Below are 54488 nucleotides of genomic sequence, written 5' to 3'. Positions count from 1 at the left end.
CCGGGAACCCGAATCCTGAGAGGGCGCGACGCATGTCGCCGTCAGTCTCGCGCGGCGAGTCCCGCGTAGAGCAGGGCACCCGACTGAGGATCCGTCAGCACCTGCACCTGCTCCCCCACGCGCGGGATCTCGAGCCGCGACACCAGGGCCTGGATCGCGACAGCCTGCGTCCCGACCTGCAGCGTCAGCACGATACTGGGGTTGTCGTTGATGGTCTGCCCGGTGTCCTGCATCCCGATGACGGTCGCCGGCTGCGTCGGAACCCCTGCTGCCCGCAAAGCCGCCACGTGCTCCGCCTGGTGGATCGACGACGTCGCCTGCTGCATGGCCTCGGTGAACTCGGATCCCATGAAGGCCTTCGTCATCTTTCCCATGAACCCGCGGCCGGCCGCGATGTCATCGGCCATCTGCATGGCCTCTTCCTGACGCTCCTGCGCAGACTTGCGGTTGAAAAGTCCCATGATCACTCCCTGTGGTTGACGTACCGCCACGCTAGGGAAGGCCGGCCTCTACCGATCACGGGTCTCAGGAGATGATCCGGGCGCCCGGCACCGGACCGTGCACATGCAGCGACTCCACGCCGCTCTCACGCAGCTGCGCCTGCACATGCTGAGCGCTCTCCGGGTCTGCACACAGCAGCGCCACGGTCGGACCCGATCCCGAGACGATGCCCTGCAGCGCGCCCGAGCGCACGCCGAGCTGTATCGCCTCGTCGAGATCGGGGCGCACGTCGACCGCCGCCGCCTGCAGATCGTTGAACAGCGTTCCCGCGAGCTCCTCCGCGTCTCCCGACCGCAGTGCCTGCAGCACGGGCACGGGAACGTCCAGCGACAGCGGCGGATCGTCCGCGAACGCGCCCTCCTCGGCGCGGAGCGCATCCAGGCGCTCGTAGACGACCGGGGTCGACAGGCCCTCGTCGCTGGTCACGAGAATCCAGTCGAAGCGACCTCGGGCGAGCGCCGGATTGAGCTGATCCCCTCGGCCGGTGCCCACGGCGGTGCCGCCGTGCAGCGCGAACGGCACATCGGCCCCGAGACGGGCGGCAAGCTCGTGCAGCCGCGCCTGCGAGAACCCTGTCCCCCACAGCGCATCGCACGCGACCAGCGCCGCCGCAGCATCCGCCGATCCCCCGCCCATTCCGCCCGCGACGGGGACCTGCTTGCGGATCTCCAGCGCGACTCCGCCGTCGTAGTCCGCCGCCGCCGCGAGCAGCTTCGCTGCACGCATGGCCAGGTTCCGGTCGTCCAACGGCACAGTGTCGGGGTCATCCGGACCGGACACGGAGATCGAGAAATCGGATGCCGGTCGCGCGATCACGTCTTCGTACAGCGACACGGCCTGGAAGACGGTCGCGAGCGCGTGATAGCCGTCGTCGTGACGCCCGCCGACGCCGAGATAGACGTTGATCTTCCCCGGGGCACGCACGTGCACGGATCCGATCGACGACGACACGCTCATGTTCGGCTCACAGATCCGACGACTTCGCCCACAGGTTGACGTCGATCGCGCCCGAGAGCTCGTCGATGCGCGCGAGCTCCTCTGCAGCGAAGGCCGGACCGTTCACCGCCGCGAGATTCTCATCGAGCTGCTCGGGGCGCGAAGCGCCGACCAGCGCCGAAGCCACCACGGGGTTGCGCAGGGTCCACTGCAGCGCCAGCTGGGCGAGGGACTGGCCGCGCTCGCGCGCGACCTCGTTCAGCGAGCGCAGCGCCTGCACAGCGGACTCGGGAAGCGGCTCGTCCGACAGCGAACGACGCTTCTGCGCGCGCTCCGCCGTGCCGTCGCCGAGGTACTTGTCGGTGAGCAGGCCCTGGGCGAGCGGGGTGAACGCGATCGCGCCGAGGCCCTTCTGCTCGAGGGTGTCGGTCAGTCCGTCTTCGATCCAGCGGTTGAGGATCGAGTATGCGGGCTGGTGGATCACGAGCGGGGTGCCGAGCTCTTCGGCGACCGCCACGGCCTCGGCCGTGCGCTCGGCGCTGTACGAGGAGATGCCGACGTACAGCGCTTTGCCCTGCTTCACGAGGGTGTCGAGCGCGCCTACGGTCTCGGCGATCGGCGTCACCGGGTCTACACGGTGCGAATAGAAGATGTCGACGTAGTCGAGCTGCATGCTCGTCAGCGACTGCTCGGCGCTCGCGAGGATGTACTTGCGGCTGGCGTAGTCGCCGTACGGTCCTGGCCACATGTCCCAGCCGGCCTTCGACGAGATGATCAGCTCGTCGCGGTACGGCCGGAGGTCCTCGCTGAAGATGCGCCCGAAGTTCTTCTCGGCCGAGCCGTAGGGCGGGCCGTAGTTGTTCGCGAGATCGAAATGCGTGATGCCGTGATCGAAGGCGTGCCGCAGCAGGGCGCGCTGGTTGTCAAGGGGGATGTTATCGCCGAAGTTCCACCACAGGCCGAGGGAGATCGGCGGCAGGAAGAGACCGGAGGTGCCGACCTGGCGGTAGTCGAACCGCCGGTAGCGGCTCTCATCGGCGGCGTACGGCCGATGGATCTCGGGGACGTCGGGGCTGAAGCGCGGCGAGGGTGTCACCGTGCCAGATTAGCCCCTGCGATGCGCTGGTAGTCGTCGACGGTGAGGTCTTCTCCGCGGGCGGTCGGCGCGACGCCTGCGGCCTCGAGAGCCTCGGATGCTGCGGCCGAGCTGCCGAAGATGCCCGAGAGCGCCTGGCGCAGCATCTTGCGTCGCTGGTTGAAGGCGGCATCCACGATCTGGAATGTGCGTCGGCGCTCTTCGATCGATCCGCGCTCGCCCTCAGAGCGGTCGAATCCGACCAGCAGGCTGTCGACGTTCGGGACCGGCCAGAACACCTGACGCGACACGTTTCCGGCGAGCTTCCACTCGCCGTACCACGCAGCTTTCACACTCGGCGTGCCGTAGATCTTCGAGCCGGGCTTCGCGGCGAGGCGCTCCGCGACTTCGGCCTGCACCATGACGACGCCGCGCTGCAGGTGGTCGAAGGTCTCGAGGAAGTGCAGCAGCACGGGCACGGAGACGTTGTACGGCAGGTTGGCGACCAGCACCGTCGGGTCGCCGGGAAGCTCCGTCACACGCAGCGCATCGGCATCGACGACCGTCAGCATCCCCGGCTCGACGCCGTGCTCCGCCGCCGTCTGCGGAAGCCGCGCGGCGAGGCGGTGATCGATCTCGACGGCCGTGACCGAGGCGCCCGCTTCGAGGATCGCGAGGGTCAGGGACCCGAGGCCCGGTCCGACCTCGACCACGCGCTCACCCGGCTGCACGCGTGCGGCGTGCACGATCTTGCGCACGGTGTTCGCATCGACCACGAAGTTCTGGCCCAGCTTCTTGGTGGGAGTGACGTCGAGCTCGGCGGCAAGACTGCGGATCTCGGTGGCGCCGAGCAGGGTGACGGTCATTGTTCCATTGTCCCCTACCCTCAGTAGTCTTCTGGGATGCCCTCCCTCGGTGAACTGATCGCGCCCCGGCGCATGGGCTCGGATTTCCGCTGGCTGCTGGCCTCGACGTGGACCAGCAACGTCGGTGACGGGGTCGCTCTGGCAGCGGCGCCGCTGCTGATCGCCTCCATGACCTCGTCGCCGATCCTCGTGGCCGCCGGCGCCATCCTGCAGTTTCTGCCGTGGCTGGTCTTCGGACTGCACGCCGGCGCGATCGCCGATCGCTTCGATCGCCGGCGGCTGGTGATGATGGCGAATGCAGCGCGCGCGATCGTGCTGCTGGCTCTGTGCGTGTTCCTGTTCACGGGTACGGCGAACATCTGGATCGTGCTCGCGACGGCGTTCCTCTACGGCACGGCCGAGGTGTTCGTCGACACGGCAGGCAGCACGCTGCTGCCGATGATCGTGAGGCCCGCCGATCTCGGCATCGGCAATGCGCGACTGCAGGCCGGCTATCTCGTCGCGAACCAGTTCGCCGGCCCTCCGATCGGCGCATTCCTGTTCGCCGCGGGCACCGCCTGGCCGTTCCTGCTCGAGGTCGTCTGCGTCGCCCTCGCCGTCGTGCTGATCTCGCGCATGGCGCGGACACCCGTGCCGCCCCGCCCGGAGCACGCCCCTGTGCACACGGACATCGCCGAAGGGCTGCGCTGGCTGTGGCGCAATCCACCGGTGCGGATGCTGGTGCTCATCATCCTGGTCTTCAACGTCACGTGGGCTGCGCCCTGGGGCGTGCTCGTGCTCTACGCAACGGAGCACCTGCACATGGGTGCGATCGGCTACGGCGCCCTCACCACGGCATCCGCCGCCGGAGGGCTGCTGGCCACCGCTAGCTTCGGCTGGCTCGAGCGACACGTGTCGTTCGCCACGCTCATGCGCGTCGTGCTGTCTCTCGAGGTGCTCATGCATCTCTCGTTCGCCCTCACCACGGTCGGCTGGGTGGCCCTCGTGATCATGTTCGGGTTCGGCGCGTACGCGTTCGTCTGGGGCACGATCTCGACGACCGTGCGCCAGCGGCTCGTGCCGCACGAGCTGCAGGGCCGGGTGTCGTCGGTCAACATGGTCGGCGTGTTCGGCGGCATGGTCATCGGCCAGGCGCTCGGTGGCGTGATCGCCGAGATCTGGGGGCTCACCGCGCCGTGGTGGTTCGCCTTCGTCGGCGCCGCCGTCACCCTCGTGCTCGTGTGGAAGCCGATCTCGCAGATCGTGAGCGCGAAGCCCGTCGAAGACGCGGATCAGCCGGTGAAGGAGCCGTAGACCCGCAGCGTGTTCTGCGCGAGCTGGGCACACAGTTCATCGACGTCGAGGCCCAGCTCAGCCGCCATGAAGCGCACCGTGATCGGCACGAGGTACGGCGCGTTCGGGCGGCCGCGCAGCGGCGTCGGCGTGAGGAAGGGCGCATCGGTCTCGACGAGGATGCGGTCGAGCGGCGTGACCGCGAGCGCGTCGCGCAGGTTCTGGGCGTTCTTGAACGTGACGTTGCCCGCGAACGACAGGTGATAGCCGGCATCCGCGCAGATCTTCGCCATCGCGTCATCGCCCGAGAAGCAGTGGAACACCGTCTTCTCCGGAGCGCCCACCCTGCTCAGCGTCTCGAGGACCGCATCGTGCGCGTCGCGGTCGTGGATCTGCATCGCGATGCCGTGCTTCTTCGCGAGCGCGATGTGCGCCTCGAAGGACTCGAACTGCGCCGGGCGGCCCGGCTCGTCGGTGCGGAAGAAGTCCAGTCCCGTCTCGCCGATCGCCCGCGTGCGGGGGTGGGCGGCGAGTTCGTCGATCACGGCGATCGCCTGGTCGAGCATGCCCTGCTCGGCATATGTCGGCGCGTCGTTGGGGTGGATCGCGACGGCCGCGAGCACGCGAGGGTCGGATGCCGCGGCCTCGACGGCCCAGCGCGACGACTCGATGTCGCCCGACGCCTGGATCACACCGGCGATGCCCACCGCCTCGGCGCGGTCGAGCTGCTCTGCAAGCGAGAGCGGCTCATCGCCGTCGAGGATCTCGAGGTGCGCGTGGTTGTCGTACACAGGTACGGCGAGAGGCTCGGGCGCCGGCGGATACTTCAGATCCTTCCGCCCGTCGCCCGAGCGCTCTCGCACGTACGTGTCAGCCATCGGAATCGCTCAGGACTGCTCGACCCGCGGGAACAGCGGCGCGAGGCCGTTGACGCTGATGCCGGGGCGCAGCACGCCCCAGGAGCCGGCTTCACGGAGAGGCTGGTCCTGCAGCCGCCCGATCGAATCCGCAGCTCCCAGAGCGACCCAGAGCTTCTCGGTCGACTGCGGCATGACGGGAGAGAGCAGCACGGCGAGGGCGCGCAGTCCCTCGGCGCACGTGTACAGCACGGTCCCGAGGCGCTCGCGCTGAGACTCGTCGCGGGCCAGCGCCCACGGCTCGTTCTCGGTGATGTAGCCGTTCAGCGCATCGACGATGGTCCAGATCTCCTTGATGGCCTCGTCGATGCGGAACAGCTCCATCGCCGCATCCGCGTTCTTCGCCGCATCCGCGACGATCCGCTGGATCTCGAGGTCCTTCTCGGTGTAGTCGCCCGCGGGCGGCACGATCCCCTCGAAGTACTTCTCGATCATCGCGGTGGTGCGCGAGGCGAGGTTGCCGAAGCCGTTCGCGAGCTCGGCCTGGTAGCGGGCCGACAGGTCCTCCCACGAGAACGACCCGTCCTGGCCGAAGGCGATCGCCGACAGGAAGTAGAAGCGGTACGCGTCGGAGCCGAACACGTCGGTGATCTCGGTCGGCGCGATGCCGGTGAGCTTCGACTTCGACATCTTCTCACCGCCGACGAGCAGCCAGCCGTGCGCGAACACGCCCTTGGGAACGTCGAGACCCGCAGCCATCAGCATCGCCGGCCAGATGACGGCGTGGAAGCGCAGGATGTCCTTGCCGACGACGTGATACGCGGGCCAGCGGCGTGCGAAGGTCTCCTCGTCCTCCCCGTAGCCCACGGCGGTGGCGTAGTTGAGGAGCGCGTCGACCCACACGTAGATGACGTGCGAGCTGTCCCAGGGCACCTCGATGCCCCAGTCGAACGCCGAGCGCGAGATCGACAGGTCCTTCAGACCCTGCCGCACGAACGAGACGACCTCGTTGCGCGCCGACTCGGGGCGCACGAAGTCGGGCTCGCTCTTGTACAGCTCGAGAAGGCGGTCCTGGAACTCGCTGAGCTTGAAGAAGTAGTTCTTCTCCTGCAGCAGCTCGAGCGGCTTCGAGTGGATCGCGCAGACCTTGAGTCCTTCGAAGGGTCCGGTGCCGTCGAGGATCTCCGACTCGGGCTTGAACTCCTCGCACCCGACGCAGTAGAGCGCCTCGTACTCGCCCGCGTAGATGTAGCCGCGGTCGTAGATCGCCTGCACGAACTTCTTGACGCGTTCTTCGTGCCGCTCCTGCGTGGTGCGGATGAAGTCGTCGTTCGCGACGTCGAGGGTCTTCAGAAGCGGGAACCACGCCTCGGTGACGAGCTTGTCGACCCACTCCTGCGGCGTGACGTTGTTCGCCGCCGCGGCGCGGAGCATCTTCTGGCCGTGCTCGTCGGTGCCCGTCAGCATCCAGGTGTCGTCGCCGCTCTGACGGTGCCAGCGCGCGAGCGCGTCGACCGCCACCGAGGTGTACCCGTGGCCGATGTGAGGCACATCGGAGGGGTAGTAGATGGGCGTGGTGATGTAGAACGATTCGCCTGCGGGCATGGGGACAATTCTAGGTGGGATGCCGGGGCTGGTTACGCCGCTCAGCCCACCGCCACGGTGATGCGATGCCACCCTGTGGCGCCGTCCGGAGCGGGAGGCGCCACGGCGTCCGTCTGTGTGACGCCGTCGGCGCCGATAGCCCGGCATTCGATCTCGTGCGAGCCGCTCTCGGCCTTCCACTCCAGGTGCCACTGCACCCAGGTGTCGTCCGATATCGCGGTGGCCAGGGTCGCGCGCCGCCACTCGCCGCCGTCGATGCGCACCTCGACCGCGTGGACACCCTCGTGCTGCTGCCAGGCCATGCCGGCGATCACGGTCTCGCCGGCATCGACCGAGCCGCGCGGCACGTCGATGCGCGACTGCAGCTTGATCGGTCCGCGCTCCGACCAGCCGCGCGTCGTCCAGTACGCGGTGGCCCGGTCGAACCTGGTGACCTCGAGCTCGGTGACCCATTTCGTGGCCGAGACGTAGCCGTAGAGACCGGGGACGACCAGCCGCACCGGGAAGCCGTGCTCGACGGGCAGCGGCTCGCCGTTCATGCCGATCGCGAGCAGCGAATCGCGGTCGTCGGTCAGCGCCTCCAGCGGGGTGGATGCAGTGAACCCGTCGATCGAGGTCGACAGCACCATGTCGGCATCCGCGTGGACGCCGGCCCTGGCGAGCACCTCGCGCACCGGGAGCCCCAGCCAGCGGGCGTTGCCGATCAGGTCGCCGCCGACGGTGTTCGATACGCAGGCGAGGGTCACGTCGGCCTCGTGCAGCGCCGACGCCATGAGATCGTCCCAGGTGAGCGTGATCTCCCGGTCGACCATCCCGTGCACGCGAAGGCTCCAGTCGGCGGGGTCGACCTGCGGCACGACCAGGGCGGTGTCGATGCGATAGAAGGCGGCGTCCGGTGTGACGACAGGCGCGAGGCCCGGGATGCCGAGCTCGGCGGCGGACGGCACCGGAGCCGCGGCGGTCGCCGGCTTCGGCAGCCGCAGCGCCGAGCGAATCGCCTCGACGCTCTGCGAGGCGCCGCGGGCGACGTTCGACACCGCGAGGGCGACCAGGCCGGATGCCGTCGCCACCGCCGTCCAGACCAGGAACCTCCGACGATCGGGCTCCTCCTCGCGCTCGCTCAGCGAGATCAGGCCTCGAGCCGCGAGGGCCGCTGCGCCGCCGGAGACGAGCGCAGGGATCGCCGCGAGCACGGCGTCGTCGGAGCGCACGACGGCGATCACGGCGCCGACGACGCCGAGCACGATGAAGACCACAGCGCCGAGGGGCGAGCGGCGGCCCTCCAGCATCCCGGCGCCGAACGCGACCGCGAGCAGCACGACCGCGATTCCGACCAGCAGCGCCGCCTTGTCACCGGTTCCGAACCAGGCGATCGCCGCGTCTTTCGCCCACGCGGGCGCGATGTCGATCAAGGCCCCGCCGATCGCGGCGAAGGGGCTCGCGGAAGGCAGCAGGAACGCGGCGATGAGCTCACCGAGCCCCGTGCCGAGCAGTACCGCGACGATGCCGAGGACGCCCGGCCTCGGTCCTGATCGCACCTGTCTCATGGGTCGAGAGTACGCCCGCTCGCGCTATCGAAGCCTGACCGCTGTCACCGACGCGTGCGGCCGCACGCTGGCCTCGCCCGGCTGCCGCTCGCGGCGTGAGCCGTCCGTGATCTCGAAGCCGGATTCCGTCATCAGCTCCCCGAGCGCCTCGGGGCTCCAGTAGTACGCGGGGGCCACGGCGTGCGCGAACGCCTCGCGAGGCGTTCCGTCGAAGAACCCGATCAGAAGACTGCCGCCAGGGGCGAGCACGCGCGCGAACTCGCCGAGGATGCCGGCGACGTCGGAGGGCGGCATGTGGATCAGGGAGTACCAGGCGAGGATGCCCCCGAAAGCTGCATCCTGGGCGGGAACCTCCGCGAACGTGCCGTGCCGGAATGCGACTCCGGGATGGTGCGCCCGGGCGTGCGCCACGAAGCGCTCGGACATGTCGAGTCCGAGAACCTCATGACCGCCGTCGTGCAGATGACGCGTCCACAGGCCGGGCCCACAGCCGGCATCCAGAATCCGCCCGCGCACGGTTCCGGCCCACGCCTCGATCTCTTCGCGGTCGGCGCTCGCCAGCTGCTCGACGCCTCCGGCAAGCGCGATGTACTCCGCGGCACGGCTGTCGTAGGCCGCTCCGACGGCAGCGTCCCGCGGTGGACCTGCGATCATGAGTTCCTGGCGGCCAGCGCCGCCTGATAGAGGTCTCGTGAGGACAGGCCGGTCAGACCGGCCACCTCTGCGGCCGCCTCCTTCAGGCGGATGCCGGAGGCGACGAGCGCCTGCACCTGGCTGAGCGCGTCCTCCGCCGAAGCGGCGCGTGCGGGTGCTCCTTCGACGACGACGACGATCTCCCCCTTCACGCCGTCGGCGGCCCATGCCGCGAGCTCGGCGGCATCGCCCCGGCGCACCTCTTCGTAGAACTTCGTCAGCTCGCGGCACACGGCGATCCGGCGCTCGTCGCCGAAGGCCGCGCCCATGTCGGCGAGCGAGGCGGCCAGCCGCGACGGCGACTCGAAGAAGACCATGGTGCGCGGCTCTGCGGCGAGTGCACGCAGCGTCGAGCGCCTCTCGCCCGGCTTGCGGGGCAGGAACCCCTCGAAGGTGAAGCGATCTGTGGGCAGTCCCGAGATCGCGAGCGCCATCAGCACCGCGCTCGGACCGGGGATCGCCGTGACGGTCACGCCCTGAGCGACCGCCTCTGCCACGAGCCCGTACCCGGGATCGCTGATGGCCGGCATGCCCGCATCGCTGACCACGACCACATCCGACTCCAGGGCGAGGGCGGCGAGCTCGGCCGACTTCTGCTTCTCGTTGTGGTCGTGCAGGGCGATCAGGCGCGGCCGGTTCTCGATCTTCAGCGCCTGCAGGAGCCGTCCGGTCGTGCGCGTGTCCTCCGCGACGACGACGTCGGCGTTCTCGAGCACCTCGATCAGGCGCCGGGAGGCGTCGCCGAGATTTCCGATGGGCGTGGCGGCGAGAATGATCACACGATCAGCCTAGGCGCGTTGTCTAGGCTGTAGCGGTGACCGAACCCGCCCCGCTGCTGCCGCCTCCCGACCAGCGCCTGACGCGCTACGGGCAGCTGCGCGACAGCATCCTGGGCAGCCCCGACTGGGGCCGCATGATCGGCTGGTTCGCGCCGCTCGTGATCACGCTGCTCGCCGCAGTGCTGCGGCTGGTGAACGTGGGGCACCCGCACCAGCTCGCCTTCGACGAGACCTATTACGTCAAGGACGCCTGGTCGCTGTGGACGCTCGGCTATGAGGGCACCTGGGGCGAGAACGCCAACGAGGCGTTCATCACCCTGCAGCAGCTGCCGCTCGATCCCAAGGGCGCCTTCATCGTGCATCCGCCGCTCGGCAAGTGGCTGATCGCTCTGGGCATGGCTCTCGGCGGGCCGGACAACAGCGTCGGCTGGCGGCTCGCGACTGCCCTCCTCGGCACCGGCACCGTTCTGCTCACGTATCTCATCGCCCGCAGGCTCAGCGGCTCCGTCGTCGTGGCGACGGTCGCGGCCGGGCTCCTCGCGATCGACGGCCTCAGCATCGTGCTGAGCCGCATCGCCCTGCTCGACGGCATCCTCACCTTCTTCATCATGCTCGGCGTGCTGTTCATCCTGTGCGACAGGGAGCGCACGATCCCCGTGCTCGAGCGGCCCGATCCGGACGACCCCGAGCCGATGTGGGGCCGGGTGCTCTGGCGCCGCCCGTGGCTCGTCGCGGCCGGCCTCGCGTTCGGCGCGGCGTGCGCCGTCAAGTGGTCAGGCCTGTACGTGCTCGCGGCCTTCGGACTGTACGTCGTGGTGACGGATGCTCTCGCCCGCCGCCGGGCAGGCATCGTCCTGTGGCCCACGGCAGCCGCGTTCCGCCAGGGACCGGTGTCGTTCGTGCTGCTCGTCGCCCCTGCGTTCGCGGTGTACCTCACGAGCTGGACCGGCTGGCTCGTCACCGCGGGCGGCTACAACCGCGACCTCGACCCGAATCCCTTCGTCTCGCTGTTCAGGTACCACCAGGCCATGCTGAACTTCCACGTGGGCCTCACCAGCGGGCATCCCTACGCGAGCCCGGCGTGGGAGTGGCCGTTCCTGCTGCGGCCTACCGCGGTATGGGTGGGCAGCGATCCGACGGGCTGCGGCACCGACCACTGCATCGCGGTGATCAGCAGCATCCCGAACCCGCTGATCTGGTACGCGGGCGTCGCGGCATCCGTGTACCTGCTGTACCGCCTGGTGCGCGCCTGGATCCAGAGGCGCACCATCGAGCCCGCTCTCACCCTGCCGCTCATCGGGCTCGCTGCGACCTATGTTCCCTGGCTGATGTTCCCCGAGCGCACGATCTTCCAGTTCTACACGGTGGCGATGATGCCGTTCCTCGTGCTGGGCCTCGCGATGACGCTGCGCGTGATCGCCGGCCGCCGTGACGATCCCCTGTACCGGCGCCAGGCCGGCGAGCGCACCGTCACGGTCTTCCTCGTGTTCGCCGTGCTGGTCTCGGCGTTCTTCTATCCCGTGTGGACCGGCATGAGCGTGCCCTACCAGTTCTGGCTGCTGCACAACTGGCTCCCCGGCTGGGTGTGAGCATGGGCGCGCCTGACGGATCCAGGGCGATGTGCAACGCGGGCTGAGTCAGCGCGCGGCCACCACGTCGGCGGGGTCGCTCACCGGCAACCGGCACACGAAGCCGCGGCAGTCGTAAACCCGATCCGTGGCATCGGCCCTTCCGTCGAACAGCTCGAAGCCGGCATCCGCGAACGCCGCCGCCTGCGCGGGTGTCACGATGGCGATCACGTCGGCGTCCGCCGTCCGAGCGGCCGCGGCCAGCGCACCATCGCGATCCGTGACGACCGCGACGATCTGCCGGGGCGCGTCGATGAGAGCGGCCGCGACGCGCAGCATGCTGCCGTGCGCGAAGGGCTGCTCCAACGCGCTCTTCGACAGCGACCGCACGATCTCTGCGGCCGAGTCGCGGTAGCGCTCCCCCGCGCCGAGGCGCCACGCCGACAGCGCGGCCATCGCGATGGATGAGGCGTCGCTGGGAAGGTCGCCGTCGGTCTGGTCAGGGGCCGTCGCGATCCTCTGCGCCGACAGCTGAGGATCGCGCGCGACCCCGGACAGCGACTCGTCGAGCAGCGCGCGTCCGGTCGTCGCCCACGACGCCTCGCCGCTCGCCGCGGCGAGCGCGAACAGGCCGTCGGCGAGCAGAGCGAGATCGGATGCCGTCGCCGATGCCGTCGATGCCGCTCCGCCGAGCGAGGTGCGTACGAGCCTGCCGTCCGGATCGCGATTCTGCGTGAGCACTGCTTCTGCGGCCTCTGTTGCGGCCGACACCAGAGACGAATCCCCGAGGCGCTGGCCCGCGCGGGAGAGCGCGCCGATCGCGAGTCCGTTCCACCCCGTGATGACCTTGCCGTCGACTTCGGGCGACTCGAGCGCACCCCGTGCCGTCACGGGGCGCTGGTAGTAGCCGCCCTCGTTGCGGCGGCCGTCGATCCAGGACTCCGAGTCCTGCGCCGCACCGAAGCCCCCGGCCGGGCGTCTCAGCGTCGTGAGGAGGAACTCGGCGATGCCGCGCGCGACGCCGTGGTCACCCGCGTCGAGCGCGATGTCGAGCAGCTGGGCGTTGTCGGTCAGCATCCGCTCGTAGTGCGGAACCGTCCAGTCGCGCTGCGTGGCGTATCGGAAGAAGCCGCCGTCCTCGTCGCGCAATGCGGAAGCCGCCATGGCGGCGAGCGCGCGCGCAGCCGAGGCAGACGCCTCGGCTGCCTCGCGGTGCACCAGCGGACTCAGCAGGAAGCCGAGCACCGTCGCGACCGGGAACTTCGGAGCGCCGCCGAATCCTCCGTGCACACGGTCCTCCCTCGCCGCGATGGCCTGAGCCGCTGCCGTGAGCTCGGCGGCGTCGGGGAGGTCGCCGGGCGTCGACAGAGCCGCATGCGCAAGGGCATCTGCCACGGCATCGGCCGACTCCTCCGCCTGCGCGCGCCGCAGCATCCATGCCTCCCGCACCGCCGCGAGCACGTCGCGGAACGCCGGCATCGGCGGCCGTGGCGCCGGCGGCCAGTATGTGCCCGCGTAGAAGGCGCGCCCGCGCGGGGTCGCGAAGACCGTCAGCGGCCAGCCGAGATTCTGTGTGAACGCGGAGGCCGCGGCCATGTATGCGCTGTCGACCTCCGGGTGCTCCTCCCGGTCGACCTTGACCGCGACGAAGCCCTCGTCGATCATCGCCGCGATGGCCGGATCCGAGAATGACTCCCTGGCCATGACGTGGCACCAATGGCATGTGGAGTAGCCGATCGAGATGAGCAGCGGCACGTCGCGCCGCTCGGCTTCGGCGAAGGCCTCGGCCCCCCACGGATACCAGTCGACGGGATTCTCGGCATGCGCGCGGAGGTAGGGGCTGAGCGTGCCTGCCAGTCGGTTCGTCACGTGTGCAACGCTACGCCTGTCCTCGGCTCAGCCGGCGAGAAGCTCCACGGGCCTTGCCGCGGCGTACCCCACGAGCGGCAGCGCACGCTCGGCGGCGAGCGCGATGCGGGATCGCAGCACCTCCGATTCGATCACGTACCCGTCGAAGTCCGTGTCGCTCGCGTACACGCCAAGGGGCAGGGTGAGCGCCTGGAAGAACGCGAACAGCGGGCGCAGCTGGTGCTCGATGATGAGCGCGTGTCGTTCACCGCCGCCCGTGGCCGCCAGCAGCACCGGCTTGCCGACGAGCGCGTACTGTCCGACGAAGTCGAAAAGATGCTTGAACAGGCCCGTGAAGGACGCCCGGTACACGGGACTGCCGACGATGAGCAGATCCGCCTGCTCGATCGCCACGATCTTCTCCTCCACATGGAGCGGAAGCTGATCCCGGCGCAGCGCTCCAGCCAGCGCAGGACCGACGTCCGTGAGCTCGATCAGCTCGAACTCGATCTCGGCGAGCTCGGCGACGGCTGCGCCGATGGCGCGGATGAGCGCGGTGGTCTTGCTCGGCTCGTGAAGCGAGCCGGACACGGCGACGACACGGTAGGCGGCTGTCATGTCGACGAAGCTACTCGTGACGACGCCCCGCGTCGCATGAGGCGACACGGGGCGTCATCGGGCGAATCATTACGTCAATTCACGTCGTCCGGGTGCGAGCCGACGCGACCGGAGCCGTCGAGCGGGTCGAGTGCGTCGATCGCCGCGATCTCGGCATCGGTCAGCTCGAAGCCGAACACGTCGAGGTTCTCCCGCAGGCGCTCGGGGTGCACCGACTTCGGGAAGACGATGTTCCCCTTCTGCAGGTGCCAGCGCAGCACGGCCTGCGCGGGAGTGACCCCGTGGGCGGCCGCCGCGTCCGCCACGGCCGGAGTGCCGAACAGGTCGTACTTGCCCTGCCCGAGCGGCCCCCAGGATTCGATGCGGATGCCGTGCTCCGTCGCCCAGGCGACGACGTCGCGCTGCTGATAGGCCGGGTGCAGCTCGATCTGGTTGATGGCGGGCGTCACCCCGGTCTCTGCGACGACGCGCTCGAGGTGCGGCACGAGGAAGTTCGAGACGCCGATGCTGCGCGTGAGCCCGGCGTCGCGGATCTCGACGAGCTTCGAGAAGGCGTGCACGTAGTCGTCCTTCGCCGGGGTGGGCCAGTGCACGAGGTACAGGTCGACGTGCTCGAGACCGAGACGCTCGAGGCTCTCCGCGATCGCGGCGTTCGGCTCGTCGTCGTGGTGACGGTCGTTCCACAGCTTGGTGGTGACGAACAGCTCGTCACGCGGGATGCCGGAGGAGGCGATCGCTGCGCCCACGCCTTCCTCGTTTCCGTAGATCGCGGCGGTGTCGATGTGGCGGTAGCCGATCTCCAGCGCCTCGCTCACCGCGCGCTCGGTCTGGTCGGCGGGCACCTTGAAGACGCCGTAGCCGAGCTGAGGGATGGAGTGGCCGTCGTTCAGTTCGATAGCAGGAATCGTCATGACTCCAGCCTATGACCGGTCGTCCTGGGCGGGCTCGCCATCGCGCGAGCCGCTGCTCCCACGAGCCGCTCCAGGGGGCCGCGGCCCACGAACATCGACCACACGGTCGCGAGCACGATCAGCGCGATCGCCGTCCACGCCCAGAACGCGTTGCTCTGGAGAAAGCCGCCGGGGCCGCTGATCAGAGCCACCGAGACCACATGCAGGCTGTACGCCGACAGCGGCATCGACCCCAGCGCGCCGAGCGGGAGAAGCAGCGGGCGCAGAGGCCGCGCGAGCAGCAGGCATGCCGCGATCACCACGAGTGCGAATCCGCCCGAGCCGAGGATCTCGGCGACCCCGCCCGTGTGCGGGTCGACCGCGAACACCGATGCGAGCACCGCGCCCAGCGGATCCGACTCGGCCAGAGCCTGAGGGTACGCGGCCCACCCGCCCTCTCCCGATCCGGCGGCACCCTGAGGCGCGCCGACGCCGGCAAGGATTCCGACCACGCCGAGTCCGTACCCCACGACCGTGAGCCCGATGCCCGCTCCGAGCGCGACCGCAGCCGTGCCGGCTCTCTCCACGTGCAGACGCCCCAGCGCCATGCCGCCCAGCACGAATGCCATCCACACGGTGATCGGGTACGAGCCGTACAGCACGAAGCCGATCGCGGCCCCGTAGGGGTGCAGTGTCAGTGCGGTGACGAGAGCGAGGAGCGGGGGCCCGGCGACCGCGAGGACGGCCGCCGCGAGCAGCAGCTGCGCCGGACGCCAGCGGAGGAACGGGATCACGGCGACGTAGAGCAGCCCGTACAGCGTGAGGATCACGGCGATCGGTGTGCCGAACATCTCCAGCACGAGACCGATGACGAAGATCACAGCCCCGCGGCCGATGAGGTTGAGCCTGAGGCTCGGCACGCGCGCGGGATCGGGCAGGTCGCTGCGTCCGGTCATCAGCGCCACGGAGACGCCGGCGAGCACGGCGAAGAGGATCGACGAGCGCCCGTGCACCAGAGCCGACCAGGTCGACGGATCGAACGGATCGAACGAGCCGGTCTCGCCGATGTGCGCGCCGGCCATGCCGAGGATCGCGAGCGCCCGGGCGACGTCGAGCCCCAGGATCCGCGGCGGACGCCCGAACTCGCGGAACCAGTGCTGCACTCTCGTCATCCGACGATCGTATGCGGTGGATGCCGAGCTGCCTCGATCCCGGCATACGATGGAGGGCTATGTCTTCTCCCGTGATCACCTATCCCCCGGAGCTGCCGGTCAGTGCGGCCAGGGGTGAGATCGCCGACGCCATCCGCGACAACCAGGTCGTGATCGTCGCTGGTGCCACCGGATCCGGCAAGACGACGCAGCTTCCGAAGATCTGCCTGGAGCTCGGCCGCGAGCGCATCGCACACACGCAGCCCCGCCGCCTCGCCGCCCGCACGATCGCCGAGCGCGTCGCCGAGGAGCTGCAGGTCGAGCTGGGCGGGCTCGTCGGCTACAAGGTGCGCTTCACGGATCAGGTCTCGGACGAGACGCGCGTCGCCCTGATGACCGACGGCATCCTCCTCAACGAGATCCACCGCGACCGGCTGCTCCGCCGCTACGACACGATCATCATCGACGAGGCGCACGAACGCTCCCTGAATGTCGACTTCCTGCTCGGGTACCTGGTGCGCATCCTGCCGGAGCGACCTGATCTCAAGGTCATCATCACCTCGGCGACCATCGACCCCGAGAGCTTCGCGAAGCACTTCGCCCCGTCGTCGGGCTCCGGCACCGAACCCAGGCCGGCGCCGATCATCGAGGTCTCGGGTCGCACCTACCCTGTCGAGATCCGCTATCGCTCGCGCGTGGACGAGGAGAGCGAGGAGGAGATCGACGAGGTCGCCGAGATCGTCGGCGCGCTGCGGGAGCTCGATCGAGAAGCGCCCGGCGACGTCCTCGTGTTCCTGCCCGGCGAGGCGGAGATCACGGATGCTGCGGATGCTGTGCGCGCAGCCTTCGCGAAGGATCGCTCGCCCACCGAGGTGCTCCCCCTCTACGGGCGCCTGTCGGCAGCCGAGCAGCATCGCGTGTTCGAACGCTCTTCTCTGGCCGGCGTCCGCCGCCGTGTCGTCCTCGCGACGAACGTCGCAGAGACGAGCCTCACGGTGCCCGGCATCAAGTACGTGATCGACACCGGCACCGCCCGCATCTCGCGGTACAGCAACCGCTCGAAGGTGCAGCGCCTGCCGATCGAGCCGGTGTCGCAGGCCTCGGCGAATCAGCGCTCGGGCCGCGCGGGCCGCACCAGCGAGGGCATCGCGATCCGGCTCTACAGCGAAGACGACTTCGGCGGGCGCCCCGAGTTCACGGAGCCCGAGATCCTGCGCACCTCGCTCGCATCGGTCGTGCTGCAGATGCTGTCGCTCGGATTCGGCGACATCACCGAGTTCCCGTTCCTCACTCCGCCCGACTCGCGCGGCGTGAAGGCCGCCTTCGACCTCCTGGTGGAGCTCGGAGCCATTCGGCAGGCTCAGGGCCCCGGCGGCCGGGCACAGCTCACCCGCATCGGGCGCGACATCGCACGCATGCCGATGGACCCGCGCTTCGCCCGCATGATCGTCGAGGCGGCGACATCCGGCGTCGCCGGTCCGGTGATTCCCATCGTGGCCGGACTCTCCATCCAGGACGTCCGCGAGCGCCCCTCGGCGGAGGCGCCGCAGGGCGTCCGCGACGAGGCGGAGCGCATGCACGCGCGGTTCGTCGATCCGACCAGCGACTTCCTGACCCTGCTGAACCTGTGGAACCACCTGCGCGAGCAGCAGCGCGAGCTGGGCTCCAGCGCCTTCCGACGCATGTGCCGCAGCGAGCATCTGAACTACGTCCGCGTGCGGGAGTGGTTCGACGTGCACCGTCAGCTGCAGACGCTTGTCAAGCGCCCCGGCACCCGGTCATCGAGCGAGACGGACGCGGCGGACCCAGACGCGATCCACAAGGCGCTCCTGGCCGGACTGCTGTCGCAGATCGGCATCCTCGACGAACGCAGCGCACCCGCCGGAGGCCAGAACAAGACGGCGCCGAAGGACCCGAAGCGCAGGATCGCCGAGTATAGGGGGGCCCGCGGCATCCGCTTCTCGATCTTCCCCGGCTCCGGGCTCCGCAAGAAGAGTCCGCAGGCCGTGATGGCCGCCGAGATCGTGGAGACGTCCCGCACGTTCGCCCGCACGGTCGCGGCGATCGACCCTGCGTGGGCGGAGTCGCTGGCCGGAGACCTCGCCAAGCGTCAGGTCACCGAGCCGCACTGGTCGAAGGATGCCGGCGCCGCCGTCGCCTTCGAGAAGGTCACCCTGTTCGGTGTCGAGATCATCCCGCGCCGCCGTGTGCAGTTCGCGCGCATCGACAGGGCCGCGTCCCGCGAACTGTTCCTGCGGCATGCCCTCGTCGAGGGCGAATGGGACCCGACCCGCATCGACAAGAGGGTCAGCGCCTTCTGGCGCAGCAACGCCGAGCTGCGCAGACGCCTCGAGAAGCTCGAGGAGCGAGAGCGCCGCCGCGACATCCTCGCCGGCGACGAAGCCGTCTTCCGCTTCTACGACGAGCGCATCCCGTCAGAGGTGTTCGACGTGCGCTCCTTCGAGAAGTGGTGGCGCGATGCCCTGACGACCACACCGAAGCTGCTCGTGATGCGCGAGAGCGACCTGATCGACGACGACGAGCGAGCCGATCAGAACGAGTTCCCCACGCGGTGGACGCAGGGCGATCAGGTGCTCGGCCTCGCCTACCGGTTCGAGCCGGGAGCGGCGGATGACGGCGTCAGCGTCGTCGTGCCCCTGGCGCTGCTGGCTCAGATCGAGGACCGTGGATTCGACTGGCAGGTGCCGGGCCTGCGCGCCGAGCTCGTCACGGGCCTCCTCCGCGCCCTGCCCAAGGCGATTCGTCGCCATGTGGTGCCCGCGGCCGACTGGGCGGAGAAGTTCGGCGATGCCCTGGCGGGCGAAGGACCCGAGACGCATGGCGGCCTCCCGCCGCGCACGCTCAAGGAGGCGCTGGCGAAGCTCATCCAGCCGCTCGCGAATCAGCTGGTCACCCCGAACGAGTTCGACGACGAGCGCGTTCCCGCGCACCTGCGCATGAACTTCCGCGCGGTCGATGAACGCGGTCGCATCGCGGGGTCGAGCCGCGATCTCGCGGAGCTGCAGGCGCAGCTGTCCGACCGGGCGAGATCCAGCGTGGCGCGGTCCATCGCCCGCTCAGCGGCACCGGGGTCCCTGAGCCTGTCGAAGGGCGCGAGTCCGTCGAAGGGGCCGGTTCCGTCCAAGGGCGCGGCGGCGGTGGCATCCGCGGCATCCATCGAGCGCTCGGGCCTGACGAGCTGGACCTTCGGCGATCTCCCCGAAGTGCTCGACACGCGCGTGGCCGGCGGCGTCGTGCGCGGCTATCCGGCCATCGTCGACGACGGCAAGAGCGTCTCGGTGCGCGTCGAAGCCACGGCGGATGCTGCGGCGGCGGCGAGCCGCGACGGCGTGCTGCGGCTCGTTCTTCTCGCCGTGCCGTCGCCGATGTCGTACGTGCAGGAGCATCTGACCGCACCCGAGAAGCTTGCACTCGCCGCCTCCCCGTATCAGAACGCGGCGGCGCTCCTGGAGGACTGCCGCCGCGCCGTCGTTCGGCGCGCACTGGACCAGCGCGGGCCCATCCGCACCCAGGCCGCGTTCGAGCAGGCCCGGGACGCGATCTCGGTGACCCTCGTCGACGAGCTGTTCGCCTGCGTGTCCCTTGTCGCCCGCATCCTGACGGCGTCGCGCGAGGTGGAGCGCGGCATCAAGTCGCAGAACTCCCTCGCCCTGCTCGGGCCGCTCAACGACATCCGCACGCAGCTCGCGGGCCTCCTGCATCCGGGGTTCATCTCGGCCGCAGGCGTCGACCAGCTCGTGCATTTCCCCCGCTACCTCGGCGGCATGATCGACCGTCTGAAGACCCTCGCGAACGAGCCGGGCAAGGATCGCACGCGGATGAGCGAGTTCGAGCGGATGGCGAAGGCGTACGAAGACGCCGGCGGCACGATTCCGCTCACTCCGAATGCGTCGGCGGCGATCGTCGAGACGCGCTGGCTGCTCGAGGAGTATCGCGTGAGCGTGTTCGCACAGCGCCTGGGCACCGCGCAGCCGGTATCAGCGCAACGAATCATGAAGGCTCTTGCCGCGCCCTCCGCTCGTTGAGCGAGCGAAGCGAGACGAAACGCGCAGAGGCGAACGCGGTTAGCCTGGAATCATGGCTCGCGCGATCGTGTACACCGAAATCGGCTCCCCTGACGTCCTGCACCTGATCGAGATCCCCGATCCTGTCGCCGCGCGCGACGAGGTCGTGGTGCGGATCGAGGCCGCCGGGGTCAACCCGATCGACGCGAAGCTCCGCGGCGGCAAGCGCCCCTCCCCGCCCATCGTCGAACCACGCCGGGTCGGATTCGACGGCGCAGGAGTGATCGAGTCGATCGGCGCCGGCGTGCAGTCCTACGCGGTCGGCGACAGGGTCGCGATCCGCGACACGGTCGGCACCTACGCGTCCCTTCTCGCCGTGCCGGCGGCGAACCTCGCCGCTCTGCCCGACTCCGTGACGGCGGCCGAGGGCGCCGCCATCGCCATCCCTGCGGGCACGGCGTACCAGGCGCTCACGTCGCTGGGCGTGACGGCCGGAGACGTCGTGCTGATCCACGGCGGATCAGGATCCGTCGGCCAGTTCGCCGTGCAGTTCGCGGTCACCTGGGGTGCGACCGTGATCGCCACCGCCAGCCCCGCACGGCACGAGCAGCTGCGAGAACTCGGAGCGATCCCGATCGCCTACGGCGACGGTCTCCTCGACCGCGTGCGCGACGCGGCGCCGGGCGAGGTCACAGTGGCTCTCGACTGCGCCGGCACGGATGAGGCGATCGAGGCCTCGCTCGCTCTCGTCTCCGACCGCGACCGCATCGCGACCATCGTGCGGGGACCGGATGCCGCGTCCTTCGGCATCCGCGCGTTCTCCGGGGGCTCGCCCGTCCCGCTCACCGAGCAGGAGCTCGCCTGGCGCGCCGAGGCGCTGCCCGCGACCATCGACCTCATCGCCTCAGGTGACTTCACGGTCGAGCTCGGTCCCGAGCTGCCGCTCGCCGAGGCCGTGCAGGCGCACGAGCTCGTGGAGTCTCACGCCGCCGACGGAAAGATCATCCTCGTCCCATAGCCGGATAGTCGTCCAGCGGACCGAGGTCCGCCTGGGAGTGCTCATCCGCCACGGCTGCAGCGCCGACGGGGCAGGCGCGCTGCAACGCCACGGCGCGGTCATCACTGCGCGCGAGGCCGATCACGAGCGCGGCGGCGAATGCATCCCCCGCACCGACGGTGTTGCGGACCACCGTGGCCAGGCCGTCAGCCCGAGAGATCTCGATGCCGTGTTCGTACAGCACAGCGCCCTCGGCGCCGAGAGTGACCGCGAGCAAGGGTGCGTTGCGGATCTCCGGCAGCTGCGCGTATTCGGTTTCGTTGACGATGAACAGGTCGGCCCTGCTCAGCACCGGCTCAGGGATGCTCCGCGCAGGAGATGCGTTGACGGCGACGAAGCCGCTCGCCTGCACCGCGGCGGCGACGACGACGTCATCCTGCACCTCGAGCTGCATCAGGAGCGCCTCCTGATCCGGGAGGCGCACGGAGTCCGGATCGATCATCGAATTCGCGCCAGGGCAGACGACGATCGAGTTCTCGCCCTCCGAATCCACGACGATGAGCGCCGTACCCGTGGGCTCGACGCTCGTCTGCACGTTCGCGGTGTCGACTCCGGCCCGCGACAGCGAAGATCGCATCTCGCGGCCGTCCGGGTCATCGCCCACAGCGCCCACGAGGCTGACGACCGCCCCCAGCCGTGCCGCAGCCACCGCCTGGTTCGCGCCCTTTCCGCCCGCCTCGCGTGCGAGCACGCCGTCACCGACCGTCTCACCTCGTGACGGCGCTCGGCTCACGCGCGCAGTCAGGTCGACATTGATCGCTCCGACCACGGTCACGCGGATGGCATCTGTTTCGGGCGGGATCATGCTCACACTGTAACCATCACCTGCAACAGTTCGACATACGCCGGGGCGGAGCGCGCGGCATCAACACAATGGTCTGATGAGCGAGTTCGCGACCCAGCAGATCCAGGCCGGCTACGTCCCCGGGACGCCGCAGCACAGCGCCGTGCCGCCGATCTACCAGACCGCGGCGTTCCAGTTCGCGTCGCTCGCCGAAGCCGCCGACCTGTTCGCGCTGCGCAAGAGCGGCAACCTCTACAGCCGCAACGCCAGCCCCACCCAGCAGGTGCTCGAGGAGCGGGTCGCCGCTCTCGAAGGCGGCGTCTCCGCGGTGGCCGTCGCCTCCGGCCAGGCCGCGGTCGCGGTGACCCTGCTCGCGATCGTGGGAGTCCGCGGACACATCGTCGCCGCGAACCAGCTCTACGGCGGCACGGTCGACCTGTTCCAGGACACGTTCGAGGACTTCGGGATCGAGGTGACCTTCGTCGACCAGGACGACGCGGAGGCATGGCGCGCGGCGATCCGCCCGGAGACCCGGGCGCTGTTCGCCGAGTCCGTGGCGAACCCTGTGGCGCAGGTCCTCGACATCCGCCTCGTCGCCGACATCGCGCACGAGGCGGGCGTCCCCCTCGTGATCGACAACACCGTCGGCACCCCGTATCTGGTGCGTCCGGGCGAGCACGGCGCCGACTTCGTCGTGCACTCCGCGACCAAGTTCCTCTCCGGCCACGGCACCTCCCTCGGCGGCGTCGTCGTCGACCAGGGCACCTTCGACTTCGGCGCGCAGCCCGAACGCTGGCCGCAGTTCACCGCCGAGTACAAGCGCGTCCCCGGCCTCGTACTGTGGGAGCGCTTCGGCATCGGGCAGGCCTTCGCCGCGCTCGTGAAGTCGAAGTACGTGCACGACCTCGGCCCCTCGCTCTCGCCGTTCAACGCCTGGCAGATCCTGCAGGGGATCGAGACTCTCGATCTGCGGGTGGCGCGCCAGTCCTCCACGGCGTTCGCGATCGCGCAGTTCCTGGCGCAGCATCCGTCGGTCGCCCATGTCAATCACCCTGGCCTCGAAGGCAACCGCTGGCACGATCTCGCCGGCCGCTACCTGCCGAACGGGGTGCCCTCGGTGTTCTCCTTCGACCTGGCCGGCGCGGAGGACGAGGGCACGCAGGAGCGGATCGCCCGCGTGATCGACAGTCTGAAGGTCGTCCGGCTCGTCGCCAACATCGGCGATGCCCGCAGCCTCGTCGCCCACCCCGCTTCGATGACGCACTCGCATCTGAACGCGCAGCAGCGCTCCGCGGCCGGCATCTCGCTGAACACGATCCGTCTGTCGGCCGGCCTCGAGGACCCGCGCGACCTCATCGCCGACCTCGAACAGGCACTCGCCCGCGCCTGAACACTACGCTGAGACCATGACTGGTCTTCGTTGGGGAATCCTCGCAACCGGCGGCATCGCCGGCGCCTTCGCTTCCGACCTCCGCACGGCAGGGCGCGAACTCGTCGCCGTCGGCTCGCGCTCGCAGGAGTCGGCGGATGCCTTCGCCACCCGCTTCGACATCCCGCGCGCGCACGCGTCGTACGAGGCTCTCGTCGCTGATCCCGAGGTCGACATCATCTACGTGTCGACCCCGCACCCGATGCACCACGACAACGCCCGCCTGGCTCTTGAGGCCGGCAAGCACGTGCTCGTCGAGAAGGCGTTCACGCTGAACCGCGCCGAGGCCGAGGACCTGCAGCGGCTCGGCGCCGAGCGCGGCCTGCTGGTCATGGAGGCGATGTGGACGAGGTATCTGCCGCACATGATCCGCATCCGCGAGATCATCGCCGCAGGCACCCTCGGTGAGATCCGCGCCGTGAGCGCCGATCACACCCAGCTCCTCCCCTCCGACCCCGCGCACCGCCTGAACGCGCTCGAGCTCGGCGGCGGCGCGCTGCTCGACCTCGGCATCTACCCGGTCTCGTTCGTGCACGACATCCTCGGAGCTCCGACCTCGGTCAAGGCGGTGGGGCGACTGATCGAGACCGGAGCGGATGCCGAGGTCGCCACGGTCATGACCCACGACGGAGGCGCCCTGTCGACCACGCTCTCCTCCTCGCGCGGAGCCGGCCCCAATGCCGCGAGCATCGTGGGGACGGCCGCACGCATCGAGATCGACCGGGTCTGGTACACGCCCACGACCTTCCGGGTGATCCTGCCGGACGGCACGGTCGCGGAGGAGTTCGCCTCCGACGAGGTCGCCGGTCGCGGCATGGAGTATCAGGCACTGGCCGCCGAGCGCTACGTCGCCGACGGCACCCTCGACTCCGACCTGCTGCCGGTTGCCGAGAGCGTCGCGATCATGGGCACGCTCGACGAGATCAGAGCCCAGATCGGCGTGCGGTACCCGAGCGAGGAGGCCGACAATGGCTGAGACCACGGATGCCCGCGTCGCCGTCTACCTCGACTTCGACAACATCGTCATCTCCTGGTACGACCGCGTCCACGGTCGCAACTCCTACGGCAAGGACCGCCAGCGCATCACCGAGCATCCGAACGACCCTGAGGTCGTCGAGCGCCTGAAGGGCGCGATGATCGAGGTCGGCGCCATCATCGACTACGCGGCGTCCTTCGGCACTCTCGTTCTCACGCGCGCGTACGCCGACTGGTCGTCGCCCGTGAACGCCGAGTACCGGTCGCAGCTCGTGGCGCGTGCGGTCGATCTCGTGCAGCTGTTCCCCGCGGCCGCGTACGCCAAGAACGGCGCCGACATCCGCCTGGCAGTGGATGCCGTCGAGGACATGTTCCGTCTGCCGGATCTCACCCACGTCGTGATCGTCGCGGGCGACAGCGACTACGTGCCGCTCGCACAGCGCTGCAAGCGCCTCGGTCGCTACGTGATCGGCGTCGGCGTCGCGGGCTCCACCGCGAAGTCCCTGGCCGCTGCCTGCGACGAGTTCGAATCGTACGACTCGCTTCCCGGCGTCGTGCGGCCGACCAAGGCCGCGCCGCCGGCGGTGGCCGCCGAACCAGAGACGGTGCCCGAACCCGAGCCTGTGGCGAAGACGAAGAGCGCTCCGAAGACGAGGTCGCGCACGAAAGCGGCGACGACGGCGGTCGCCGCGCCGCCCGCTCTCGATGAGCAGGGCGAGGCCACGGCGCTGCTGCAGCGCGCACTGCGTCTGGGGCATGACAAAGCCGATGCCGACGAGTGGCTGCACAGCTCGGCGGTGAAGACGCATATGCGCCGTATGGATCCGTCCTTCAGCGAGAAAGCCCTCGGCTACCGCTCCTTCTCGGACTTCCTGAAGTCTCGCGACGACATCGCCGAACTCGAGGAGACAGGGCATGAGCGCCTCGTGAGGCTGCGCGAGTCCGCTTCCTGAGCCGTGAGAGACATCCCGCAGTCCCCGTACGCGAGGGCTCTCGGCGACCGGATCGGCGAGCTGCATCCGCGCCTGCGCGCCTACTTCCAGCCCGTCCCCGACGACCAGGTGGGTGTCGGCGAGGGAGTCTTCGAGCGCGTGGGCACGCCTCGTCGCTGGCTGTGGCCGATGCTTCGCGTGCTCGAGCGACGCGGCGTGGTGGCGGCGTGCTGGGAGCGCGACGTCCCCTTCCGCGTGGAGAACCGCACTGTCGCCTCTCGTGCGATCGGCGTGCGCGAGTTCCACCTTCCGGGCGGCACCTGGTCTATGCGCGACGCCGTCGCCGTCACCCGCCACGGCCGTGTCGTCGACGAGCTCGGCGAGCCGGCGCTGATCGCCGCCTGCTTCGACGTCGACGTGCGGGACGGCGCTCTCGTCCTCACGAGCCGAGCCGTCGGCATCCGCCTCGGCCGGCTGCGGGTGAGGGTGCCGCGGGTGATGTCGCCCGTCGTGCGCCTCACCGAGCGCTTCGACGACGTGATCGGCCGTCAGCGCGTCGCCCTGAGCATCGACGTTCCTCTCATCGGCCGTGTGTACGAGTATCGCGGCGCTTTCGCCTACCGCCTCGAGGAGGCCCATTCATGAGCACAGGTCGCGTCGTGATCGGCGGATCCACCGGATTCATGGGGCAGTACCTGCTGCCGCGGTTCCGTGATGCGGGTCGCGAGGTCGTGACGATCTCGCGCTCCGGCGCCGACATCGCCTGGGGCGACCAGCAGGCGATCGACCGTGCGGTGGACGGGTCGTCGCTCGTGATCGGCCTCGCCGGGAAGAGCGTGAACTGCCGCTACACACCCGAGAACCGGGCGGAGATCTTCCGCTCGCGCCTCGACACGACGGGGGCTCTCAGCGGGGCCATCGCCCGAGCCGAGAACCCGCCCGCGCTGTGGGTGAACTCCTCGACCGCGACCATCTACCGTCATGCGGAGGACCGGCCGATGACGGAGTCGTCCGGAGAGATCGGCACCGGATTCTCGGTGGAGGTCGCGAAAGCCTGGGAGCGGGCACTGTTCTCTGACGATCTGCCCGCGACTCGCCGCGTGGCGCTTCGCAGCGCGATCGTGCTCGGCCACGGCGGCGTGCTGGGCCCGCTCAAGAACCTCGCGAAGCTCGGCCTCGGCGGGGCGCAGCATGACGGCTGGTGGCCGGTGAGCAGGCGCCGTCGAGCGGCCGGTACGGGCCATTTCCCCGGTGCGAAGCACGGACGGCAGCGGTTCAGCTGGGTGCACGTCGAGGACGTCGCCAGGATCATCGACTTCGTGGAAGAGCATCCGGAGCTCGACGGTCCCGTGAACGCCGCGTCCCCGAACCCGGTCGACAACCGCACCTTCATGGCGACGGTGCGCCAGGTGCTCGGCGCCCGCATCGGGCCGCCCATGCCGCGTTGGATGCTCGAGATCGGGGCGATCGGCATCCGCACAGAGACCGAGTTGATACTCAAGAGCCGCTGGGTGCTGCCCGAGACGCTCACCGAGGCGGGATTCGAGTTCCGCTACCCGACGCTCGAGCCGGCGATCAGGGAGTCGTTCGACCTCTAGCCCTGGGTCTCTGGGCCCGTCGCCCCTGAATCCGCCGAAGGGTCCTGTTTCCGCTTCGCGATCTCCTCGCGCAGCCGCCACTCCTCGATCTCGCGGTCGAGATCGGCGATCTGCTGCTCGGTCGTGCGCGTATCGACCGGGGCCGCGGGGACCGCCGACGGCGAGGGATGCTGTTCCCGCCGCGTCATGCGCGGCATCCTGATCCCCGCCTCCGCATACTCGCGTCCGATCGCGAACCAGAGCAGACTGCCGATCAGCGGGAGCAGGATCACGATGATGATCCACGCCATCTTCGGCAGGAATCGCACCTGGGAGTCGACACGGGTGATGATGTCGATCAGGGCGCCGACCATCAGCGCGATGACGAGGAGCGAGAACAGGAACGCCATGGGTTCAGGCTAGACGACGCCCGCCGCTTCAGGGGAGGACGTGCCCCGCGGCGCGGAACAGCTCGTACCATTCCGCCCGTGTGAGCTCGATGTCGGCGCCTGCTGCGGCATCACGCACGCGCTCGGGTGTGGTGGTGCCGAGCACGACCTGCATCTTCGCCGGATGCCGGGTGATCCATGCCGTCGCGATCGCGATCGGCGTGACGTCGTAGGCGGCTGCAAGCCGGTCGATCACCGCGTTGAGTTCGGCGTATTCGGGATTTCCGAGGAACACCCCGGTGAAGAACCCGCCCTGGAAGGGCGACCACGCCTGCACGGTGATGCCGTTGATGCGGCAGTACTCGACGATCCCGCCTCCGTCGCGCACAACGCTCTGGTCTTCGCTGGCCATGTTCGCCGCGACCGGCTGGGCGATGATCGGGGCGTGCGTGATCGACAGCTGCAGCTGATTCGCGACGATCGGCTGCCGCACGGCCGTCTTGAGCAGGTCGATCTGGCGCGGCGTGTGGTTCGAGACGCCGAAGGCCCGCACCTTGCCCGAGGCCTCGAGCTCGTCGAATGCCCGGGCGACGTCCTCAGGCTCGACGAGCGCGTCAGGGCGGTGCAGCAGCAGCACGTCGATGTAGTCCGTGCGCAGCGCTCTCAGCGATCCCTCGACCTGGGTCATGATGTGCTCGTAGGAGAAGTCGAACATCCCCTGCGCCGGCACGATGCCGCACTTGGTCTGCAGCACGATCTCCTCGCGCTCGGAGCCGCTCAGCTCGAGCGCTTCGGCGAACCGCTCCTCGCAGTAGTGCATGCGTCCGCCGTAGATGTCGGCGTGGTCGAAGAAGTCGATGCCCGCGTCACGGGCCGCATCGTAGAGCGCGCGGATCTCGGCATCCGCTTTGCTGTCGATGCGCATCATGCCGGAGATCACGGCGGGAGCGGAGGAGGTGCCGAACGGGACTGTCTTCATATCGCCACGATAATGGCTCCATGGCCTTCCTCGTCTGCCCCGCACCCGTCACCCTCACCGGCTCCCTCGTCGAACTGCGCCCGCTCGATCGCTCGCACCACGACGGGCTCGTCGAGGCCGCGGTCGAGGGAGATCTGTGGCAGACCGCCTGGTACACCTCGGTGCCGGGACCCGATGGGATGGCGGCCGAGATCGAGCGCCGGATCGATCGCACCGCGTCGGGCGAGATCGTGGCGTTCACGGCTTTCGATGCGAGCGACCGCGTGCTCGGCATGACCACGTACTACGACATGGTTCCCGATGTGCCCCGGCTGCACATCGGCTCGACGTGGAATCGCCCCTCCGCCCACGGCACCGGCACGAACGCCGAGTCGAAGCTGCTGCTCATGCAGCACGCCTTCGAGACGCTCGGAGTGTTCCGCGTGGGCCTCACGACGCAGTGGGTGAACTTCCAGTCGCGCGCCGCGATCGAGCGCCTGGGAGCCAAACAGGACGGCGTGATGCGGGCGATGCTGCGTTACCGCAACGGGGCGCTGCGCGACAGCGTCGAGTACTCGATCATCGAGCCGGAATGGCCCGCGGTGAAGGCGAACCTCGAAGCGCGCCTCGCGAAGAGGCGCTGAAGGTCACTCGGTCGGGTTGCCCGACCAGTTGTCGCTGCGACGCGTCGCGTCGTTCTTGCCGGCGCGCATCAGGTACGCGATCGACAGCGACACGATGAGCAGGCCCGCGACGAACACGAGGCCCTGGAAGTCGGCGATCGACTGCGCGAAGCCCATGAGCCAGATCCCTCCGAGGAAGAGGATCAGGAAGAAGATGAGGCTGAGGATCACGAGGTCTCCTGTCGTTGCGTGCAGCTATCAGGATACCGTGCGGCTGAAGATCACGACATCGCCGCGGCGCGACCGCGAGACATCGAGGCCGGCCCCTTCCAGCCGGGTGAAGACGCGACGAGGCAGTGCAGGGAGCTCCGCAGTGCGGCCGGGCGCCGGCTTCGCAAGCCCGGTGAACAATGAGAGATCGACGTCGCTGCCCCGCAACTCGAGACGGGCGCAATCGCTGTCGCAGCGCCAGCGCAGGCGCTCGATGTCAGCGAAGCGGACCACGGACGTATCCCCTCCGACCGCGACGCGCACCTCGTCATTGCCGAACGCGATGCGGCAGTCCCTCGTGCGCCGGCGCAGCACCGTCGCGAGAACCCCGTAGGCGGGCAGCCCCAGCACCAGGCCCATGATGACGATCGACAGCTTCGGGCCGACGCGCATGACGGCATCGTCGAGTGCGATCAGCAGCGCGATTCCGGCACCGGAGACGAACACGACGATCGCGACAATCGCGCAGGTGAGCCGGCGCATGCGCGTCTCGACCATTCTGACGCTCACGAACGAGCCATCGCCGCTCGGGTCCCGTTCCCACTCCGGAGTCGTTCGGGTGGGAGCGTTCTTCCGCTCACGGCGGGCGAGAGCATCCGTCACCCTGCCGATGAGACCCAGCAGCAGCCAACCGGCCGCCGTGATCGTGGCCATCTGCACCACCACGAGAGCGACGCCCACGGGCTCGGGAAGGGCGGCCAGGAGCGGGCCCCCGAACTCGACCATCGCGAATCCCTCCGCGCAGAGCACGACCGTGACGGCGATGTGCAGGAAGAGCCCGTTGCGTCGCATCCGGAACGTGAGATTCAGAACGGCGAATCCCAAGCACCAGCCGCCGACCAGCATCAGCAGCAGAGGGACGATGCCGAGGTCGTTCGTGATGAGCATTGCGAAGAACGCCGCTGTGAGCAGCACCAGGCCGCAGATCGTGGCCTTCACGCGGACGCTTCCATCAGGGCAATCCTCTCAGTGATCCGGGAGCCGGTGTGAAGTCTGTGTCGTCATCGGCGGCGTGGGCGCCGATCGTGCGCGGTAGCGTGTAGCCATGAACGCTCCCGTTGATCCGACCCGCACCGCAGCCTGGTCCGAGCTCACCACCCTGCGCGACTCGTTCTCCCCCGATCTGCGCGGCTGGTTCGCCGCCGACCCCGGCCGTGCGGAGCGCCTCTCCCTGCCCCTGGCCGACCTCCACGTCGACCTGTCGAAGAACCTCGTGACCGACGAGGTGCTCGCCGCTCTCCTGCGCCTGGCGGAGCAGACCGGCGTCGCCGAGCGCTTCCAGGCGATGCTCTCCGGCTCACACCTCAACACGAGCGAGGACCGTGCCGTGCTGCACACGGCGCTGCGTCGCCCCGCAGGCGCCTCCCCCGCGCTCGTCGTCGACGGCCAGGATGTCGACGCCGACGTGCAGTCCGTACTCGACGCACTCTCCGCCTTCGCGGACCGGGTGCGCTCTGGTGACTGGCTGGGTGTGACGGGCAAGAAGGTCACGCACGTGGTGAACATCGGCATCGGCGGCTCGGATCTCGGCCCTGTCATGGTCTACGAGGCCCTGAAGCCCTATGCGGATGCCGGCATCCACGCTCTGTTCGTCTCGAACATCGACCCCACCGACCTGGCGCAGAAGACGGCCGGCCTCGATCCCGAGACGACGCTCTTCATCGTCGCGTCGAAGACGTTCACGACGCTCGAGACGCTGACCAACGCCCGGCTCGCGCGCGACTGGCTGTGGCAGGGGCTGGCGGCTGCCGGTGCGATCGACGACTCCGACGAGGCGCGCACGGATGCCGTGGCGCATCACTTCGTGGCGGTCTCGACCGCGCTCGACAAGGTCGCCGCGTTCGGCATCGACCCGGCGAACGCGTTCGGCTTCTGGGACTGGGTCGGCGGCCGCTACTCGGTCGACTCGGCGATCGGCCTCTCGCTCGCGATCGCGCTAGGCCCCGATGTGTTCCGCGATCTGCTGGCCGGCTTCCATGCCGTCGACGAGCACGTGCGCACCACTGAGCTGTCGCGCAACGTGCCGGTGCTCATGGGGCTGCTGAACGTCTGGTACAACAACTTCTTCGGCGCGCAGTCGCACGCGGTGCTCCCCTATGCTCAGCAGCTCAGCCGCTTCCCCGCGTACCTGCAGCAGCTGACCATGGAGTCCAACGGCAAGTCCGTCCGCTGGGACGGCTCCCCCGTCACCACCGACACCGGAGAGGTGTTCTGGGGCGAGCCGGGAACGAACGGGCAGCACGCGTTCTACCAGCTCATCCACCAGGGCACCCGTCTGATCCCGGCCGACTTCATCGCGTTCGTGAACCCCGCGTACCCGCTCACCGACGGCGGGCAGGACGTGCACGCGCTGTTCCTGGCGAACTTCCTCGCGCAGACCAAGGCGCTCGCCTTCGGCAAGACGGCCGAAGAGGTCGAGGCCGAGGGAACCACGGGCGCGCTCGTCGCTGCGCGCACCTTCCCCGGCAATCGCCCGACCACGTCGATCTTCGCGTCGGCGCTCACGCCGCAGGTGCTCGGCCAGCTGATTGCGCTCTACGAGCACGTCACGTTCACACAGGGCACGATCTGGGGCATCAACTCCTTCGACCAGTGGGGCGTCGAGCTCGGCAAGCAGCTCGCCATGCAGATCGCTCCGGCGATCGAGGGCGATGCGGATGCCGTCGCCGCGCAGGATCCGTCCACGCAGGCGCTGCTGGAGTACTACGCGGCGAACAGGAAGTAGTCGAGAGCGACGAGCTCATCACGCCGGCGTTGTGCGCAGCCGGTTCTGCCCCGTGATCCATGGCGCGAGCGGGGTGCGGAGCGCTGCGATCCCGATCGCGAGCGGGATGGCGACGCCGATCGCGAACTGCGCCCACGACGGGATGTCGAGCCACAGCACGAGCGGATGCAGCAGCACCACCGTCAGCAGCGGCAGCGCAAGCAGGGTGCACAGCTTCGAGAACGGCCCCGGTCGCACGATCGCCTCGGCGAGGAGGATCAGCCCGATCGAGACTGCACTCGACGCGAGGGTGGAGAACACCGGTGTGCCGTCATCGCCGAGCTTGATGTCCAGGGGCGCCGCCCAGCCGACCGCGACGAGGATCGCACCGAGGACCAGGACGGCGGCGCCGGTCATCGCGGGGTGTGTGACGCGCTCGCGTGCACGGCGCAGCGCATCGCCGATCAGCACGTAGATGAGACAGGTCGCGATGTAGCCGATGCCGAGCGGGGTGCGCGAGAGCGGACCTGACCACGTCCATGCGATGGCCGCACCGGTGATTCCGATGGCCCATTGGAGCGGGTAGGGAAGCCGCTCGATCAGCCGGAACAGCACCGCGGTGAAGAACAGCGCTGACACGAACCACAGCGTCACGAACGGCATCTGCGCGTAGCGTCCGCCAGCCAGTGCCCGGATGATCTTGCCTGCGGCGTCGTCGGGGCGCACCAGGAGAAGCGCCACCGCCAGCACCGCGAACGCGGCCACGTACGGCTTCCCGAGGCTCACTGCACGGCGCGACACCTCGGTGCTCAACGCTCGTCCGGGCTTCCACAGATAGCCGGTCAGGATGAAGAAGACCGCCACGTGCCACGTGTACAGCCAGTCCTGCGTGACCTCCTTGGTGAAGGCGTGCCCCGCGACGATCGCCCCCACCGCGATCAGGCGGACGAGGTCGACGGCTCCGGAACGATCGGGAAGCTGGTCGAGCATCGCCCCAGTATCCGCCGCCGATCCTATGAGCGCAGTGGGCTTGACGGAAGCGGGCTCGGCTGGCTGAGCCGTCGAATTCTGCGTGATCAGGCGCATGTCAAGCCCCTGCCGCAGCAGGCTGCGCTCGGGCATCGTCGTCTTGCGGCACCCAGCCGTTACCCGAAAGGAGTACTCGCATGACTATCGGAACCGGAATCGTCCTGTTCGTGATCGGCGCGATCCTCACGTTCGCGCTCGACGTGCAGCTCGAGGGCGTGAACCTCGACATGATCGGCTACATCCTGATGGCCGCCGGGGCCGTCGCGTTCCTGATCGGGCTCATCCTGCTCCTCGTGCGCCGTGACCGCCCGCGGCGCGGCACCGTCGTCGAAGACGACGTGCTCTGACCCTCCCCAGAAGCCAGAGGGACGGATGCTGTCAGCATCCGTCCCTCTGTCATATCGACCTTTAAGAAGTCCCAGTCGTCTTAGAAGTCCCAGTCGTCGTCTTCCGTGGCCTCGGCCTTGCCGATCACGTACGACGAGCCCGACCCCGAGAAGAAGTCGTGGTTCATGACACACCCTGAGAACCACCTCATGCCCGCGCAATTACGGACACAATGACCCACCGTCATCCACCGTAAACCACCCTCATATGCCTCTTACTGTGGGCAAAATGTGGGCAGGCCGCGAGTGGAACCTCACTGCCAGTTGCGGCCGAGAGTGGACGGCTCCGCGTCCCAGAGATAGAGCTCATAGTCCGTTTGGATGACATCGAGATCCGGTTGCTTGTCGAGGTATTCACCGGCCGGCACGTACGACGAGACCATAAGCAAGGTCACGGTGTCATGCGACGCATCTGCGTAGATCGCTCGCGCGATCGAGTTGCCGACGTCGATGAGCTCAGCGCGGTCGATCCCGCCGCTACAGACACGAGCGACCACCTCGACACGACCAGGATCTTTAGTCGATGAAATGATCTGGATGCCGGGATTCATGACGACCCCGTCCGGGAGGTCGGCCGCTGCACCTGCTATGCCGATCGCCGAGGTATCGGACGGTGTGGTCGGCACGTAGTCGATGCACTCCTGCGGAACGGCGTCCGCATCGTCCGCGGTGGGCGCAGGCGATGGCGTGCTCGATGGCTTCGATGCCGTCGCCGTCGGCGAGGACGAGGACTCGGGCGAGTCCGCTGGCGCTGAGCACGAGGTAAGAGCAAGAGCCGCGAGCAGAACGACAGCGGCTGAGGCGGTATTTCGCATGCCTCACACCGTACCGCGAGACTGCTCAGGCGCCGATGCGCATCACCCGCGCCCGCGTCTGCGTCGCCGCCCGCTCACGCACTCGGCGGGCGGTGAACGGGTGTGCGGCGATCCCCTCGGGGGATGACGCGGCGCGGTTGAGCAGCTGGTAATACCGGATGTCGCTGAGCCCGAGGTCACGGCGGATACGCTCGCGCTTTGCCGGTGAGTTCCCGGGGTGTCGCTCTTCAAACGCGAGAAGGATGTCAGGACTCATAGACGACTAGTGTCTCGCCTGCCACGGACATACGCTGTCGGGATGGATGACCTCACCGCCGGTGCGCAACCTCACTGCCCTGAGGATGACATCGTTATGCGCGATATCCCTGGCGGGTGGGAGTGCCCGCACTGCGGCCACGTTCAACAGGCGCAGGACGTCGTGATCCCGCCCGAGTTCGACGGCCCCGATATCCACGATCTCTGACGTCGGCGTCGCGACATAGACTCGTCTCCTCGGCCGGAGGAAGGAATGCCGGCATGGGGAACCCTGGCCCTCTGCGCGCGGCGATGCTCGACATGCAGTCACAGTGGTCATCGATCCGCGCGGCCGCGAAGCACGGCCCGCTGCAGTCGCTCACCGACCGTGAGCTGAACCTGAGCGAACAGCCGCTGACGATCTACCCGCACGCCCTGCAGCGCCGCGTGCGCGCATGGGTGCGGTTCGGTCCCGAGTCGATCCGCGTGGACGCGAAGCTCATCAGATCGACGCCCCTCGCCGCCGGCATCGAGTTCCGCTGCGAGAACGACAGATACCGCTGCTGGGTGTGGGGCAACGCGGTCACGGTCGACGACGTCGGCACGTCGGCGTAAGGTCGCTCGCATGTGCGGACGATTCGCGATGGATGCCAAAACCGACGAGCTGATCCGGGAGTACGTCGCCGACGGCGGCCACCCGGAAGACTGGTGGAAGGACTTCCACGGCGCGTACTCGATCGCCCCGACCGAGGATGCCGTGATCGTCCGCGACCGCGGCGAGGGGCGCATCCTCGAGCTCGTGCGGTGGGACTGGCAGAAGCCCGCGAACCGGCCCAAGGGTGCGCCGATCATCAACGCCCGGATGGAGAAGCTCGCGACAGGGTTCTGGGCGCCGGCGTTCTCGGCTGCCCGGTGCATCGTCCCAATGCGCGGCTACTTCGAGTGGACCGGAGAGAAGACGCCGAAGACACCGCACTTCCTCCACGGCGACGGTCTGCTGGCCGCGGCCGGCCTGACCTGGTCGATGGAGCTCCCGAGCGGCGAGCGGTCGCGGTGCTTCGTCGTCATCACCCGCGCCGCCCGTGACGCGTCCGGTGAGGTGCACGACCGGATGCCGGCGTTCCTCACCCCGGATACGTGGGAGCAGTGGCTCGACCCGGAGAAGCTCACCGGTCAGGCGAAGATCGACACCCTCGCGATGCTCGACCACACCTCCGCCGACGTCGCCTCCACCATCCGCGAGCACATCGTCGACACGAAGGTCAACAACTCCCGCACCGTCGACCGCGACGACCCGACCCTGCTCGAGCCCGTCTCCTAGGCTGGACGTCATGCTCATCGGAATGATTCGCCCTCGCGGCACCACGTCGACCGCGGTCACCGGCACGTCTCTCGAAGACGTGCAGACGCAGCTTGAGGCGCAACGCCCGACGGGTACGAGCTCGTGAACGCGCCCGCCGAGATGGTGAAGGGCGCCGCGCTCATCGAGACGACCGGGACGTTCGATCGGCGCGACGACGTCCGCGAGATCGAAGCCGAAGACATGGACGCCATGCGCGCGAAGGTACCCGAGGTGTGGCAGCTCCTATCCGTGCGGCGGCCGTAAGGGCGAGACTAAGCGCGATCGTCGACGCGACGTCGATGCTGACCATGTCGATGCTGATGATGATGTCCACGAGGGTTCCTCTCCTGTAGGTGCATGGAGATACCGCCTGGATGGCGGTGCATGCTCGTTGAGGAGTGGGCCTGCGCACGGCGACGTGCCCAGAAACGACGAAGAACCCCCGCACCCAGCCCGGGGAAGGCTGAATGCGGGGGTTCTCTTGCTACATGAGGGAGCCGTAGGCGCTGCGAGTTCGACGGACGCGGATGTCCCACAGGAGGATCTCACACGACGCGGTAGCGCCAGCCACCTCGAAGGAGACCTTGATCCATGCGACGGATTGATGCCCTGTGAAGTTCCAGCGCTTCCGCTTCCACGAGGTGTTCGAGTCCTGATCGGTCCATGTCATCGCCGGGGTCGCGTCGGCCGGGTTCGTATACCCCTCGACGATGCACCGCACGCCGTTCGTGGGGCAACTTGTTGCCTGCACCCACCAGTCGACAGAGAACGCGCCGTAGAGCCCTACAGGGATCATGTCGGTGTGAAACATCGGGGTGTCCGCGGCGACTCCGAACCCGCGGAAGACGGGTCCGGTGCCGATCGCCTGCGGCAGTGTGACGGTGGGTTGCGTCCAACCCGCGGGGAGCGTGACGCCCCGCTGTGTCGCCTTCGCCTTCCCGTTCTGGAACTGGTTGCCATCGGCGTCTGCTTCACCGAACTTGTTCGCCCTCCGCAGGTACTGCGAGGAAGCCGCATCGGTGACGGGCACACGCAGCGGGTCGGTCTGCGGTGTCGCGAACGCGAACGCGCCAGAGCCGTCGTACACGCCCGTTGCGTCGAGCCCGGTCGCGGTGATCCGCTGGCCGGTGCACCCCACGGATGCGAGGGATGCGAGCGCCGTCTCATTGATGACGCCGTACGGGGCGGCAGAGGCGGTCACGACCGCCCCCGGGACGTTGGCTTCGACCATCGTCTTGCACGCGAGATAGTCCGCGCCGGCGCCCTCGCCGTTGCCGTTGAACTCCCCCGGCCCGGAGAGCAGCCGCATGGAGCCGTGCTTCAGGGTGTGCGACTGATACTCGATCTTCCCGGACGCGAACATCTCACGCGCGTTCGCCCATGTGAAGGGTGACGCTTCGAGAAACGATCCCCCGTTCGCGGGGGTCGTGATGTCACCGTTGACCCAGGCCGGGACGATGAAGAACGTCGCCTTCATGCCGTACTCGACGAGCGCCGGGAACAGGTAGCTGTAGTTGGACAGCCCGCCATCATCCACGGTGATGCAGATGGGCTTCTCGGGAAGCTGGGATGAATCGCCGGTGCGGAGGTAGTTGACGAGCTCCGAGAAGAAGATCCCCTGATACCCCCAGGAGACGTAGTCCTTGAGCCGCCCCTGCGCATCGGCGAGGCTGACCAGGTTATGCAGCATCACCACCGGGATCTGCCGAAACCCGCCAGGGTTGGACGAGTAGAGCTTCGGCTGCCGGTTCTGGATCTTCGCGTTGAGAGCAGTGTCCGCGAGTCGCCCTGTCGTCGTGAGCGTCTTCAACCCGTCAACGGCTCCGACAGCCCCGGACAGGGCGACGGCGGCCGCCACGGCTTCGTCTCGTGCCGATACCGCCTCCGAAGCAGCAGGAACCGCAGCATCCGCCGCGTCCCCCGCTGCCTCCGCAGACACCCGCGCGGCATCCTTCGCCGCCACCGCACCTGCCACAGCCGACTGCGCTGCCTCCACGGCCGCATCCCACGCCGCCTTCCCCTCCACAGAAGGTTCGAACGTCGTCGGGTCCACGTCGACCAGGTCACCGAACACCACCGTCGGCACGTCAGGGATCTCCGTGAACCGGGTCAGGTATGCCCCTCCCCGCGTGATCCGGATCATCCACTTCACGCAGCACGCGCCGGCCGTGGGAACCATGTCCATCGAGGCGAGGTCTCCGGTCGTCTCTGCGGTCAGGGTCTTCGGGAACCGCACCTGGTCCCCCACCACCTCCTTGAAGGGCTCATCCCCTGCCCAGTAGGTCGCGTCGATGACACCGGACTCCACAGGACTGAACCCGCCGAGGTTCGTCTCCTGCAGAGAGATCCGCACGATCGTCATGGGTGTCCCCTTTCCGGGTCAGTGGTTGCTATCCGGATCGACGGTCCAGGTGCCTTCGATGGTCTGAACCATCTCGATCGGCGGTGTCGGATCGTTGGGGAGGGTCGCGAGAATGAGGCGGAGCAGCGACGTGAGCGCGGCGATTGCCGCGGCCTGGATGACCGTCGACCATGCGACATCGGTGAGCAGCGTCGCGCCGAGGAAACCGGCAGCTAGTGCCTGCGCGAAGGTCTTCACGACACGTTCGACGGCGGCGAGCCACCATGGCAGGTCGACGCCCTCCGTCTCGGGGAGGCCGGCTAGCGACGTCGCGATCGAGGCGAGGAAGCCGAGCACGGCCGCGGATGCCGCGGTGAGCCAGGCGATGTCGGCGATGAGCGCGCCGCCGACGTACGGGAGTGCGATTGCTACGGCGGTGTACAGGCCGCGGAGCGCCGCTGCCTTCCACCAGGCGATGTTAGTGAGCTTGGTCATGGTGTCGGTTCTCCTTCGGGAGGTTCGGTGGTGGGTGTGGGTACGATTCGGCACGGGCCGGGGATATCGCGGGTGGTGGCGTCGGTCATGGTGAATCGCCAGGTGCCGTCGTCCATGCACTCGATGGTCTGGATGCCGGTTCCTGCGGGGCCGGGGACGGTGGAGTCGCTGCCAGGAGCGCCGGGGTCTCCGGTGTCGCCGGTATCACCCTTGTCGCCTTTCGGTGCCGTGCACAGGCCGAGGGCGAAGCACTGCTGAACGGCGGCGAGCATCTGCTCAGCCGTCGGCGGCGGCGCGTCTTTCCCGTCTTTACCGTTGATGACGGTGGGACTCGTCGACTCGGGGACAGGCTCGACGACAGGCTCCTCGCCGAGCTCAAGCACCTGCTCCCGCAGGGCTTCGATCGCCTCCGCTCGCTCGGCCGCTTCCGCGTCGCGTTGCTCCTCCTCAGCAGCAGCGGCTGTCTCGGCCTGGATGGCTCGCTCCGACTGCTCATGCGCGACGACGCCCAGAGCGACGACCCCGCCAATCGTGATGATCTGGACGACGACGATCGCCGTGACGATCCCGATCGTCCGCTTCGTCCACCTAGTCATAGATGTCCTCCGGCCATTCCTCGGGAGGCGGCTTGTCGCCTCGGTAGATCGCGTCCCGCAACCTTGCGGAGTAGTTGATGAGCTTCAACACGCGCTGTGCGTTGACGTCGGCGCGCTTCTCCGCCGCCTCGAGCCGCGACTGCTGTTGCGCGCGACGCGTCGCCCAGACCGTCAGCGCCACGCCCGACAGGCCGACGACTGCGACGAGCAGGGTGACAAGTGGAGTGACCCACCAGTCCATGCGAGTCCCCTCCGGTTGCGTGTTCAGAGGGAGTAGACACGGCCGGACTCGTCCCTGCCGACCCCCGCCTTACGGTCATAGGCGTAGCCTCCCTGGGCGCACAGGTCGACGACCTCGGCGCTGGTCAGCTGCACTCGAGGGATGCTCGGCAGCGCGGCAATCAGGGCTTTCGCCTCGACGCCCTGCGTCGGCCGGACCTTCAGGGTTCGGCCGTCGTAGGTGGCGAGGTAGGCGTTCGACGCGCTCAGCACGCCGGCGTAGAACAGAAACATCTGGGGGTCTCCCGTCTGAGGAATGGATGGTGTGCTCGGGGTTCCCGTGCCGCCGGATGTCGACGCGTTGCGGGATGCCATGTAGTCGCGCGGGTTGATCGCGCTGCCGCCGCCGGGGCGGGTCTCGAAGTGGCAGTGGGTGCCGGTCGAGTTGCCGGTCGTGCCCATCACGGCGACGCCCTGCCCCTGCGTGACCCGCTGGCCGGTGCGCACCCAGAGTTCGCGGTTGTGGAGCATCCGGAACACGTCCCCCTTGATGAACGCGTTCGCCCCGTCGGCGCGGATGCGGACCTCGTTGCCGGCGCCGCCGTTGTATCCGGCGAACGTGACGACGCCGTCGACGGGTGCGAGGATCGTCGACCATCCGACGAGGTCGATGCCGGTGTGAGGTTGCACGATCCCGGTGACGGGGTTCTTCCGGGCGGGATTGAACTCGCTCGTGACTGGTGGGATGCTGGCCGATCCGTTCGGCCACAGCACAGCGGGCATCATCGGTTCCCTGGGTCGAGGACGACGACGCACCCGTCGCGGTCGAGGGACACCAGGTCCGCGGACTGCTCGTCGTCGTTGGGGTAGAACGTGCGGAGCAGGGGCGGTTCGGCCCCGGCGGCGCGGAGCTCGAGCAGACGCTCGGTGATCGCGGCCGTGCAGTGCACGTTGTACGCGATGTCCTGCTCGTCGGTGAGGGGCGTACTGGTGACGCCGAGGATCTCAGCCGGCGCGGGTACATGCAGGCTCGGTTGGTCGTTCATCGCTCCTCCGTTCAGAGCTTCTTGTCTGCCCAGGACGCACCATCCAGCACGAACGAAGCCGTGCCGGTGAATGCCTGGTGGGTGACGAGGGACAGCACGCCGGTCGTCGCGATGATGAGCGACACGGCCATCGGCCCGTTCGTCGAGATCGGGACACGCCGCTCCACCAGCGGAGCCGAGGATGCAGGGATCGATCCGACGACATATGTGGAGCCCGCGCCGAACGTCGCTCCCACGGAGTTCACGAAGGTGCCCTCGAGGTAGTAGCGACCGTTCTGGATCTTGAGCAGCGGCGCGGGAGTCCCTGCCGCGAACCCGGCGCTTCCGGCGGAGATGGTCACCGCGCCGCCGTCGGCGGGCTTTCCGCCGATGTGGAACCATCCCGGCGTCGTCGCGTTCGGCATGTAGACGAGTCGCTGCTGTGTATCGATGCGCCACGCGATCGTGCCCGCCTGCGGCGTGAACGCGTCTTGTTCGGTCTGGTTGCGTAGGAAGACACACCCGCCCGCCATTGCCGTGAAGGCGTGCGTCGGGGTGATCGCCGCGGTCGACGTCTGCGTCGCCGTCGAGAGGATCACTGCGGTCCCGAGTTCCTCCGCCCCTGCGGGGATCGAGGGCTTGGTCGGGATGGGCGCGGCGACGCCCTGCGTGACTCCGAGTACAGGGTCATTGCTCGCGTCGCTGAAGAGGGCGAACTGTGAGCGCACCCAGATCACGTCGATTCGCGAGTTCGATGCCGGTGCAGGTGTCGTCACGACACGAGTGACCGCGTCGTTCGCGACGAACTCTGCTCCCGGGTTGGAGCGTGAGGTCGCGGCGACGAAGGGTGCGACGTCGTATGCCATCTCCGCACGACCGGTGACGAGAGCGCCCGTATGCGCCGGCAGGATGCCGTGGCGCGGGGTGCCGTCGGCGTTGCGGACGAGCATGCCCGCATAGATGCGGCGCTCGTCGGCGAGCGGGAGGCCCGCCGGGTTCTGTGTGGGCAGTGTTCGGGTGAGGGTCATGAGTGGCCTCCGTCGAGAGCATCGAGACGAGCGGTAAGCGCGTCGATCTGGTCTTGCTGTGAGCGGGTGCGAGCGTCGAGGTGTCTGAGTGCGACCTGCTGCGCGACCACGAACATTGGGTAGTTGACGCCGTCTGGGACGACCTTGCCGTTAATCTCGCGGTAGATGACCCACGGGTACAGGCCCGCGTCATGCAGGTCTTCCGCGAAAAACCCGTACTCCCACGCCGCGTCGTCGCCGAGTTCCTCGACCTGCTCGATGTAGCGGAAAATCCACGACATGACGCCCATCACTGCGTCGGGGTCGACGTCGGCGATACTCCAGTCCTGCTTGTATCGCCGTGACGATGAAGCCGTCCCGAGCCGACCGGTCGCCGACTCGAGCCACGCCGCCACGCGGGTGCCCGTGATATTGAACCCCGGCGCGGCAGTCGCGTAGAGGTTCACGCCTCGGAGCGCTGAGCCAGCCGAGACGTCGCCTGTGGCGCTGACGTTCCCGGTCGCGTTGACGCCGGCGGGCGGGTTCGCGATCCGGTTGTCGACCTGCGATTTCGTGTACGCCTGGTTGGCGATGTAGTCGTCCAGCTGCGCCTGGATATCGTCGATCAGCGCGGACAGCTTCGACACGGACTGATATCTCTGCGTGCCGGACGGAGACTCCAACTCGCCGACCTTCTTCTTCAGACTCTGAAGCTCGCGAATTAGTTCGCCGAGGTCACCTCCTGGCGCGGGAGCGGGGTCCATCGAGGGCACCTCCTAGGCGTCGTAGTTCTCACCGCAGGTGATCGTGACCCATTCGTCGAAGCCGCCGGAGAGGCCAGCGATCCTCCGCTTATAGGTGCCGGGTGGGATGTACCCACCCGACACCTTCGTGTCCTTGGTGACGACCACCTCGATCAGCGATCCCGGGCCGTACTCGAACGGGTATGGTGAGCGATCGGCGCGCACCTTGAACGACCAGAACTCCCACGGTTTCGCGGCCGTGCGAAGGGTCTCGGCGTTAGCCGAGTCGACGGTCGTGGGTTCGGACGTGTTCGACGAGACGTCTGAGTCCAACTCGAGGAGCGGATAGCCGTGATCGATGAGCACGGGATCGTAGAGCGAGCGTACGAGTGCGGTGTCGTTCGAGCGGCCGCCCTGCCCCCAGGCGAGCGAGCCCATGAGAGCGGGGTTCGTCTGCACCTTCACCGCCGACCCCTGACGGAGTTCCCAGGTGAACACGTCTCGCCCCTGCAGTCGCGGCTGCTCCTGCGTGCCGGTCTGGAACCGCCAGCGGAACCGGTTGTCGCCGTCCCATTCCAAGCCGAGACGGATGTCCGGCCCATTCTCCGCCTTCGACAGATCCGTCCATGCTGCGTCGACGTTCTTGCGATCGATCGCGGGGTACGTCCTCGTGTGCGTCCCCGCGCGATCCTCCGGCCAGATGATCGGGAGATCCGAAGCACCTGGCCACAAGCACGCCTGCACGCCGATCTTCTTCGCGATCGTGCCGAGGTCGTACCCCGACCAGGTCGAGTCGAGCGACGTGTCGAGTTCCCCGTTCGGCAGGGTCAGCGGCTGAGTGAGCGCCTCAGGCGGGAGCACGGATCGGCGCGTGAACAGGATGCGGCCGCCGCGGGCGACGACACGCAGGGTGCCCTTGTCGTCGTCGAAGTCGTGCGGCATGATCGGCCCACCGAGAAGGCGACCGTTCACCTCGAGGGCGATCGAGTGCTTCCAGGCGGCGCCGAGGTTTCGCCAGTCTCGCCCACCTTCGGTCTTCGAGTTCAGATCGAACGTGGGCGTCACCGTCTCGGACTGGTTCGCGTTCTCTGACCACGTCACATCCGAGGGCTTGACCTCGCCGAGCAACGCTCCGCCACGAGTCTCAAAGACGTACGCTTTCACCACCATCCTGGCCGCACCCGTCCTCTCAGCTTCGGGGAGCCGACAGCATCGGTTACGTCGAACTGATACGTCCGAGACTCCCCCGCCGGTACGAGCTCCCACTCGCGCCAGCGCAGCCACCGTGAGATATCCGACTGGCCGTCGATACTCGCGGAGTTCTCCGTCGTGTCGATCACCGCGACGGACCCATCAGGAACGAGACGGTCCAGCCCGATCCGGGCGCCCGTCTCCACGCAGGTGATGAGCGCGGTACCGAACCCGCCAACGGCTTGGAACTCCGGTGCCGACGGTGCTTTGCCCGTGTTCGTCAGCGTAATCCGGCCGTCCGAACCACTCCCCGGCCAGACGAGGGGCCAGACCGCCGGCCACACGCGCCCGGTCCCGGATGTCGGCGGGTCGGTCTCCACCCACGGCACATCCTCAGACAGGCCGTAACGGCGAGGGTCCGCGGCGATCAGGTCGATCGCCACAGTCGCGAGCGTCCGGTTCCGGCGATCCTGCGGCGTCGCCGCGGCCACCCGCACCCGGCGGGAGCTTCTGCGTCCGGAGTCTGTCTCGACGATCATCTCGATCGGTGCCTCCGCGCCGATCGAGGAGAGCTCGTCGACGAAGTCCTCGGCGGTGTCCTGCGTCTGGGCAACCGCTCTCGCGATGAAAGAGATCGCGCGTTGCGTGCGGAGCGACCGCTCGGGCTCGAACGCGCCGTGCTCCTGCGCTCGCTCGGTGGAGGGGATCTTGTCGTCGGTGAGCCCTCGCCATCCGGCGAGGTCGCTGAACTCCCACACGCCCTCGGGCGGTGTGGGCCAGGGGCGGGCACCCAGGAACGGCAGTTCCCGCGCACCCGCCCGAAGGATGATCTTGCTCATATCGAGCGCACCGCCTCCGTAATGCCGCGCCCCAGTTGCCGCGCGGCGAGCGTGGCGTCCGGGTGCTGAATGGTGACGTCCTGGTTCACGACGATCGACTGACCGCCGCCACCGCCTGTCGAGTCGGGCGTGCTGCTCGATCCGAAGGGCGATCCCGGCATCCTCCGCAGACCCTCCAACAGGAGCGCCCAGGATCGCGCAGAGCCGTCGAGCGGGGCAAAGAGTTCGGGCACATCCGACCGGTCGCCGACCACACGCCAGGTGCTCGCGGGGACCATCTGCGCGAGCGACGACATCGGCGTCAGCCCGGGCAGGCCGCCGTCTGCCATGAACTCGAGCACGCTTCCGCGGGCCTGTGCCGTGACCACCTGGCCGCCGGGGAGCTTGAATCCGGACCCGTCAGCGAACACCTTGAGGGTGATCTTCTTGCCGCTGCTGGTCTCGATCAGCTTGTCGACCGTCCACGTCGCGGGCGTCGCGTCGGCGTAGATCACCGTGCTCCCATCGGGGAGCGTGACGATCCGGTTCGCGAGGTTCTCGATCTTCTGCTGCTCGCTCTCCGCATTCGACGCGTAATACGTCGATGCTTCCTCGGGCGTCTGCAGGACGGTGTCGATGAGCGCCTGAGCCTGCTCCTGCGTGAGTCCCATCGCGGTCAGCTGCCCCATGAGTGCGGTGACAGTGGCGTCGTAGCGACCGCGAAGGTTTTCCTGAGACTCTCCCGCCTCGGTCGCCGCGTCGTACTCGTCGCGGAGCGCCTGCGCTGATGCCTCGAGTTGCCGTTGCAGGTCGCCGCTCGCGCGAACGCTCCCATCCTGCTGCGTGCTGAATTCGCTCAGCAGCGCCGCCCCTGTGTCGGCCGCGAACCCCACCTTCGACACGGCGTCTGCCGTGCGTAAGGCCGCATCGTTGACGTAGCCGAGCGCGATCTGTCCCTCGGCGAAACCGTTGAACTTGTCCCGCATTCCCTCGAGCTTGTCGGCGACGTCGTCCGTGGTTCCCTCGAAATCGCGCATCCCATTGATGAACCCCTCGAGATCCGACGTGTCGGCGAACGGGTTCATGACCTTGATGATGTGCTTGAGTCCCTCGACTATGTCGGCAAGAGGACCGGAGACGAAGGAGCCGAAGGACTCCGTCGCCGTGATGCCGAAGTCGATCGCGCCGTTCACGAGGTCCGAGAAGAACTGCAGCACGGGGCCGCGGTTCTGGGAGACCCAGTCGGCGAAGTCGCCGAGCGGCTCCGCGAATGCCCCCGCAAGGGCACCCTTGATGCCGTCAGCCGCGACCTCGATGTTGCGCTGCGCCTGCTCGATCTTGGACGCGTCGTTGCCCGCCAGCGTGTCGAACATCTTCTGTGCCGCCCCGGTCACGCCGCCCAGCTGCTCGACAGCGGTGGAGAGATCCATTGAGAACAGCGCTTCCCCGAGGTCCTCCGCCTGAGTGCCGAACAGCGCGACGGCTGCGGCGTTGCGGAGCACGGGGTCTTCGGTCTCCCGCAGTCGGTCTAGCACGAGATCGAGACCGTCGCGGGCTTCCTGTCCCCCGCGGGCGATCTTCGCTGTCATCTCCTCGGCGTTCAAACCCAGCTGCTCGAAGCCCGTCGCGGAGGCGACCGAGGCGTCGGTCGCGCGGATCTGGAACTCCTTCAGCGCGTCGGCGGCGAGGTCGGAGTTACGCGCGCCGGCGCGCATGCCCTGGTTGATGAGGCCGAGGGCTTCCTCGCCGGAGAGACCGAGTCGCTGGAACAGCGCCGGGTACTCGGTGAGGGTGTCGAGGAGATCCTCGTTCCGGTTCAGCCCGTTGCGAGCACCTGTGGCGATGAGGTCGTACGCGTGCTGTGCGTTCTTCGCGAGTCCGGTGCTGAGCAGCTGGGCGACGGCCTGCGCGGTGGGGCGGACATCTTCCTCGAGGACGTCGGAGATCCCGGCGAGTCCCTGCACGACGAGTTGCGCGTCGCGGGTCGTGGCGGACGGGTCGAGGATGCGGAACTGCAGTGCGAGACGGGTCGCGTCCATGTTGGATTCGATCGACTCGCCGAAGTTGTTCGCGTACGCCTCGCCGGCGGCGCGGCTGATGCGGAGCGCGTCGGCCTCGCTGATTCCGGTGAGCGCCTGCAGGTTGTCGGTGCGCTTCTCGACGGCGAGGCCGTCGTCGATTGCGCCCTTGATGGCCTTGCCGATGGCGACGCCTGCGAGGATGATTCCGCCGGCGATCGGGATCGCGGAGAGTGCGTCGACGAGAGTCGACTCGATCTCGCCGCCGACGACCGCGCCAACCTTCTCGCCCGCGCCACGGGTCGCGGCGTCGAGTCCCTGGGAGAGCGATCGTCCGCCCTCGGAGCCGGTCTCTTCGGTCTTCTTCTTGAACAGGGAGAGGAAGCGCTTCAGGCCGGCCTCGGCGGGTGCTTCGTTGACCTCGATGTCGACCTTGCTGCGTGCCTGCTTCAGCCCGTCCAACTGGCGTTCGAAGCGCTGCAGGGACGCCTCGGCGCGGCGCACGTCGGCCGTGACATCGAGGCCACCCTCAGCGCGGATTCGGAGATCCTCGAGGCGGTTCTTCGTGCGCTCGATGCCGCTCTCGGCGCGAGTGATGTCGGCGTCGAGCTTGACGACGGCGCGCTCGGAGACAAGCTTCTTGGCCGCCCTCTCGACACGGTCCATGTCGTCGAGCACCGGCTTCGGGTCACCCTTGACCTTGACCGGGTTGGACTCGATCTTCTTGCCGACCGCGATGACCTGCTTCTCGGCCTTGTCCACATCCTGCGTGTTCGCGGTGAACAGAACCTCGAGGTCAGCGACTACGTGCTTCGCCATCGGTATCCCTTCGCAGTGCGGCGCGGAGCCGGGTGTCGGAGTCGATCAGCGAGAAGATCAGAGCGCGCACGCCCATCCACGGGCGGGCGCGCGTCTTGGCGTCGTAGATGTCGACGCCGCGCTCCATGAGTTCGGCGACGACGATGCGCCAGTTCGACACGATGGCGAGCCAGGATGTGTCGAGCTTCGGGCCAGAGACGACCGGGGTGACGGCGTGCGGCTTGAGCTCCTCGGGAACCTGCCGGTATCGCGGATACCAGCCGTCCTCGTTGGGTTCGCCGATGCCGTAGGGTGCCCAGTCCTCGGCCGTCTCTAGGCTTTTGGGGCCGGTCCCTCCGCCTCCTCGGCGTCGGGCTGCTCGCGTCCCCACAGCAGCAGGGCGAGACCGTCGGCGTAGTCCCGGCCGCGGGTCCAGTAGAAGACGCTGTAATAGGCGGCGCGTCCGATGGTCTCGGGGTGTACGCCGGCGTCGACCATCTCCTGATAAGTCGAGCCGAGTGCGGGGTGCTCGTCGGTCGTGATCGTGTCGAGTACCTCCTGCACACCGGCGGGGATCGGCCCGTCGACGATGCCGAGGTTCACTTCGCCGCGCACCGCGCAGGCGAGCAGCTTGGTCGCGTCGCCGACGCTCGGCGGCTGCACGACGAAGACGCGCGGTTCCCCGTTGCGGGTGGGAAGCGGCGGGAGGGTCAGCGGGGGGATCGCCCAGTCGGCGAAGTCGGATGCGGTGGCCATGATCGGTGCCCTCTCGTCGACGGTGGATGTGTGGACCACAGGCCCGGGCGCGTGAGAGCGTCCGGGCCTGCGGGACGGGTCAGGCGCCGCGCGTGTACGCGAACGCCGGCGAGGTGCCGACCGGTGTGACGACGGTGACGTTCACCGAACCGGCGGAACCCGTCGGTACGGTGGCAACGATGGTCGCTTCGGAGATGACGGTGAACGCCGTCGCGCTGGTAGCACCGAACTTCACATCGGTCGCGCCGAGGAAGCCTGCACCGGTGATCGTGATCAGCTTCGTCGCCACCTGACCCGAGGGGCTGATCGCCGAGATCGCGGGCGGGATGGTCGCGCCGCCGACGTACGGGTTCGCGATCGGCGTGTACGCGCCCTTGCCTGCGAGGCTGACCGCGAAGACGTCGATCTCCGCGTTGCCCGTGTTCTGGCGGGAGAGCTCGACGGTCGCCAGCACGCGGCCTGCATCCGTCGGGTGCGGTGCGCCGGACTTGGGCTTGTGGTAGAACCGGCCGTCGATGACGGCCTGCTCGCGGTCACGGCGCGACGCGTTGACGAGCGCCTCGACCTCGGGCAGATACAGGCCCGTGGTCTGGGAGCGGTTCGCCTGCACCGTGAACGCACCTGCGAAGCCGCGCCCGGAGACGTCCTCGTTCGGCGCACCCTGGTCGTCGTACGTGGCCGTGTCCTGGGTGACCTTGGGGAAGGTCGGCGCCCAGCCCGACATGCGCCGGACCTCCTGCCAGATCGGCGAGCCGAACGTGCCGAGGTTGATGTCGAAGCCGTATTCGAAGCTCTGACCGAGCGACGTGCCGGCGGGAAGGGGATTGATGCTCATTGCAGAGCCTCCTCATTGTCGAGAGTGATCGTGTAGTTCTCCGCCCGCAGGTCGCGGTCGGAGTCGTCGGCTCCCTGGTCCGACATGGATTCGCGGCGGATGCCGAGAATCCCTCCCTCGCGGGAGAGCTTGTCGAAGCGGGTGAACACGGCATCCGCGATGTCGTCCGCCGAGCCGCGAACACCGCGGGCACCGCGCACCCAGATCTGCGCCTTGCGCGCCTTGAGGTCGTCGTCGTCGCTGCCTCCGTAGAGGCGGACACCGACAGCACGGTCGGGTGCATCGTCGATCGCGCCGAAGAACACGGCGACCTCAGCGCCGGTATACGGGGTCGTGGGGTTCCAGGCGAAGTCGTCGATCGCGCCGAGGATCTCGCACAGGCGCGTCTTGAGTTCGGAGTCCTTCACCCGAGCGCCTCCCTCACGACCTTTGCGACCTCGGCGGCGATGTCGATCTCGTCGGAGGCCGTCTCGAGGAACTTCGCCCCACCGCCGTCGGCGTGCACCCAGTCGAGGTGCTCGTGCTGGAACACGGCATGCGGGGCGGTGTAGCGGATTGTGACGCTGAGGTCGTCGACGACGACCTTCCCGGACTTGATGAGGTCGCCGTCGTCGCGGGGCGCGAGCTCGTTCGACCTTTTGAGAACCTTGCGCGCGGTCTGCTTCATCGCATCCTGCGCGGCCTTCTCGACGGGCGAGAGGATCGGCTTGATCTCGGCCATCGCGGAGACCTCCTACTTCAGCCAGAGCACGATGTGCGACGGGAGCGGCGGGTCGTCCTCGACGATCTCCGCCTTCAGCACCTCGGATGCTCGGGCGTTCGGGCGTCCGGGTCGCACGGTCACGAGAGAGCCGACCGGGACGTCGGCGCTGATGGAGACTGTGACGCGCGAGGAGGAGACCGTCTCGACGCCCTGTGCGTCGCGGATGCGTTCGGTCTTGTCGAGCACCTCGGCGGCGAGTTCGACGGAGTCGGCATACTGCTTTCCTCGCCCCCCGGTGCCCTGGAAGGCGCGCGCGGTGACCGTGTGCGGGAACCAGAAGTGGTCGCCCCAGCCGCCGTTCACGCGTAGTCCCGTTCGGGCCAGACGCGCGCGAACGGGCGATCGGTCGGGAAGCTGCCGAGCGGCGCACCCGGTGCGACGTCGCCGCTCGCCGAGCACAGGGAGCGGAGGCTTGAGCGGGCGTCGTCGTCGAATGCGGACTTGATCTGGGCGAGCGTGATCGATGACCCGTTGCGGCTCATCGCGAGAGTGCGCCGGGAGCCGGTGGCGGGAAGCTCGCCGAGCACCCCCTTGAGGACGGCGATGGCGTCCTTCTTCTGCTCCGAGTCGTCGGAGAAGGAGTCGATACAGGGGGCGATGTCCCGTGCCAGGACGAGAACCCGTCGTGCGGTGTCCTCGTCGCCGCCGAGATCGTTCGGTGTGATCGGCATGGTTCATCGCCCCCTGTTCGGTTACTTCTGCGCCTTGGCGGCCGCCTCGGCCTTCGCCTTCGCTTCCGCGTCAGCCTTGGCCTTCGCGTCGGCGTCAGCCTTCGCCTTCGCTTCCGCGTCAGCCTTGGCCTTCGCGTCGGCGTCAGCCTTCGCCTTCGCTTCCGCGTCAGCCTTGGCCTTCGCGTCGGCGTCGGCCTTCGCCTTCGCTTCCGCGTCAGCCTTGGCCTTCGCGTCGGCGTCGGCCTTGGCCGCGGCATCTGCGTCGGCGGTGGTGTCGGACGCGTCGGCGACGGACTCGATGAGTCCCTCGTCGACGAGCCACTCGAGGGTCTCCTCGGCGACGCCGTCCGGGAGGATGGCGCCGGTCTCGAGGAAGTGGGCGCGGACGCCGGCGATCACCTGGATCGCGGGCGCGGTGACGATGTGCGTCATCAGAGCCCCGTTCCCGTGATCTTCGCCGCGGCGAGCGGGTTGGTCACGATCGGCACATCGGCCTTGCGGACCTGGATGCGCGTGGAGTCGTTCTTCTCGCGGAAGCGAGCGACCTCGACGTTCGACTTGTTCTGGGAGTTGATCGTCGCCAGGGCGACGTACTCCTCCGAGGGGATGTCCTCGTGACCGATGCCGCCGAGGTGGTCGGCGTCGACGATGAGCGGCTGCCATCCGCCCGGGAGGTCGGAGGAGGTCACCCAGTCGAGACCGAGGATGTTCGGGAACGCGCCTGCGAGGATCGGGTTCCCGGCCTCGCGCGGCAGCAGCGGCAGGAGGATCGGTGCGACAGCTGCCCACTGAAGGTCAGTGAGCACCATGCTCGTCGCACGATAGCCGCGGTGCGCGCCCTTGATCTGCGCCTTGCCGACCTCGACGTTGGCGACGATGGTGTTCGCCGCCGTCCACGCGCCTCCGCCGACGGTCTGGCTGACCGCCGAGAGGATGAGGGACAGCGACGCCGCGTCGAACTGCGACACGAGGTCGTTGGCGAGCAGCTGGATCGCGCGCTCGATCGGGTCCATCTGAAGGCGGCCGACGGTCTCGTCCGCGATCTCCGAGCCGAGACCCTTCTTGATCGCGGCGACCAGGAGCGCCGCATCCGCCGGGAGCGCGGTGAGCGGGTACTCGCCGCCGGGGGCGATGGTCTCGGCGGTGGCACCCGAGGAGGTGGCCTCGTCGGGCGTGTAGGACACCGCGCCGCCCTGCATCTTGTACTTCCCGCGGAGCAGGTAGTGCGAGAGGAAGTTGTGATCGGCGAGGATCTCGTCGAAGCGGCGGGCGATCTGGGTCGGCGACTTCAGGAACGCGAGCGCCTGAGCGGTCGAGACGTTGGCTGCGAGCGTGGACCCGGGGATCGGGTAGTTGATCATGATGTGCGATCTCCTTGTCTCAGGCCCGAAGAACCTGGATGGTCTGGTTCGCGGCGGTCGCCGCGGTGAGTGCGACGCCGAGCACGCGACCGGTGTTCGCGGTCTGCGCCTTGCCCGCGGCTGCGGCCTCGACGGACGCGCCGGCGGTGATGGCCGCGGCGGCGGTCACCGTGTCGACAGGGCCGGCGAGGTGGACGACGACCGGGTCGCCGATCGCGGCGTCGTGCCCCGCGGTGCCGATCGCCTTCGTCGAGGCGGCGCCGGCGACGCCGACCGAGCGGTTGCCGGTGACCTCGACGACCTGGCCGCCGGTGATGGCGGTGGTTGCGGTGAAGGTCACCGCGAGTCCGGGCTTGAACGTGAGCAGGTGGTCGCTCATGATCAGGCTCCCTTCTGGCCGTAAATGGCCGAGTAGTTGGAGTCGTCCGCGGTGGCGTGCACCTCGCCGTGTCCGATCTCCTCGACGGGGATGGTGTTCGCGGGGAACGAGTCGAGCAGCTTGGAGATGCCGTCCTCGTCGTTTTCCAGCTGCGCGCGCCAGCCGTCGGCGGACGACGGGGCGATGCGGCCGGAATCGAGGGCCGCCTTGACGATGCCGTCGCGGCGGTCGCTGATCTGCTGCTCGCGGGCGGCGCGGCCGGCGGCGGCGTCATCGACGAGCTTCTTGTGCTGGGCGGCGTCCATCACGACCGCGCCTGCGGGCACGACGTTGTGGACGGGGGCGTCGGCCTGCTCCGTGAGCACCTCGTCGAGAGCGGCCTTGACCGTCTCTTCGGATGCCTCGGCCTCGGGCACGCCGAGCCGATCACGGACATAGGCCAGGAAGGTGTCACTCATGTCGAGCGTCTCCGTTTCTCTGGTGGTACCCGGCTCGGTCGAGCTCGGGAGCTTGGTGGGCGCGGCCGCGCCGGTGGGGTGCCAGCCGAGGCGGGCGCGGGCGGCTTCGAAGATGTCGTCAACCTCGTCGCCCTCGGCGGGGACGAGAACGAGATCCGGCTCCTCCGCGCCCGGGGTGAGCGTCTCGCCGGCGTCCTTGACGACGGCGACCCGGTCGGCGAGACCGGCGGCGACGGCCTCCTGCGCCGTGTACCAGGTCTCGGCGGCGAGCAGCTCGCCCCAGGCAGACTCGCCGGCCTTGTCGCGGTAGATCGTGATGATCGATTCCTCGACGCTGTCGAGCACCTCGGCGGTCTTGCGCAGGTCTGCGGCGTTCCCGTAGTCCCACGTCAGCGGCGAGTGGATCATCATCTGTGACCCGGGCGACATGACCGTCTCGTCGCATCCGACGGCGAGGAACGACCCGGCGGATGCCGCGATGCCGTCGACGACCGCGGTGACCGAGGCGGTGTGGGCACGGAACATGTTGAGGATCGACATCGCCTCCCACACCTCGCCGCCGGGGCTGTTGATGCGCAGGATGATCTGCGTGACGGAGTCGGGCAGGTTGTCGAGGACGTCGCTGACGTCGCCGGCGCTGATGCCCCACCATCCGCCGTAGCTGTCGATCGGCCCGTACATGCGAATCGTCGCGACGGTGCCGTCGTCTCCGGCCGCGGGCATGGTGATCGCGTCGAAGAACTCGGCCTTGGACTTCGGAGGCGTGGCGCTCCCCCAGTACCGGTTCGGGTTCCGCTTGGTCATGTGTCCTCCTGTGTGGTGCCGGGCGTCGCCTTGAGGTCGGCGTCGCTCTGCGTTGTGCCGTCGGCCGCCTCGTCGGCGTTGGTCGTGTCGGCGACGGGCAGGCCGTAGAGAGTGCGGACGTGCGACTTGAGCGTCCCGTCCGGCTCGAGCACGCCGGCCTCGACGAGCAGCTTGATCGCCTCGGCGGTCGCCGGGTGCTCCGACCCGATCTTCGCCGGGATGATCCGGGGCGCGGGTTCGTTCGGTCCCCAGTTCAGGTCGACGAGATCCTCGATGATGTGCTGCTGTGCGACGTCGGCGATCTGCTGCGCGACGGCGTTGAGGGAGTCCGTGAAGAAGTTCGCGAACGTGGAGCCGAGCGCCCACGATCCCGTCTCGGTGCCGAGGTTGAGGAAGTGGGCCAGCACGGCGCGGGCGATCTGCTCGTCGTGGTAGCGGATCATCGGGTCGGTGTCGGGCGTCTTTCCGCTGACTCCGAGGAGCTCCATCTTCGCGCCGGCAGGGAGGGACGCTCCGGCACTCTCGCCGGCCCGGAAGTTCTTCGCGATCTTCAGGCCGCCCTCACGCTCGGCCTTGTTCCACCGCTCACGGTCTTCGACGCTCGCGGTCGCGGGTGCCTCGGCTCCGGTGTAGACGGGGACGCCGAGGCCGTTGCGTTCGGCGCTGAGCGCCTGGATGCGCAGAAGGCGATCCTTGAGGAGCCAGTTCTTGTAGGCCGTGCGGAGCAGCGAGCGCCCGAGCCAGTTCGCGCCCTCGCGCTCGTTGACGTACGCGACGAGCCTGTCGACCGGGATCGTCACCGCGCCCTTGGACGATCCGACGCCGTGCTGCACGATCGCGACGAGGCCGCCGTCCGCGGCGACCTTGATGTCCTTGATCGTGCGCGGCGGACGCCAGGCGAGCTTACGGATGTGCGCCCGCCCGAACGCGTCGAGGTAGTAGACCTGCTCGAAGTACGAGTGCCCGTGGGGAAGCTCGAGCAACGCGAGGCGCAGGTGCTCGACCCAGGAGAACCGGCCCTTGGTGCGGATCGGCGCTTCGACCGGCTTCCCCTTCACGGGCAGTCCGAGGTCGGTCGCGACGTGCTGGATCACCTCGTCGCGTGCGCCGGCGGGATCGATCATCCAGTCGGCGCGCATGATCGGAAGCACCACAGCGCGGAGCACCGAGCCGACCTGCGAGTCCTCCGACCGCATCCGGTCGTAGACCTCGAGAGACTCGGGCCAGTAGAGGTCCGGGTTCGACTCCCCCGACTCCTCGACGAGCGTCGTCCACGAGAGCAGGCCGCCCGTCTGGTAGCCGAGTTCGGACGAGGCGACAGCCGGAGCCGCCGCCCCGAAGATCCGGTCGGCGATGCGAGTGAGCCAGGACATGGGGAGTCTCCCGTCTAGAAGGCGGCGGTCGCGAAGTTCACGTCGCCGAGTTCCTCGGCGTCGCGCATGACCACTTCGGCGGGCGGCGGGGGCGGTGGGGCC

General features: G+C 68.6%; 60 protein-coding genes. 16 read left to right on the top strand and 44 right to left on the bottom strand.

Going from position 1 to position 54488, the window contains the following annotated elements; all coding sequences use genetic code 11:
- Positions 1-41: 41 nt before the first annotated feature.
- The 4 genes from RS84_RS01470 to rsmA all read right to left on the bottom strand — a co-directional run bounded on the left by RS84_RS01470 (position 42) and on the right by rsmA (position 3378).
- The gene (locus RS84_RS01470) at positions 42-461 is read right to left on the bottom strand and encodes a hypothetical protein (protein ID WP_045255990.1); all 420 of its coding nucleotides are present in this window, start codon (positions 459-461) and stop codon (positions 42-44) included.
- 64 nt (positions 462-525) lie between these two features.
- Complete coding sequence (locus RS84_RS01465; protein ID WP_045255989.1) at positions 526-1458, bottom strand: 4-(cytidine 5'-diphospho)-2-C-methyl-D-erythritol kinase; 933 nt, start codon at positions 1456-1458, stop codon at positions 526-528.
- A 7-nt stretch (positions 1459-1465) separates the two neighbouring features.
- Positions 1466-2533 carry an L-glyceraldehyde 3-phosphate reductase gene (gene mgrA, locus RS84_RS01460; protein ID WP_045255988.1) on the bottom strand — a complete coding sequence of 356 codons (1068 nt, stop codon included), beginning with the start codon at positions 2531-2533 and terminating at the stop codon, positions 1466-1468.
- Entirely contained in the window at positions 2530-3378 is an 849-nt protein-coding gene (gene rsmA / locus RS84_RS01455; protein WP_045255987.1) for a 16S rRNA (adenine(1518)-N(6)/adenine(1519)-N(6))-dimethyltransferase RsmA, read from the bottom strand. The genes mgrA and rsmA overlap by 4 nt, the downstream gene beginning before the upstream one ends.
- A 36-nt stretch (positions 3379-3414) precedes the next feature.
- Between rsmA and RS84_RS01450 the strand changes: the two genes are divergently transcribed.
- Complete coding sequence (locus tag RS84_RS01450; protein ID WP_045255986.1) at positions 3415-4671, top strand: MFS transporter; 1257 nt, start codon at positions 3415-3417, stop codon at positions 4669-4671.
- Here the strand turns inward: RS84_RS01450 and RS84_RS01445 are convergent.
- Genes RS84_RS01445 through rsmI form a run of 5 tightly spaced genes read right to left on the bottom strand, consistent with a single transcriptional unit; the run spans position 4650 to position 10131 of the window.
- Complete coding sequence (locus tag RS84_RS01445; protein ID WP_045255985.1) at positions 4650-5528, bottom strand: TatD family hydrolase; 879 nt, start codon at positions 5526-5528, stop codon at positions 4650-4652. The two genes, RS84_RS01450 and RS84_RS01445, sit on opposite strands and share 22 nt — an antisense overlap.
- Positions 5529-5537: 9 nt before the next feature.
- On the bottom strand, positions 5538-7112 hold the full coding sequence (gene metG / locus RS84_RS01440; protein ID WP_045255984.1) for a methionine--tRNA ligase: 1575 nt from the start codon (positions 7110-7112) through the stop codon (positions 5538-5540).
- Between the two features lie 41 nt (positions 7113-7153).
- Positions 7154-8659, bottom strand: coding sequence for a molybdopterin-dependent oxidoreductase (locus tag RS84_RS01435; protein WP_045255983.1), 1506 nt, complete (start codon positions 8657-8659; stop codon positions 7154-7156).
- A 24-nt stretch (positions 8660-8683) separates the two neighbouring features.
- Positions 8684-9313, bottom strand: coding sequence for a class I SAM-dependent methyltransferase (locus tag RS84_RS01430; protein ID WP_045255982.1), 630 nt, complete (start codon positions 9311-9313; stop codon positions 8684-8686).
- Complete coding sequence (gene rsmI / locus RS84_RS01425; RefSeq protein ID WP_045255981.1) at positions 9310-10131, bottom strand: 16S rRNA (cytidine(1402)-2'-O)-methyltransferase; 822 nt, start codon at positions 10129-10131, stop codon at positions 9310-9312. The genes RS84_RS01430 and rsmI overlap by 4 nt, the downstream gene beginning before the upstream one ends.
- 35 nt (positions 10132-10166) lie before the next feature.
- Here rsmI and RS84_RS01420 point away from each other — a divergent pair, with 35 nt between their 5' ends.
- On the top strand, positions 10167-11720 hold the full coding sequence (locus RS84_RS01420) for a dolichyl-phosphate-mannose--protein mannosyltransferase (RefSeq protein WP_052676168.1): 1554 nt from the start codon (positions 10167-10169) through the stop codon (positions 11718-11720).
- A gap of 48 nt (positions 11721-11768) precedes the next feature.
- On the opposite strand, the gene RS84_RS01415 is transcribed toward RS84_RS01420, so the two are convergent.
- From RS84_RS01415 to RS84_RS01400, 4 genes are all read right to left on the bottom strand, one after another.
- Complete coding sequence (locus RS84_RS01415) at positions 11769-13568, bottom strand: thioredoxin domain-containing protein (RefSeq protein WP_045255980.1); 1800 nt, start codon at positions 13566-13568, stop codon at positions 11769-11771.
- Between the two features lie 27 nt (positions 13569-13595).
- A complete protein-coding gene (gene msuE / locus RS84_RS01410) occupies positions 13596-14165 on the bottom strand; it encodes an FMN reductase (RefSeq protein WP_045256129.1) in 570 nt (189 codons plus the stop codon).
- Positions 14166-14239: 74 nt separating this feature from the next.
- On the bottom strand, positions 14240-15076 hold the full coding sequence (locus RS84_RS01405) for an aldo/keto reductase (protein ID WP_045255979.1): 837 nt from the start codon (positions 15074-15076) through the stop codon (positions 14240-14242).
- On the bottom strand, positions 15073-16227 hold the full coding sequence (locus RS84_RS01400; protein WP_045255978.1) for a heparan-alpha-glucosaminide N-acetyltransferase domain-containing protein: 1155 nt from the start codon (positions 16225-16227) through the stop codon (positions 15073-15075). The genes RS84_RS01405 and RS84_RS01400 overlap by 4 nt, the downstream gene beginning before the upstream one ends.
- Positions 16228-16286: 59 nt before the next feature.
- On the opposite strand from RS84_RS01400, the gene hrpA reads away from it, so the two are divergent.
- Positions 16287-20252, top strand: coding sequence for an ATP-dependent RNA helicase HrpA (gene hrpA, locus RS84_RS01395; RefSeq protein ID WP_045255977.1), 3966 nt, complete (start codon positions 16287-16289; stop codon positions 20250-20252).
- A 52-nt stretch (positions 20253-20304) separates the two neighbouring features.
- Positions 20305-21249 carry a quinone oxidoreductase family protein gene (locus RS84_RS01390; protein WP_045255976.1) on the top strand — a complete coding sequence of 315 codons (945 nt, stop codon included), beginning with the start codon at positions 20305-20307 and terminating at the stop codon, positions 21247-21249.
- Here RS84_RS01390 and RS84_RS01385 read toward each other — a convergent pair.
- A complete protein-coding gene (locus RS84_RS01385; protein ID WP_045255975.1) occupies positions 21233-22093 on the bottom strand; it encodes a ribokinase in 861 nt (286 codons plus the stop codon). The genes RS84_RS01390 and RS84_RS01385 overlap by 17 nt on opposite strands.
- 76 nt (positions 22094-22169) lie before the next feature.
- Between RS84_RS01385 and RS84_RS01380 the strand changes: the two genes are divergently transcribed.
- The 5 genes from RS84_RS01380 to RS84_RS01360 are packed head-to-tail and all read left to right on the top strand — an operon-like array spanning position 22170 to position 27006.
- Complete coding sequence (locus RS84_RS01380; protein WP_045255974.1) at positions 22170-23462, top strand: O-acetylhomoserine aminocarboxypropyltransferase/cysteine synthase family protein; 1293 nt, start codon at positions 22170-22172, stop codon at positions 23460-23462.
- Positions 23463-23478: 16 nt separating this feature from the next.
- The gene (locus tag RS84_RS01375) at positions 23479-24477 is read left to right on the top strand and encodes a Gfo/Idh/MocA family protein (RefSeq protein WP_045255973.1); all 999 of its coding nucleotides are present in this window, start codon (positions 23479-23481) and stop codon (positions 24475-24477) included.
- Positions 24470-25429, top strand: a complete 960-nt coding sequence (locus RS84_RS01370; RefSeq protein WP_045255972.1) for an NYN domain-containing protein — start codon at positions 24470-24472, stop codon at positions 25427-25429. The genes RS84_RS01375 and RS84_RS01370 overlap by 8 nt, the downstream gene beginning before the upstream one ends.
- Positions 25430-25432: 3 nt before the next feature.
- On the top strand, positions 25433-26053 hold the full coding sequence (locus RS84_RS01365; RefSeq protein WP_152641722.1) for a DUF4166 domain-containing protein: 621 nt from the start codon (positions 25433-25435) through the stop codon (positions 26051-26053).
- Positions 26050-27006, top strand: a complete 957-nt coding sequence (locus RS84_RS01360; protein WP_045255971.1) for an epimerase — start codon at positions 26050-26052, stop codon at positions 27004-27006. The genes RS84_RS01365 and RS84_RS01360 overlap by 4 nt, the downstream gene beginning before the upstream one ends.
- Here RS84_RS01360 and RS84_RS01355 read toward each other — a convergent pair.
- Positions 27003-27395: a PLDc N-terminal domain-containing protein gene (locus RS84_RS01355; RefSeq protein WP_045255970.1), complete on the bottom strand. Its 393-nt coding sequence runs from the start codon at positions 27393-27395 to the stop codon at positions 27003-27005. The two genes, RS84_RS01360 and RS84_RS01355, sit on opposite strands and share 4 nt — an antisense overlap.
- 28 nt (positions 27396-27423) lie before the next feature.
- Entirely contained in the window at positions 27424-28353 is a 930-nt protein-coding gene (locus RS84_RS01350; protein ID WP_045255969.1) for an aldo/keto reductase, read from the bottom strand.
- 20 nt (positions 28354-28373) lie between these two features.
- Between RS84_RS01350 and RS84_RS01345 the strand changes: the two genes are divergently transcribed.
- Complete coding sequence (locus RS84_RS01345; RefSeq protein WP_045255968.1) at positions 28374-28976, top strand: GNAT family N-acetyltransferase; 603 nt, start codon at positions 28374-28376, stop codon at positions 28974-28976.
- A gap of 3 nt (positions 28977-28979) precedes the next feature.
- On the opposite strand, the gene RS84_RS01340 is transcribed toward RS84_RS01345, so the two are convergent.
- A complete protein-coding gene (locus tag RS84_RS01340) occupies positions 28980-29186 on the bottom strand; it encodes a hypothetical protein (RefSeq protein WP_045255967.1) in 207 nt (68 codons plus the stop codon).
- A gap of 27 nt (positions 29187-29213) precedes the next feature.
- Positions 29214-30164: a hypothetical protein gene (locus RS84_RS01335; RefSeq protein WP_045255966.1), complete on the bottom strand. Its 951-nt coding sequence runs from the start codon at positions 30162-30164 to the stop codon at positions 29214-29216.
- A 106-nt stretch (positions 30165-30270) separates the two neighbouring features.
- On the opposite strand from RS84_RS01335, the gene pgi reads away from it, so the two are divergent.
- Positions 30271-31950, top strand: coding sequence for a glucose-6-phosphate isomerase (pgi, locus tag RS84_RS01330; RefSeq protein WP_045255965.1), 1680 nt, complete (start codon positions 30271-30273; stop codon positions 31948-31950).
- An 18-nt stretch (positions 31951-31968) separates the two neighbouring features.
- Here the strand turns inward: pgi and RS84_RS01325 are convergent, their stop codons facing one another.
- Positions 31969-33051, bottom strand: coding sequence for an acyltransferase family protein (locus RS84_RS01325; RefSeq protein ID WP_152641721.1), 1083 nt, complete (start codon positions 33049-33051; stop codon positions 31969-31971).
- 44 nt (positions 33052-33095) lie between these two features.
- Between RS84_RS01325 and RS84_RS01320 the strand changes: the two genes are divergently transcribed.
- The gene (locus tag RS84_RS01320; RefSeq protein WP_045255963.1) at positions 33096-33305 is read left to right on the top strand and encodes a DUF6458 family protein; all 210 of its coding nucleotides are present in this window, start codon (positions 33096-33098) and stop codon (positions 33303-33305) included.
- 293 nt (positions 33306-33598) lie between these two features.
- Here the strand turns inward: RS84_RS01320 and RS84_RS01315 are convergent, their stop codons facing one another.
- Positions 33599-33970: a hypothetical protein gene (locus RS84_RS01315; RefSeq protein WP_152641720.1), complete on the bottom strand. Its 372-nt coding sequence runs from the start codon at positions 33968-33970 to the stop codon at positions 33599-33601.
- A 214-nt stretch (positions 33971-34184) separates the two neighbouring features.
- Positions 34185-34415: a DUF3263 domain-containing protein gene (locus RS84_RS01310; protein ID WP_045255961.1), complete on the bottom strand. Its 231-nt coding sequence runs from the start codon at positions 34413-34415 to the stop codon at positions 34185-34187.
- Between the two features lie 42 nt (positions 34416-34457).
- On the opposite strand from RS84_RS01310, the gene RS84_RS19400 reads away from it, so the two are divergent.
- From RS84_RS19400 to RS84_RS19270, 4 genes are all read left to right on the top strand, one after another.
- A complete protein-coding gene (locus RS84_RS19400; protein ID WP_200891948.1) occupies positions 34458-34622 on the top strand; it encodes a hypothetical protein in 165 nt (54 codons plus the stop codon).
- Positions 34623-34675: 53 nt separating this feature from the next.
- The gene (locus RS84_RS01300; protein ID WP_235281357.1) at positions 34676-35008 is read left to right on the top strand and encodes a hypothetical protein; all 333 of its coding nucleotides are present in this window, start codon (positions 34676-34678) and stop codon (positions 35006-35008) included.
- A 10-nt stretch (positions 35009-35018) separates the two neighbouring features.
- The gene (locus RS84_RS01295) at positions 35019-35714 is read left to right on the top strand and encodes an SOS response-associated peptidase (RefSeq protein ID WP_045255959.1); all 696 of its coding nucleotides are present in this window, start codon (positions 35019-35021) and stop codon (positions 35712-35714) included.
- A gap of 123 nt (positions 35715-35837) precedes the next feature.
- On the top strand, positions 35838-35999 hold the full coding sequence (locus RS84_RS19270; protein ID WP_160298157.1) for a hypothetical protein: 162 nt from the start codon (positions 35838-35840) through the stop codon (positions 35997-35999).
- A gap of 220 nt (positions 36000-36219) precedes the next feature.
- On the opposite strand, the gene RS84_RS01285 is transcribed toward RS84_RS19270, so the two are convergent.
- From RS84_RS01285 to RS84_RS01175, 23 genes are all read right to left on the bottom strand, one after another.
- Positions 36220-38097 (bottom strand): polysaccharide deacetylase family protein, encoded by a 1878-nt coding sequence (locus tag RS84_RS01285; RefSeq protein ID WP_045255958.1) that lies wholly within the window; start codon positions 38095-38097, stop codon positions 36220-36222.
- An 18-nt stretch (positions 38098-38115) separates the two neighbouring features.
- Positions 38116-38571 (bottom strand): holin, encoded by a 456-nt coding sequence (locus RS84_RS01280; RefSeq protein WP_045255957.1) that lies wholly within the window; start codon positions 38569-38571, stop codon positions 38116-38118.
- The gene (locus tag RS84_RS01275) at positions 38568-39167 is read right to left on the bottom strand and encodes a hypothetical protein (RefSeq protein WP_045255956.1); all 600 of its coding nucleotides are present in this window, start codon (positions 39165-39167) and stop codon (positions 38568-38570) included. The genes RS84_RS01280 and RS84_RS01275 overlap by 4 nt, the downstream gene beginning before the upstream one ends.
- The gene (locus tag RS84_RS01270) at positions 39160-39408 is read right to left on the bottom strand and encodes a hypothetical protein (protein WP_045255955.1); all 249 of its coding nucleotides are present in this window, start codon (positions 39406-39408) and stop codon (positions 39160-39162) included. Before RS84_RS01270 ends, RS84_RS01275 begins: the two co-directional genes overlap by 8 nt.
- 23 nt (positions 39409-39431) lie before the next feature.
- Positions 39432-40169: a M23 family metallopeptidase gene (locus RS84_RS18555; RefSeq protein WP_052676166.1), complete on the bottom strand. Its 738-nt coding sequence runs from the start codon at positions 40167-40169 to the stop codon at positions 39432-39434.
- Positions 40169-40432 carry a hypothetical protein gene (locus RS84_RS01260; protein WP_045255954.1) on the bottom strand — a complete coding sequence of 88 codons (264 nt, stop codon included), beginning with the start codon at positions 40430-40432 and terminating at the stop codon, positions 40169-40171. The genes RS84_RS18555 and RS84_RS01260 overlap by 1 nt, the downstream gene beginning before the upstream one ends.
- An 11-nt stretch (positions 40433-40443) precedes the next feature.
- Complete coding sequence (locus RS84_RS01255) at positions 40444-41439, bottom strand: hypothetical protein (protein WP_045255953.1); 996 nt, start codon at positions 41437-41439, stop codon at positions 40444-40446.
- Positions 41436-42182: a tail fiber domain-containing protein gene (locus tag RS84_RS01250; protein ID WP_045255952.1), complete on the bottom strand. Its 747-nt coding sequence runs from the start codon at positions 42180-42182 to the stop codon at positions 41436-41438. Before RS84_RS01250 ends, RS84_RS01255 begins: the two co-directional genes overlap by 4 nt.
- Before the next feature lie 12 nt (positions 42183-42194).
- Entirely contained in the window at positions 42195-43262 is a 1068-nt protein-coding gene (locus RS84_RS01245) for a hypothetical protein (RefSeq protein WP_160298156.1), read from the bottom strand.
- 59 nt (positions 43263-43321) lie between these two features.
- Positions 43322-44191 carry a hypothetical protein gene (locus tag RS84_RS01240; protein WP_045255950.1) on the bottom strand — a complete coding sequence of 290 codons (870 nt, stop codon included), beginning with the start codon at positions 44189-44191 and terminating at the stop codon, positions 43322-43324.
- Entirely contained in the window at positions 44188-47007 is a 2820-nt protein-coding gene (locus RS84_RS18550; RefSeq protein ID WP_082061987.1) for a phage tail tape measure protein, read from the bottom strand. The genes RS84_RS01240 and RS84_RS18550 overlap by 4 nt, the downstream gene beginning before the upstream one ends.
- Positions 46985-47377: a hypothetical protein gene (locus RS84_RS19070; protein ID WP_045255949.1), complete on the bottom strand. Its 393-nt coding sequence runs from the start codon at positions 47375-47377 to the stop codon at positions 46985-46987. Before RS84_RS19070 ends, RS84_RS18550 begins: the two co-directional genes overlap by 23 nt.
- Positions 47320-47742, bottom strand: coding sequence for a hypothetical protein (locus RS84_RS01225; protein WP_045255948.1), 423 nt, complete (start codon positions 47740-47742; stop codon positions 47320-47322). The genes RS84_RS19070 and RS84_RS01225 overlap by 58 nt, the downstream gene beginning before the upstream one ends.
- Before the next feature lie 79 nt (positions 47743-47821).
- The gene (locus RS84_RS18545) at positions 47822-48577 is read right to left on the bottom strand and encodes an IPT/TIG domain-containing protein (protein ID WP_052676164.1); all 756 of its coding nucleotides are present in this window, start codon (positions 48575-48577) and stop codon (positions 47822-47824) included.
- A complete protein-coding gene (locus RS84_RS01215) occupies positions 48574-48984 on the bottom strand; it encodes a minor capsid protein (RefSeq protein WP_045255947.1) in 411 nt (136 codons plus the stop codon). The genes RS84_RS18545 and RS84_RS01215 overlap by 4 nt, the downstream gene beginning before the upstream one ends.
- Positions 48981-49298 carry an HK97 gp10 family phage protein gene (locus RS84_RS01210; RefSeq protein WP_052676163.1) on the bottom strand — a complete coding sequence of 106 codons (318 nt, stop codon included), beginning with the start codon at positions 49296-49298 and terminating at the stop codon, positions 48981-48983. Before RS84_RS01210 ends, RS84_RS01215 begins: the two co-directional genes overlap by 4 nt.
- Positions 49299-49310: 12 nt before the next feature.
- Entirely contained in the window at positions 49311-49643 is a 333-nt protein-coding gene (locus RS84_RS01205) for a hypothetical protein (protein ID WP_045255946.1), read from the bottom strand.
- Positions 49640-50011, bottom strand: coding sequence for a hypothetical protein (locus RS84_RS01200; RefSeq protein ID WP_052676162.1), 372 nt, complete (start codon positions 50009-50011; stop codon positions 49640-49642). The genes RS84_RS01205 and RS84_RS01200 overlap by 4 nt, the downstream gene beginning before the upstream one ends.
- 21 nt (positions 50012-50032) lie before the next feature.
- The gene (locus RS84_RS19515; protein ID WP_045255945.1) at positions 50033-50443 is read right to left on the bottom strand and encodes a hypothetical protein; all 411 of its coding nucleotides are present in this window, start codon (positions 50441-50443) and stop codon (positions 50033-50035) included.
- Positions 50443-51372 carry a hypothetical protein gene (locus RS84_RS01190; RefSeq protein ID WP_045255944.1) on the bottom strand — a complete coding sequence of 310 codons (930 nt, stop codon included), beginning with the start codon at positions 51370-51372 and terminating at the stop codon, positions 50443-50445. Before RS84_RS01190 ends, RS84_RS19515 begins: the two co-directional genes overlap by 1 nt.
- A 19-nt stretch (positions 51373-51391) precedes the next feature.
- Complete coding sequence (locus RS84_RS01185) at positions 51392-51751, bottom strand: capsid cement protein (RefSeq protein ID WP_045255943.1); 360 nt, start codon at positions 51749-51751, stop codon at positions 51392-51394.
- Between the two features lie 2 nt (positions 51752-51753).
- A complete protein-coding gene (locus RS84_RS01180; protein ID WP_045255942.1) occupies positions 51754-53013 on the bottom strand; it encodes a head maturation protease, ClpP-related in 1260 nt (419 codons plus the stop codon).
- A complete protein-coding gene (locus RS84_RS01175) occupies positions 53010-54386 on the bottom strand; it encodes a phage portal protein family protein (protein WP_152641718.1) in 1377 nt (458 codons plus the stop codon). The genes RS84_RS01180 and RS84_RS01175 overlap by 4 nt, the downstream gene beginning before the upstream one ends.
- Between the last annotated feature and the right edge of the window lie 102 nt (positions 54387-54488).

Source organism: Microbacterium hydrocarbonoxydans, assembly GCF_000956475.1.
GTDB classification, from domain to species: Bacteria; Actinomycetota; Actinomycetes; order Actinomycetales; family Microbacteriaceae; genus Microbacterium; species Microbacterium hydrocarbonoxydans_A.
This window is presented reverse-complemented; position numbering and strand designations above follow the sequence as displayed.

Excerpts from the sequence above, each read along its gene's own strand:
- RS84_RS01380 (WP_045255974.1), top strand. The coding sequence starts at position 22,170 with ATGAGCGAGTTCGCGACCCAGCAGATCCAGGCCGGCTACGTCCCCGGG.
- RS84_RS01190 (WP_045255944.1), bottom strand. The coding sequence starts at position 51,372 with ATGATCAACTACCCGATCCCCGGGTCCACGCTCGCAGCCAACGTCTCG.
- RS84_RS01355 (WP_045255970.1), bottom strand. The coding sequence starts at position 27,395 with ATGGCGTTCCTGTTCTCGCTCCTCGTCATCGCGCTGATGGTCGGCGCC.
- RS84_RS01225 (WP_045255948.1), bottom strand. The coding sequence starts at position 47,742 with ATGGCCACCGCATCCGACTTCGCCGACTGGGCGATCCCCCCGCTGACC.
- RS84_RS01360 (WP_045255971.1), top strand. The coding sequence starts at position 26,050 with ATGAGCACAGGTCGCGTCGTGATCGGCGGATCCACCGGATTCATGGGG.
- RS84_RS01385 (WP_045255975.1), bottom strand. The coding sequence starts at position 22,093 with ATGATCCCGCCCGAAACAGATGCCATCCGCGTGACCGTGGTCGGAGCG.
- RS84_RS01300 (WP_235281357.1), top strand. The coding sequence starts at position 34,676 with ATGGGGAACCCTGGCCCTCTGCGCGCGGCGATGCTCGACATGCAGTCA.
- RS84_RS01260 (WP_045255954.1), bottom strand. The coding sequence starts at position 40,432 with ATGAACGACCAACCGAGCCTGCATGTACCCGCGCCGGCTGAGATCCTC.
- RS84_RS01280 (WP_045255957.1), bottom strand. The coding sequence starts at position 38,571 with ATGACCAAGCTCACTAACATCGCCTGGTGGAAGGCAGCGGCGCTCCGC.
- msuE (WP_045256129.1), bottom strand. The coding sequence starts at position 14,165 with ATGACAGCCGCCTACCGTGTCGTCGCCGTGTCCGGCTCGCTTCACGAG.
- RS84_RS01450 (WP_045255986.1), top strand. The coding sequence starts at position 3,415 with ATGCCCTCCCTCGGTGAACTGATCGCGCCCCGGCGCATGGGCTCGGAT.
- RS84_RS01375 (WP_045255973.1), top strand. The coding sequence starts at position 23,479 with ATGACTGGTCTTCGTTGGGGAATCCTCGCAACCGGCGGCATCGCCGGC.
- RS84_RS01320 (WP_045255963.1), top strand. The coding sequence starts at position 33,096 with ATGACTATCGGAACCGGAATCGTCCTGTTCGTGATCGGCGCGATCCTC.
- RS84_RS01285 (WP_045255958.1), bottom strand. The coding sequence starts at position 38,097 with ATGACGATCGTGCGGATCTCTCTGCAGGAGACGAACCTCGGCGGGTTC.
- RS84_RS01445 (WP_045255985.1), bottom strand. The coding sequence starts at position 5,528 with ATGGCTGACACGTACGTGCGAGAGCGCTCGGGCGACGGGCGGAAGGAT.
- RS84_RS01405 (WP_045255979.1), bottom strand. The coding sequence starts at position 15,076 with ATGACGATTCCTGCTATCGAACTGAACGACGGCCACTCCATCCCTCAG.
- RS84_RS01200 (WP_052676162.1), bottom strand. The coding sequence starts at position 50,011 with ATGCCGATCACACCGAACGATCTCGGCGGCGACGAGGACACCGCACGA.
- RS84_RS19400 (WP_200891948.1), top strand. The coding sequence starts at position 34,458 with ATGGATGACCTCACCGCCGGTGCGCAACCTCACTGCCCTGAGGATGAC.
- hrpA (WP_045255977.1), top strand. The coding sequence starts at position 16,287 with ATGTCTTCTCCCGTGATCACCTATCCCCCGGAGCTGCCGGTCAGTGCG.
- RS84_RS01295 (WP_045255959.1), top strand. The coding sequence starts at position 35,019 with ATGTGCGGACGATTCGCGATGGATGCCAAAACCGACGAGCTGATCCGG.
- RS84_RS18555 (WP_052676166.1), bottom strand. The coding sequence starts at position 40,169 with ATGCCCGCTGTGCTGTGGCCGAACGGATCGGCCAGCATCCCACCAGTC.
- RS84_RS19515 (WP_045255945.1), bottom strand. The coding sequence starts at position 50,443 with ATGACGCACATCGTCACCGCGCCCGCGATCCAGGTGATCGCCGGCGTC.
- RS84_RS01465 (WP_045255989.1), bottom strand. The coding sequence starts at position 1,458 with ATGAGCGTGTCGTCGTCGATCGGATCCGTGCACGTGCGTGCCCCGGGG.
- RS84_RS01325 (WP_152641721.1), bottom strand. The coding sequence starts at position 33,051 with ATGCCCGAGCGCAGCCTGCTGCGGCAGGGGCTTGACATGCGCCTGATC.
- RS84_RS18545 (WP_052676164.1), bottom strand. The coding sequence starts at position 48,577 with ATGAGCATCAATCCCCTTCCCGCCGGCACGTCGCTCGGTCAGAGCTTC.
- RS84_RS01370 (WP_045255972.1), top strand. The coding sequence starts at position 24,470 with ATGGCTGAGACCACGGATGCCCGCGTCGCCGTCTACCTCGACTTCGAC.
- RS84_RS01175 (WP_152641718.1), bottom strand. The coding sequence starts at position 54,386 with ATGTCCTGGCTCACTCGCATCGCCGACCGGATCTTCGGGGCGGCGGCT.
- RS84_RS01400 (WP_045255978.1), bottom strand. The coding sequence starts at position 16,227 with ATGACGAGAGTGCAGCACTGGTTCCGCGAGTTCGGGCGTCCGCCGCGG.
- RS84_RS18550 (WP_082061987.1), bottom strand. The coding sequence starts at position 47,007 with ATGGCGAAGCACGTAGTCGCTGACCTCGAGGTTCTGTTCACCGCGAAC.
- RS84_RS01240 (WP_045255950.1), bottom strand. The coding sequence starts at position 44,191 with ATGAGCAAGATCATCCTTCGGGCGGGTGCGCGGGAACTGCCGTTCCTG.
- RS84_RS01310 (WP_045255961.1), bottom strand. The coding sequence starts at position 34,415 with ATGAGTCCTGACATCCTTCTCGCGTTTGAAGAGCGACACCCCGGGAAC.
- metG (WP_045255984.1), bottom strand. The coding sequence starts at position 7,112 with ATGCCCGCAGGCGAATCGTTCTACATCACCACGCCCATCTACTACCCC.
- RS84_RS01345 (WP_045255968.1), top strand. The coding sequence starts at position 28,374 with ATGGCCTTCCTCGTCTGCCCCGCACCCGTCACCCTCACCGGCTCCCTC.
- RS84_RS01275 (WP_045255956.1), bottom strand. The coding sequence starts at position 39,167 with ATGACTAGGTGGACGAAGCGGACGATCGGGATCGTCACGGCGATCGTC.
- rsmA (WP_045255987.1), bottom strand. The coding sequence starts at position 3,378 with ATGACCGTCACCCTGCTCGGCGCCACCGAGATCCGCAGTCTTGCCGCC.
- RS84_RS01250 (WP_045255952.1), bottom strand. The coding sequence starts at position 42,182 with ATGGACCCCGCTCCCGCGCCAGGAGGTGACCTCGGCGAACTAATTCGC.
- RS84_RS01180 (WP_045255942.1), bottom strand. The coding sequence starts at position 53,013 with ATGACCAAGCGGAACCCGAACCGGTACTGGGGGAGCGCCACGCCTCCG.
- RS84_RS01435 (WP_045255983.1), bottom strand. The coding sequence starts at position 8,659 with ATGAGACAGGTGCGATCAGGACCGAGGCCGGGCGTCCTCGGCATCGTC.
- RS84_RS01430 (WP_045255982.1), bottom strand. The coding sequence starts at position 9,313 with ATGATCGCAGGTCCACCGCGGGACGCTGCCGTCGGAGCGGCCTACGAC.
- RS84_RS01255 (WP_045255953.1), bottom strand. The coding sequence starts at position 41,439 with ATGACCCTCACCCGAACACTGCCCACACAGAACCCGGCGGGCCTCCCG.
- RS84_RS01185 (WP_045255943.1), bottom strand. The coding sequence starts at position 51,751 with ATGAGCGACCACCTGCTCACGTTCAAGCCCGGACTCGCGGTGACCTTC.
- RS84_RS01390 (WP_045255976.1), top strand. The coding sequence starts at position 20,305 with ATGGCTCGCGCGATCGTGTACACCGAAATCGGCTCCCCTGACGTCCTG.
- pgi (WP_045255965.1), top strand. The coding sequence starts at position 30,271 with ATGAACGCTCCCGTTGATCCGACCCGCACCGCAGCCTGGTCCGAGCTC.
- RS84_RS01210 (WP_052676163.1), bottom strand. The coding sequence starts at position 49,298 with ATGGCCGAGATCAAGCCGATCCTCTCGCCCGTCGAGAAGGCCGCGCAG.
- RS84_RS01470 (WP_045255990.1), bottom strand. The coding sequence starts at position 461 with ATGGGACTTTTCAACCGCAAGTCTGCGCAGGAGCGTCAGGAAGAGGCC.
- RS84_RS01350 (WP_045255969.1), bottom strand. The coding sequence starts at position 28,353 with ATGAAGACAGTCCCGTTCGGCACCTCCTCCGCTCCCGCCGTGATCTCC.
- RS84_RS01270 (WP_045255955.1), bottom strand. The coding sequence starts at position 39,408 with ATGGACTGGTGGGTCACTCCACTTGTCACCCTGCTCGTCGCAGTCGTC.